The following is a 55,212-nucleotide window of genomic DNA, read 5'->3' as shown; positions in this document are numbered from 1 at the left end:
TTCTCTCGTCGGCATGGCGTTTGTCGGTCAGAAGAATGCGCACGCCCGAATTCAGGAAAGCGAGCTCACGCAGGCGGTGCTCCAGAGTGCCGTAGTCGAAATCCGTCATGGTGAAGGTGTCGGGTGAAGGCAGGAAGCTCACTTCCGTTCCCGTCTCGTCACCGGCCTCGCCCGTCACGGCAAGGGGCTCATCCGCCACACCATGGGTAAAGCTCATCTCATGGATCTTGCCCTTGCGGCGGATCTTGAGTTTGAGCCAGATCGACAGCGCGTTCACCACCGACACACCAACGCCATGCAGGCCGCCGGAAACCTTGTAGGAGTTCTGGTCGAACTTACCGCCGGCATGAAGCTGCGTCATAATGACCTCGGCCGCAGACACGCCCTCTTCGGCGTGCATGTCGGTCGGGATGCCGCGGCCATTGTCGGTCACGGTGCAGGAGCCATCGGGGTTGAGCGTCACCGTCACAAGCGTCGCGTGGCCGGCCAGCGCCTCATCGATCGCGTTGTCGACCACCTCGTAGACCATGTGATGCAGGCCGGACCCGTCATCCGTATCGCCGATATACATGCCGGGGCGCTTGCGGACAGCGTCCAATCCCTTCAAAACCTTGATGGATTCTGCGCCGTATTCAGCCGGTTCGCCTGGGAGAGTTTCGGGCGTGTCGCTCATCAAATTCTTTCACTCAGGAGCCCTGGGGGAACCCCCTTTAGGGCATGGGAAATCCACGCCGCGAATCATCCGGCGCCTATCCCCCAAGATATAGGCGTTTCAGGGCTTTTTTCCAAGTTTTGCGGCGATTTCCGCCTGGGGAGGAAAACAACGCCCGAGCACCCTTTGCCTTTGGCGCGAAACCGATTATGTAGCCCTTGAGAAATCGGAGACCGAGGCAAATGGCCACCATCAGCCAGAAACCTAAGCTCATCACCATTTTTGGCGGCAACGGCTTTGTCGGCCGCCATCTGGTGCAGGCCCTCACCAAGCGCGGCCACCGGGTGCGCGTTGCGTGCCGCAATCCCAATACAGCGATACATCTGCAGCCGCTCGGCAATGTCGGCCAGGTGCAGGCGGTGCAGGCGAACCTGCGCAACCGCGCCTCTGTCGACCGGGCCGTGGAAGGGGCTGACCATGTGATCAATCTGGTCGGTATCCTCTATGAATCCGGCCGCCAGTCCTTTGATGCGATTCAACATTTCGGCGCCCGCGCCGTGGCGGAAGCCGCCCGCGCCGCCGGCGCGAAGCTGACCCACGGCTCGGCGATCGGCGCCGATCCGGAGTCCGACTCCGACTATGCCCGCACCAAGGCTCTCGGCGAACAGGCAGTGCTGGAAACCGTCAAGGATGCTGTGATCATCCGCCCCTCCATCGTGTTCGGCCCGGAAGACGACTTTTTCAACCGCTTTGCCAACATGGCGCGCTTCTCGCCCTTCCTGCCGCTTATCGGCGGCGGCGAGACAAAGTTCCAGCCAGTCTATGTGGGCGATGTGGCCGAGGCCTATGCCCGTTCGGTCGATGGCGATCTCGAAGGCGGCCAGATCTATGAGCTGGGCGGGCCGGAAGTGCTCTCCTTCCGCGAATGCCTCGAGGAGATGCTCGAAGCGACCTACCGCAAGCGCTGGTTCGTTTCCCTGCCCTGGTTCGTTGCGCGCATTCAGGCCCGCATTCTGCAGCTTCTTCCAAAGCCGATGCTCACCCTCGATCAGGTGAAGCTTCTGAAGACCGACAATGTCGTCTCCGAAGAGGCGAATGCGGCCGGGCGCACGCTCGACGGTCTTGGCATCCAGAAACACTCGCTGGCGGCCATTCTGCCCACTTATCTGTGGCGCTACCGCCCGGCAGGCCAGTTCACCCGCAAACAGTTCCTTTAAGGCGGGTCCTTGGGCAGCTTCGAGACGCTTCTGCCGGAAACGCTGGGCGCGATCCCGGCGCTTCTTCTCGTCATCGCCAGCTTTTTCACCTCGGCACTGACCGCTGCCTTCGGCGTGGGTGGCGGGGTGGCCATGCTGGCGCTGCTCGGCCTTTTCATTCCGGTCGCAGCCCTCATCCCGGTCCATGGCGCCGTCCAGCTCGGCTCCAACACCGGCCGCGCCTGGCATCAGCGCCCGCACATCCGCTTCTCGATCGCTACGCCGTTCATCGTCGGCAGCCTGATCGGCGCCGCTATCGGTGCCTATGTCGTGGTGCAGCTTCCCGACGCGCTGTTGAAGCTCGTTCTGGGCGTCTTCGTCATCGCCGTCACCTGGACGAAAATTCCCGGAGCGGCGCGGCTCAGCCATGCAGGCCTCGCTGCCGGCAGCGCGGTTCTCGCGCTTGCCACCATGTTTGTCGGCGCCACCGGACCGCTGCTCTCGGCCTTCTTCGCGCAGCTCATTCCCGACGACCGCAAGGCGCTCATCGCCACCCATGCCGCCGGCATGACCGTTCAGCACGCCCTCAAGGTGATCGCATTCGCGCTTGCCGGCTTCGCCTTCTGGCGCTGGCTTCCCTTCATCGCGCTGATGATCGCTTCGGGTTATCTGGGAACCATTTACGGCAGCAGGCTTCTGGAAAAACTGCCGGAAGAGGCGTTTCGGCGCTGGTTTAGAATCGGCCTCACGCTGCTCGCACTCGATCTCATCCGCCGTGGCGTGATGGGGATGGTGTAGAGCCGCAGCTTCCCGCGCTCAAACACCGAGAGCGCGACACCGCACACCTTTAGGCCTGATCCGAAATACGACGGGAGTGGAGGCGGGTATCCGGTTCCGCCTCAGCGAAGCCCCTCCGTTATCACCACAAGCGCCAGTTGCCCTGGATCGGGAAGGCCTACGGATTTTTCGGCAAAGATGCGCGCGCGTCCAGCCTGATTGGGCCTTTGCGTGAACTTCTCGACTGTATCCCTGGCGGCCGTCACGGCGATTTCCATCAAGGCGCCGGACCGTTCGGCCTCAAGGGCGTGAACCTGGGCGTCGAGCCCGTCCAGAACGGTTTTCTCGCCCAGGGATGACTTGCCCCGGGCCAGCATGGCATCGCGTGCCTGAGCGAGGAGCCCGGCAATTTCATCGGGCCCGAACTCCGTTCTGTCCTTCAGGGCCTTCGCTGCCGCCATCAACCCGGTGGCCACCAGCGTACCGAAGGAGGAGGAAGACACCTGCTGAAAGGTCCTGGCCATCTCGAAGAAGGCCCGGCCAACGTCGTCGCTCAGGTCGAGCTTTGCGCAGGCCGAAAAGCCCTCGGCAACGGTGATTCCAAGGTCTCCGTCGCCCAGTTGCGCATCGGCCTGGCACAGAAACTCGCGATTTTCGCCCGCATGCTCGGCTATGCGGGCGAGTGCCGCCTTCAGCTCGTTGGAGGTGATCTTCATTTCAGACTCTCCAGAAAGCGCAGTTGGCGGGTGCCGCAAGCAGGTCTTCCAGTTCATCGTCGAGCCTGAGAATGCTCAGTGACGCGCCTGTCATCTCCATCGAGGTCGCATAGCGCCCGACCAGGGGCATGACGACATCCACACCGATCTCCGAGAGACGCACGGCGAGGCGGCGGTAGAGAATGTACAGTTCCTCATGGGGCGTCGCGCCCAGAGAATTGACCAGCACGGAGACGCGGTCCCCCTTGCCGAGCGGACGGTCTGCCTGCAAAGTGTCGAACATCTCATCAAGGATGTCGTCTGCGGGCTTGATCGGACCGCGCCAGGTGCCGGGCTCTCCGTGGATGCCCATGCCCATCTCCATCTCGTCATCGCCGATGACGGAGCTCGCCTTTCCAAGCTGCGGGATGATGCAGGGCGTCATCGCCATACCCATCGACACGACGTTGCCGGAAGCCTTTCTGGCGAGCCGCGCAACCTCGTCGAGATCCGCCATGCGTTCGGCGGCTGCGCCAGCGATCTTGAAGGCATAGATCATGCCGGCAACGCCCCTGCGCTTCTCCATTTCTCCGCGCGGGGCGGAGGCGACATCGTCGCTGACCGCGTGGGAGGCCGTGCGGATGTCATCCTCGAAGGAGACCATCTCTGCCGCCATGTCGAAATTCATGACATCGCCGCCGTAATTACCGTAGAGACAGAGGACCCCGGCCCCGGCATCTACCGCGCGGATCGTTTCCGCCATCTGATCGGCTGACGGGCTGGCAAAGACGTTGCCGATGGCACAGCCATCCAGCAATCCCGTGCCGACATAGCCGGTAAAGACCGGCAGATGCCCCGAACCTCCGCCGGTCACGATACCCACCTTGCCTTTGGTCTTTTCGCCAGCGCGGGTAATGATCCGGTGCGCCGGTTTGGCATAGATTTCGGGATGCGCCGCCACGAGCCCATCGAGCATTTCATCGACGTAGTTCTGCGGATCGTTCAGGATCTTCTTCATGACATTCCTCAATAGGTCAGGCTGGGAGAAACGGCTTTGGCACCCGGCGAAAGTTCGGCCAGCATTTCCTGGTGAGCCTGGCGCGCGGCACTGAACAGAAGGCCCACATCGCTCGGCCCGACAATGAACCGGTAACCGGCTTCGCGCAGTTCGGCATAGCTGCGGCCGCCGCCGGTGATCGTGCCAAGACGCAGATTGGCTTCACGCGCGGTCTGTTCAATCTGCTGCTTCAGCTTCTTAAGTTCGGGGTGTTCAAGCTGCTCCAGAAGGCCAATGGAGCCCGACAGATCGTTGGGGCCCACAAATGCCATGTCGATCCCATCAACGGCGGCGATGTCCTTCAGATGTGCCACAGCATCAACATGCTCGCACTGCACCATCACCAGCAGGTCTTCATGAGCCTTCTGCGCGTAATCGGCCTTACGCCCGTAAAGCGAACCGCGCACGATGGGAGCCGCATAACCACGCGCACCTCTCGGCGGATAAAGGCAGGACCGGGCAATGGCCTTGGCCTGCGCAACCGAATTGACCATCGGCACAATGATCGACTGTGCCCCGCGATCCAGTGCACGCTTCAGCGTGGTGTCGGAGGAATCCGGCACACGCAGCACGGCCTGACCGCCCGCCGCCTGCACGACACGTATCAGGCTGAGACCGTCTTCCAGCGGCGCGGCACCATGCTCGCAGTCTATGACCACAACATCCCAGCCCGCATTGACGACGATGTCGCAGGCTTCCGGTGATCCGGTGTTAATCCAGGTGGCGGCGATGGTTTCGCCGGCCATGAGGCGTTGCTTCAGAAGGTTGGTCATGCGTCGTTTTCCATGGTTCGCTGAGTTTTTTCCGGGTGGATGATCGCCCGGAATGCTCGGTAGAGGCACAGGCCCCAGATCAGGATCGCCGCGACGCCGAGGACCAGCGATATATCGCGCGAGAAGAAGGGCAGAAACTCGCCCTGGGATTTGATCATCGATGTCATGAAGTTCCGCTCAAGCACCTTGCCCAGCACGACGCCAAGAATTGCCGGCGCAAGGGGGATGCCGCCCAGCGTCATGGCAAAGCCGACGATGCCGAGCGTGATGATGATCCAAATCGAGAAAGCGGAGTTCATCACCGCGAAACCGCCGATCAGGGACAGGCCTAGAATTAGCGGCATGAGCAGGCTTTTTGACATGCGCATGAGCTGGCTGGCGAGCAGGATGGCCAAAGCACCAGTGAAAACCATCGCAATGTTTGCCAGCAGGAACGCACCGAAAAGCGTGTAGACGAGATCGCCACTGCGCTCGAATATGTCGGGTCCGGGGTTCAGCCCCTTCATCATCAGAACGCCGATGGCGATGGCCGTTACGCTGTCGCCCGGAATGCCGAAGATGAGCGCCGGCGTCCATGCGCCGCTGACAGCGGCATTGTTGGAAGCACCGCCATCGACGATCCCCTCATAATGCCCCTTGCCGTATTTCTCCGGCGTTTTGGAGAAGCGGCGCGAGACCGCGTAGGCGATCCACGCCGCGACATCGGAACCCGCGCCCGGCAAAACGCCGATGAAAACGCCCAGCGGCCCGGACCGGATCACGCTGACCCAGCGCTGGCGCACCACTTTCAACGCATCGCCGATGGCCTGCCGGAGCGGCTCCATCTTTGGCGATTTTGCATCTGCACGCGGGGCTTTGGGCTCAAGCGCCGCGCGGAACAGCTCTGTCAGCGCGAAAAAGCCGATCATTGCCGAGATGAAATTGACGCCGTCATAAAGATCGTAGAGGCCGAATGTGTAGCGCGGCATGCCGACCGCGACATCAATGCCGACGCAGGCGATGGCAAGACCTATGAACAGGCTGGCGAAGGTTTTGGCTGGCGGCGCGTCCGAAACGAAAACGGCGCAGCTCAGGCCCAGGGCCGCGAGCCAGAACATTTCGTAGCTCGAGAAATTGGTTGCGAAACCGGCCAGCATCGGCGCAGCGAGGCTGAGAGCGATGACGCCGATCACCCCGCCGGCCGCGCCAGAAAACAGCGAGACAAAAAGAACGGTGCGCGGCCTGCCCGAATGGGCGATGGTGGAGCTGTCGGCGACATAGGCTGCAGAGGCCGGCGTTCCGGGAATGCGCAGCAATGCGCCGCTTATGTCGCCAGCGAAAATTCCAGTCGACGTGGTTGCCACGATTGCGGCGATGGCCGGCACAGGGTCCATGAAAAAGGTGAACGGCACAAGCAGCGCCACCGCCATGGTTGCCGAGAGGCCCGGTAGGGCACCGACAAGAGCACCGTAAAGTGTGCAGAGCACGATCGTCAGCAAAAGTGCCGGGTCTGCGAGCTGGGAAAAGATTGCTGCAAAGTCCATGGATCAAACTCCCACCCTTTCGCCTTACCAGGCGACTGGCAGGAGAAGGCCCCAGGGCAGCGCGACCTTCATGATCGAATAGAAGATGAAGTGGAACACGGCCGTCGCCAGCACTGAAAGCAGAAGTGCTGAAGGCAGCGAACCGCCGAAAAACAGGGTCGCGGCGAAAAGCAGAGCGACGGTGGAAATGTGGAATCCGGCCGGGTCCAGCGCCAGAGTGTAAAGAACGATCATGGCAACAAGCAGCGCCACGCGGGCAACGCCCCGGCCGTCGATCCGCATAACCTCCGTGAGGCTGCGCCTTTCACGCCCGAGAAGTATGAGCAGGCCAGACAGGGCCATTCCGGAAGAAACGATCTTTGGGAAGAAGCCGGCTCCGAATGCAGTGCCCGCGGGGGGATCAAACCCCCACGCGCCTGCAAACATGGCCGCGCCGGCGGCGATCAGGACAAGGCCCGTCACCGCATCGCGGGTGAACTGCATGTTACTGACCCTTGGCCATCCCGATTGCCTTGACGGTGTTGCCAAGGCCCTCGTCATACTGGGTCATGAGATCGAGCAGCTCCTTGCTGCCGCCCCAGACAACCGGTGCGCCGAGGCTGCTGCGAAACTCGGCCCATTCCTTCGTTTCCACGATCTCTTTGAGAGCTGCCTCATAGCTGCATGCAATGTCTTCCGGCATGTTGGCCGGCGCCGAGATGGTGGTGTAGGCTGACAGGGTCCAGCCGCTCGGCAGTTCCCTGGCAGTGAGCGGCACGTCGGGATACGCTTCGCTCGGCTTGTCGCTCATATAGGCAAGCGCCTTGATCTCACCGGCATCGATAAGCGTCTTTCCTTCCAGAAGCGAAGGCGTGACCATGTCGACACCACCGGCCAGAAGCTCCTGCAATGCGCTCGCCGACCCCTCGGAGGGGACCCAGCGGATGGTCTCGGCTTCAAGCCCTTCGGCATTGAGCATGCCGGCAAGCGCCAGATGCCAGATACCGCCGAGCGCCGTTCCCGATGCCGTCAGCTCACCCGGGTTTTCGCGTGCGTGATCCAGCAGCTCCTTGAGGGAACCGAACGGGCTGTCCTTGGAAACAAGCACGCTGGCCGATGGCTGGTTGATGAGCGCTATCGGCGTGATGTCCCTGTAGGTCAGGTCCGTCAAACCAAACCAGTGCATCGTGTTCATCTCGACCGTTGCAGCACCGATCGTGTAGCCATCCGGCTTTGCGCGGGAGATGGCCGAATGCCCCACCACGCCATTGCCGCCGGTGCGGTTGACGACATTGAAAGGAACGTCAAACTTCTGCTGAAGCATCGTTGCGAGCTGACGCGTGTTGGTGTCCGTGGTACCGCCCGCTCCCCACGGGACGATGACGCTTACTGGCCGCTCCGGCTTCCAGTCGCAGGACGCGTAAGCGGCAGAAGCCCATGCCGTCGCAGCAAGTGCGACAGCAGACACAATTGTCCTTTTCATGATTTCTCTCTCCCAAGATTTGCGGGCCTAAACCCTCTCCTTCAAAGAGAAGCATGACATAGGGATTGAAGCTAGGTCAATCGTTTTATTAAAACGATTGACCTAGCTGGAGAAACGATTGACGCGCGCCCCGGATCGGGCGACAAGCTGACAGGCAGGGGAACCAACAACAAAGACACTCAGATGATAGCACGCGTAACGCTAAAAGACATCGCGACGGCGACGGGGCTCTCCGTCTCAAGCGTCTCGCTTGCGCTGCGCGGCGACAAGCGATTTCCCAAGGAGACGCTCGACCGGGTGCGGGCGGCCGCAGACCGCCTTGGTTATATATACAACCAGGGCGCAGCCGATCTGCGCATGTCGCGCAACAATACGATCGCTGTCTGCCTCGGAGAGCTTTCGAACCCGATTTTCAACGACATGCTGATTTCCGCGGAACGTGAGATTCATCGCCGCGGCAGAAGGCTTCTTCTGGGCATCACGCGTGAATCACGCGAGCGGCAGGCCGATTTTTTGCGCCAGGCATTGCAGATCGGTTGCGAGGCTCTGCTTCTCTGCCCCGCCTACGGGACAACGCGCTCCGATCTGGACGAAATTCTTGTGAGAAACGGCCAGCCGCTCCTGCCAACGGTGCTGTTCTTCCGTTCAATCGAGGGCTTTGCCGCCCCGCAGGTGGTGAGCGACGAGTTTCATGCCGGACAATTGTCGGCCCGTGCGGCGATGGATGCGGGGCATCGGCGCATGTACTGGATCGGTGGCGGACAGGAAACAAGCGCTTCCCGACTGCGCGAGGCAGGCGCAGTGTCCGAGTTCCGCCGCGCTGGGCTCGAACCCGTGCGCATCCTTCATGGCCCCACCTCGCGCGCTTTCGGGTTCGAGGCAGCAACACGCATTCTGTCTGAGGACAGGGCCGACGACATCGCCCTGCTCTGCTTCAGCGACCTGATCGCGCTCGGGGTCATCTCTGCCTGCCACAAGATGGGCCGGCGTCCGGGCGCAGACGTCTCGGTGATCGGTTGCGATGACATGAACGAGGTGCAGTTTGCGGTTCCGCCGCTGACCACGATCCGCACCGACATTGAGCACATCATAGAACGCGCAATGCAGGCTGCGGTCGAACGTGACGAGGCCGGCCTCATCACGTTCGAGCCAAAGCTGGTTTTGCGAGAGAGCCTGCGCGTAGCCGTGCGAACCTGACTGCGACGAAGAAGGGCAGGGTATAGCCCGCCTTAAGTCAGCAACGGCCAATGCTGCTACCCTGATTTGAGGCCAGCAGCTTCTACCAAAACACTCCCACAAATGTCTGAATTCCTTCCCCGGGGATCAGACGCTGAAGCAAATTGCAGTTCTGGTACTCTGGCGTCTGATGCGATTGCCATCAGACCACCATGCATGGGGCGGTCTGTTCGAGGGGGCGACCGGGTCGTGCGCCGGTTTTCTGCCCATCGACCCAGACCTCGCGCCCGTTGACGAAGACCCGGTCGATGCCCACCGCCGGGCGGATCGGCGTCTCGAAGGTTGCACCTTCGGCGATGGTGTCGGGATCGAATATGACGAGATCCGCAAAGCCGCCGACGGTGATCCGTCCCCGACCGCCTAGCCCGAAGCGATCGGCCGGCATGGAGGTCATGCGGCGCACGGCCTCTTCCAGCGAGAACAACGAAAGGTCACGGGCATAGTGACCAAGCACGCGCGGGAACGTGCCCCAGACACGGGGATGAGGATGCTTGCCGCTCGGGATGCCGTCCGAACAGATGATCGTGTGCTCGTAGGACAAGATGCGCTGAACATCGTCTTCGCTCATGATGAAGAAGATGCCGGTCGCGGGCAGAAGCTTCTGGAGCGCGGTGTCAATGTCGGTGCCCCATTCCTCGGCGATGTCGGAGAGGTCTCGGCCCGCCATCTGCGGATAGGGAATGCTTTCCGCAACGATCACACGGGTCGCCTGCCTGTGCCTGCCGGAATCGAGGATGGTCGACGACGCAATCCACGGCGTGGTGTCGAGGCCCACATCCTGCTCCTGCATCGCATCATCGATCATCTTCAGCGTGGTGACCGACATGCCGTGGTTGGCAAGCCCGGCGCATTTGTGATGGGAGACATGCACGCCGCAGCAGGATTCACGCCCCACGGTGAAGGTCTCTTCAAGCCCCTGAACCACGCGGTCGCCCTCGTCACGCATATGGGTGACATAGAGCTTGCCATGGGCCTGGGTGATCTTCGCCACCTCGATCAGCTCCTCGGTCGTAGAGGCGCGGGCGGGCGGGTAGAATGGTCCGGTGGAAAGGCCGATTGCACCTTCGCCGAGCGCACGGTCGAGCTTGCGGCACATTTCTTTCAGCTGTGCTGCATCGGCGGCCTTGTTCAGGTCGGGCAGTTCGTTCACGCGAAGCGTGGAATGTCCGATCAGACAGGCTGCATTGACTGCTGCCGGTTCCGCCAGAAGCCGGTCGCGATAGGCGGCGTAAGTTTCAAACCGCAGCGCTTCATCTTCAATGATCATGCGCAGAGGGGCCGGGATCTCGCCCTTCGGCACCAGTGGTGCGATGGAGAAACCGCAATTGCCGTTGATAACGGAGGTGACGCCCTGCGACGTCATGAACTCCATGTCGGGCTGGGTGAGCATCGCAGCATCATGGTGCACATGCGGATCGATGAAGCCGGGTGCGACGACGCGGCCAATTGCTTCGATCTCGCGTCCGGCCGTCCAGTGCTTCAGGTCGCCGGTGGCGACAATGCGGTCATCGGAGACGGCCACATCACCCTTGCGACGGGGGGCACCTGTACCGTCGATGATGTCTGCGCCGCGGATGATGAGATCAGCGTGCATGGGAAGGCTCCTGTATTGTTGCGTCGAAGGTCAGGTGGCGTCGCTGTCCGCTGGCGGCACGCCGTTATCGCCGCACCAGCGGGCGGCGAGATGAACGAGAATGAAGACGATCATGATCGGAACGGCCACGGCGACCCAGAAGGTGCTGAAGGGCAGCGCGTCGGCCATAGTGCGGCTGTGGCGCAGCAGGAAACCGCGCGCCGGATTCATGTTGGGGCCATAGAACACGTACCACAGGATCGGCAGTAGGTAGATCAGAACCACGGCCGATCTCATCAGTGCGGCGGCGAACCCGAGAAGGGCCCTCCGTGAGCCTTCACCGGTGAAGAGCGCCGGATCGAACCGGTGCTTGAACGATATCGTGGCCCCCATGAGGCCGGCCCAGATCATTGCGTATCGGGCCAGTTCCTCGGTATAGGCCGGCGGCTGGTTGAACACGTAGCGCGCCAGGACCTGCAGTATGACGGCCCCCACGAGGATCACCAGTGCCACGCCGGCCATCACTGTGGCCAGACGATTGAGCCCGTTGCTGATGTGGATGACGGATCTGGCGATGTGTTTCATGGGGGTGGCCATTGCTTAGTCTGCGACGGAGTCGCGGGCTTTAATCCAGATGCTCAATTGGTCGTCGGGCAGAGACGTTGCCCAGGTGGCACGCGCCAGCTCGGCCATCTTTTCGCGTTCGCCTTCGGCCAGCTCGGTGATGGTCACGCCTGCGGCTTCATGCTTCGCGCGCACTTCGCTGGCCCAGTTGTTGACCCAGTCACGGTTGGCTTTCTTGCCGGCTGCGAGGGCTGCATCGATCTGGCCTTTTTCCTCATCGCCCAGAGAAGCGTACCAGTCTTCCGAGATCAGAACGATGCGCGAGGACGGCGTGATATCGGCGGGCGTGAAGTGCTTCAGAAACTCGGTGTGGCCGGTTCGGATGGCCGAGTTCGGCGGGTTGAAATAGCCATCGGCGACGCCGGTCTGGATGGCGTTCGCCACTTCCGACCAGGAGACGATCGTGCCGGTCGCGCCCAGCGCCTCCTGCAGTGCGATCTGCTCGCTGTTGAGCGCGCGGAAGCGCAGATCGGACATGTCCTCGACCCTGGAGATCGGCTTCTTGGAATTGTGAATGCCGATATCCATGCCGATGTAATTGACGTCCACGAAACGCACGCCGTTGTCGAGAAGCGGGCCGTTCATCTGCTCAAGCATGTCCGTTTCAGAAAGCACGGCGTCGATCTGTTCGCGGTTCTCGAAGAAGAACGGGAGCTGTACGCCCTTCATCAGTGGCGACATGCCGAACCCGGTGGAAAGGGCGGCGAGATTGACCTCCAGAAGTCCCTGGGCAACTTGGTCGAAACGCTCTTTTTCCGAGCCCAGCGTGCCGGACGGGAAGATGGAGACCTCGAATTCGGTTCCCTTGAGCGCATCGGCAAAGCCGTGGGCGAAGGCTGCTTCCGGGTTGGTCGCCGTATCGTCGGCGCCGTTCATCGCGATCTTGATGTCAGCGGCCTGTGCAGCGGCGGTCATGAGCGCAAGCGCCGAAATGGCGAGGGCTTTGGGTAAAAACTTCATTTTTCTCCTCCGTTTTATTTCGTTTTTCGTCAGGCGAGCCCCAAAAGGCGTGGAATGGTCAGAGAAATCTCCGGGAAATAGGTGAGCACCAGCAGCAGTGCGACTTCGGCCAGAAAGAAGGGCAGGGTGGCGCGTATCAGCCGCCAGTAGTTCATGCGCACCGTGGTGGCGAGGATCAGCAGAACCCCTCCGAGCGGCGGCGAAAGAAGGCCGGTGGTGATGTTGAAGCAGATCACGATGCCCAGATGCACGGGGTCGACGCCCATGGCGATTGCGACAGGTGCGAAGATCGGGGCGAACAGCGCCACGGCGGCCTTCACATCCATCGCCATGCCGGCCACCAGAAAGATCAGGTTGATCAGCATCAGATACTGCAGCGGGCTCAGGTTCCAGTCTTCCACCGTCGCCTTGATGGCCTGTGGCCATTGCAGAAGCGCGGCGATGTAAGAAAAGGTCGAGATCGCGCACAGGATGATGAACAGCCCGCCGAGCATCACCGCCGTGCGGTGCAGGCTTGCGCCCACCTGGTTCCAGGTGAGATTGCCATGGGTAAAACCGACCACCAGAGCCGCAATCACGGCCACTGCAGCCGCTTCAGCCGGCGTCATGAAGCCGAACAGCGTGCCGCCGAGAATGATCACCGGCAGGGTCATGGCGGGCAGGGCCCTCAGAAGCGAGGGGAAGAACGCAGGCACGTCTTCGCCCGGGCCGCCGGGATGGTTGTCGCGGTGGGCGTAATAGGCGTTGATCGCCATCAGAACGCCGGCCAGAAGCAGTCCGGGCAGAATGCCTGCGGCGAAGAGCGCGGTGACGTTCGTTTCCATCAGCGCGCCATAGAAAATCAGGATGGACGAGGGCGGGATGATCGGGCCGATGATCGAGGATGCGCCCGTGATCGCAGCTGCGTAGTCGAGCGAATAACCGCGTCGGCGCATTTCTGGCACCAGCGAATTGCCGAGTGCGGCGGCGTCGGAGACAGCCGATCCCGATACGCCGGCAAAGAACACCGAGGTCATCACGTTGACATGGCCCAGGCCACCCTTGAGGCGTCCGAGGAAAGACATGCAGAAATCGATCAGCGCGGTTGCCAGACCACCACGGTTCATCAGGTCGCCCGCGAAGATGAACAGCGGCATGGCAAGAAAGGCGAACACATCGAGCTGGCTGAAAAGCCGCTGGGGCAGCACCGCCATATACATCTGACGGTCTGCGGCAATGAAGGTCAGGATCGCGGAAGCGCCAATGACATAAGCAATGGCGGCGCCGGCCATGAGGCCGAAAACGGTGAATGCGATGATAAGCGGCGCCTGCATTGCTCTTGGGTTCCCCTCCCCGATGGCTCACACAAATCTGGCGAAAGCGCTTGCAATAGAAAATAGAAAAGATTTCACTATTCCATAGTATATATCTATGGGATGGCGGAAAGACGGGGAGGTTACGCGGCCGTGAAACCACTGACTTTGCAGCGCTTGCAGGTTTTCTGCGCGGTCTACGAGCGGCAGTCGATCACGGCAGCGGCGCGGCAGATGAACCTGTCGCAACCCACAGTCAGCCGCCATCTGCGTGACCTCGAAGCGGCCATCGGCCTGACACTTTTCGTGCTCGACAAGGGGCGTGTGATCCCGACCGTCGAGGCGGACGCCATCTACAATGAGAGCCGTTTTCTCTATGACGGGATCAGCCGGCTGGAGCGACGCATCGACTCGCTGCGAAAGGGCGTCGGCACACGTCTTCTGGTAATGTCGGTCGGGCTTTTCGCGCCCTATTTCGTGCCCACCGCACTCCGCAGGGTGCTGGATGCGATGCCGGGCCTGCGCGTTGCCGTGGATGTGGGCACCGCACAGCAGCAGGTTCAGGCGATACGTGCGGGCATGGTCGATGTCGGGCTCGTCATCGGCAGATTTCAGGCTGACGATATATCCACGGAGCCGCTGGGGCGTGGCCGTCTGGTGGTGCTCAGCCCAAAGGACGGCCCACTGACGCGGCTGGACCGTGTCAGGCTTGAGGATCTCAGCTCCGTGCCGATGCTGGGGCTGACCCCGCGTGGCCCCATCGGACGTGTGCTGAACGAGGCGCTTCTGGAGCGCGGGCTGCCTTTCGACAACACGGTGACGGGCAACACACTGGTCTCGGTACCCCATCTCGTTCTGGCGATGCAGCGTTCCGCCGTAGTCGACGAGTTCACCGCCGCCTTTCACGGTCTCGACGGACTGGTGACACTGCCGCTGGAGCCCGACCTGCCGCTCGATATCCAGTCGATCTCCATGGGGGCGACGGCAAGCAAGGTCGCCAGCCAGCTCTTCCTGAAGGAAATGCGGGGAATGCTCGCCGACTGGCAGGCAGGCAAGATGCAGTTCTAGAGTTAAGACTCTTAGCTCCAGCCAAAGGTGTTGGTTCGGGAATTTTGAGATCGGCGCCGGAGACGGGATTGCCTTCGCTGACAGCCGCTTTCAGAAGCCGCTTGTCCCAGGGGATCTGTAAACCTCAACCCCAGACCAGTGGCGTTGACAGAATGGACCGGCCCAGACCGGCATCTCGCTTTCCACCTTTGCGCCGGTTGGGATATCTGGCAGATCAGCATCGTGTGGTCGGTCGAATATCCAGGACGGATGCCGTGATGTCTGCACGACTTCACCAAAATGGAATTCTATTCCAATTTGGAATCAAATGTTGTATAAGCTGCTCTAGACTAGGGAGGAATGGTTGACCGTTGCCGCTGTAGACCGCTGTCTAACGATACTGGAGGCCCTTGCGGGCGAGCGTGAACCGATCGAATTGACGGACCTCGCCAATCGGCTGGACATGCCGGCAAGTGCAGTTCACCGCACGCTGACGACACTCGTCTCGCATGGGTGGGTGCTGCAGCACAGTGGAACCCAACGCTATGCGCTTTCGCTTCGCATGAGCACACTCGCCTTTCGCAATCTCGATGTCCGCGCGGTGCCCGATGTGGTTCAGTCCGTTCTGGACAAGCTGGCGCGCGAGACACGTGAGTACTGCCGGCTGGCAATCGTCGAGGGCGAGGATCTCGTCTGGGTCGCCCGCGCGCAGGGTGCCGTCACGGGCCTTCGCTACGATCCCGAGATGGGGCAGGAGATCGTTCTGCATGCCACAGCCAACGGCAAGGCCTGGCTCTCCACACTTCCCGAATCCGAGGCGTTGCGCATTGTATGCGCCCGCGGCTTCGGCGCGCGGCGGCCTCTGGGCCCCAACAGCGCGACCAATGTCGATGAGTTCCGTGCTCGGCTCGTCGAAACGCGCGAGCGCGGATACGGAACTTCCGTCGAGGAGGCCGAGGCAGGAACGGGCGCTGTGGCGGTGCCCTTCTTCAACGGGGTTGGGCCGGAAGCGCCTGTCGCCGGTACGATAAGCGTTGCCGGCCCCCTCGTGCGGATCACGCCCGATCGATACGATGAGCTGGCGACCGCCCTGAAGAGGGCCGCCGCCGAAGTTGCCGAAATCTGGTCTCTGCGAAGCCGTCAGCGCGGTTACAAGCCTGTCATGGCGGCACCGCGCCCGCATGCGCCGGCGGAAGTTTGAGACACAAGATGATGCGGCGCATTTCGATATTGCAGCGTTCTCTGGAGCCGGTCCTCTGGTTCGCCGGCCTGCTGCTCATCTGGGAGGTGCTGGTCCGGGCGCTGCATGTGCCGGTTTACGTGTTGCCGGCACCGTCGCAATTCCTGTCGCGCCTTTTCGAGGATTATCAGAGGCTCGGCTATCACGCGCTGGTGACGACACGGCTGATCATCTACGGCTTCGTCGCGGGAGCAATTCCCGGTGTCGTACTCGGTTATCTGATTGCGAAATTCCGGCTCGCGGAGCAGGTGCTCTATCCGCTCGTCGTGTTCATTCAGGGCCTGCCGAAGATCACGCTCGCACCGCTCATGCTGGTCTGGTTCGGGTTCGCGGATTTCCCGAAGATAATGCTTACCGCGCTGATCACCTTCTTTCCGATTCTGGTCGACAGCGTCACCGGATTCAAGTCCATCGATCCCCGGCAGTATTACCTCAGCCGCTCGGTCGGTGCGTCATGGTGGCAGACATTCCGGCTCTTCGAGCTGCCGTCCGCCGCGCCCAGCATCTTTTCCGGGTTCAAAATCACTGTCGTTATCGCGGTCACGGTGGTGATCGTCGTCGAGTGGATGAATTCGCAGAACGGGCTCGGGTATCTGGTCCTCAGGGGGATGGACGATTCCGACACGTCGCTGATCTTCGCCGTACTCGTGGTCGGCTCGATGATCGGCGTTTTGCTCAGTTGGGGGATGGAACTGGCCGAAAGGATATTGCTGCCCTGGCGGCGGCGCTGACCGGTTCGTGATCAAGGAACAGGTATCAGGATAAACAAAGGGAGGAAGGAATGCAGTTCAAATTGAGGCATGTGGCGGCAGGGGCAATGCTTGCACTGCTAGCAGGAAGCATTCCCGCGCTGACGCAGGACAAGCTCCAGATGCAGATGAACTGGACGGCCGATTCCGCGCATCTCGGATTCGCGGTGGCCCAGGCCAGGGGCATCTACAAGGACCATGATCTGGAAGTCACCCTGACGGAGGGGCGCGGATCGGCCGTAGCCGCACAGCTCGTGGCGACCGGGCAGACGGAGCTCGGCTATGCCGACACCGGCGCAACGCTCAATGTTGCTGCGCAGGGCGCGCCGATCAGGATCATCGCAACCATCTGGAAATCCGGCCAGTTCGGCATTCAGTATCTGGCCGATTCCGGCATCAGGGAACCGAAGGATCTTGTCGGCAAGAAACTGGCGGTCTCTCCGGGATCGGCCATGCTGCCGCTCATTCCGGTTTTCCTGCGTGCCAACGGCATCGAAGAATCTCAGGTGGAGATCGTCTCGGCAGCGGAAAGCGCCTTTATCGGCCTTCTGACATCCAAGCAGGTCGATGCGGTGTCGCAAACGCCGGAAAACATCGTCGTGCCGCTGGCTGCGCAGGGCATCGAGGCCGGCAATATGTACTTCTACAACAACGGCGTTCCCATCGCGAGCCTCGCCCTGGTGGCGCGTGAGGACAAGCTCGAGGCCAGTCCGGATGTCTACAAGCGCTTTGTCGAAGCGACGGCACTGGGCTGGCAGGAAGCCATGAAGGACCCCGAAGCCGCAGTCGACGCCCTGCTCGAGATTTTCCCGGAGACGGCGCATTCGAAGGAGAACCTCCTTCAGTCGGCAAAGTTCAGCTTTGCATCGGTCTGTCCCGGCGGTCCCGGTGACGCCATTGGCGTGACGGACGCTGAAACCTGGGAAAAGATGTACAGCGTCATGACGTCGGCGATGAACCTTCCCGATACCAAGCCGGTGACGGATTACTACACGCTCGACTATCTGCCGGGCACGCCGGTGACCTGCCCCTGAGGCTGGTTGGTCGCAGGATCCTGTCCGGGCGCACAGGGCGTCCGGGCATCAATCTCACGCGGAAAGTTTCGTAGGCATGTCGCAAACAGCTTCTGCCATCACGCCAGCACAAACGGGAACGCGTGCGCGTCTCATGGCGGCATTCGGCGGTTCGTATTTTTCTTCCATCCTGATCGGGACGGTGGCGGTGCTGTTGCTGCTTGGATTGTGGGAGGCCGCGCTTCGCTTCTTTGAAGTGCCCATATGGCTTGCGCCCAAACCGTCGGATTTCCTGGCACGGCTTTACACCGACAGGGCATTGATCGCCGGTCACGCGTTCTGGACCTCCCTCACAATCGTGGAAGGTTTCGCCCTTGGCGTGCTGGTGGCAATCCCGCTGGCGCTGGCAATCGTTTCAGTCGGCGCCCTGGAGCGGGGACTCTATCCGGTTATCGTGTTTCTCAACATCATGCCAAAGACGGTGATCGGCCCCATCCTGATCATCTGGTTCGGCATAGGCCCGCTGGTTGCCGCGCTGATCGTTTTCCTGATGAGCTTCTTTCCGGTTCTGGTCGATTCCATGTCGGGCTTCCGACTGGTTGACCGGAGGCTCTTCTACATTTCGCGGTCCATGGGAGCGAACCCGTGGCAGACCTTCTGGAAGGTCCGGCTGCCGGCCGCAATGCCGCATATTTTCTCTGGCATGAGGATCGGCGTGGTGAAGGCGGTCGAGGGCGTCATCATCGCCGAATTCATCGCCTCAAACAAAGGGCTGGGCTTCATGATCGTGCGCGCCTCGGCGTTTATGGACATGACACTGATGTTCTCCGGGCTTGTGGCTGCGGCGATCGTCGCGCTGATCTTCAACGGTGCGATGAGCATTATCGGGCAATGGCTGATGCCGTGGTCCAGACACTGAACCCGCACAAGGCGACAATGAAGGACATGACGAAGGCAGACATGAAAACCCGAACTCCTTCCGGTCTGGCGCATCCAGCCGGCAACGCAGGCGCTGCGGGCGCCTCGATCAATGCGCGCGGGCTGACAAAGGTCTTCGGCAGTGGAGACACGGCATTCCACGCGCTGGGGCCCATCGATCTGGATATCAAGCCGGGAGAGTTCGTTTCCATCATCGGTCCGTCAGGGTGCGGGAAGAGCACGACCATGCTCCTGGTGACAGGACTGGAGCCGCCGAGCGCTGGCTCGGTGGAGATTGACGGGAAGCCGCTCACCGCTCCGATTTCGGAGATCGGCATCGTCTTTCAGGATCACCTGCTCCTGGATTTTCGCACCGCCATCAACAATGTCATGCTGCAGCAGGAAATCCGGGGGCTAGACAGGGCCACGCTCAGGGGGCGTGCCGACGCTCTCTTCGAGCGGCTCGGCCTTTCGGGGGCGGAAAACCGCTATCCGTGGCAGCTCTCCGGCGGCATGCGCCAGCGCGTTTCGATTGCGCGCGCTCTGGTTCACGATCCCTCAATGCTGTTGATGGACGAGCCATTTGGCGCGCTCGACGCGATCACACGAACGCAGATCCGGCACGATCTGGAAATGCTCTGGCTTGAAACGCGCAAGACGGTGCTGTTCATCACCCATTCCATCGAGGAGGCGGTCGGCCTGTCGGATCGTGTTCTGGTGATGTCGAAGAGCCCTGGCACGATTGTCGAGGAGATCGTCATCGACCTGCCGCGCCCGCGCCCGGCCCATCTGGGCGAGTATCCCGAGTTCTCGAAATATGCCGAAAGAATCTATCGGATATTCGAGAAACTTGGCGTCTACAAATTCTAGAGTCATGGTTGAAACGTCGCAATTGCCTGAATTCGTGTTCAATGAAGCGACCGTTCGCGAGAGGTGGGGTCTTGAACCCTTCCTTGAAGGATGCGCCGCGCGTGGTCTGTCACGCGCGTCCCTGTGGGGCGATGAGATCGACAAGGTCGGCCTTGAAGAAGCCCGCCGGATACTGGCCCGCACAGGCATTTCCACATTCGGCTTCAATCGGGCGGGACCGCTTCTGGGTGCGGGAGCTGCGGCGCGAACGGAATGTCTCGACCGCGCGCGGCGCGCGGTGGACATGGCTGCCGAACTTGCAGCGGACCACGTTCTGGTTTTTTCCGGTGGGCTCATGGAGGGCAGCCGCGATCTCTCCGGCGCGCGGGCACAAACCGAAGACGCACTCGGCGAGCTTCTCGACCACGCGCGCGCGGTCGGAATGACGCTGGCTTTGGAGCCGTTGCATCCCATGGTCGCTGGCGACCGCGCGGTGATCCTGAGCCTCAGTCACGCCAACACTCTCTGCGAGCGGCTGGGCGGGGGATAGGCATCGTGGCCGACGCCTATCACATTTGGTGGGACGAACGCCTGGAGACAGAACTCGCCGGCGCCGGCGCAGCCGGAAGGATACTGGGCTTCCATGTCAGCGACTGGCTGGTGCCGACACGGCATGTCCTGCGTGATCGCGGCATGATGGGCGACGGTATCATCGACCTGGCCGGAATGTGGCGTCAGGTGCAGGCTGCCGGCTATGCCGGCCCTGTCGAGATAGAGATATTCTCGGATCGATGGTGGGCGGAAGACCCCGATCTTGTCCTCGACACGGCGCTCGCGCGGTGCCGGAGCATCTTTTCGGGAGGATGACCGGATCATGAGCGACAGTATTCCAAATCTGGGAGGCGCCTCGCGCATCTATGCGGTGTTCGGCGACCCGGTGACTCAGGTCCAGACACCCACCCTCATCAATCCGATGTTCGCGGCAAAGGGGATCGATCTCTATGCCGTTCCGTTCCATGTGACCGGCGAAACCCTGGAGGCCGCCTGGCGCGTTTTTGCGGCGATGGACAATGTCGCAGGCATTGGCGTGACGGTGCCGCACAAGATCGCAGCCGCGCGCCTGTGCGACGAGCTGACCCCCGCCGCCGCCGCTGTCGGCGCGGTGAACTCCATCCAGCGCCGGGGCGACGGCTCCATGCATGGCGCGCTTTTCGACGGGCTGGGCTTCGTGCGCGGACTTGCCGTTAATCGCGACCGTCTCGCCGGCGCGTCGGTTATGCTCGTCGGCGCCGGTGGCGCGGGGCGCGCCATCGCGCACACACTCGCTGGCGAGCAGATCGGCCGGCTGGCGGTGATCGATGTTGATGACGACGCGCTTGAATTCACCGTCGACATGGTCAATCGCGTGATGGGCGCACCGGTCGCGCAGCGGGGTTCCTGCGATCTGGCGGGCATCGACGTCCTGATCAACGCAACGCCGGTCGGTTTGAAATCCGCAGAGGCTTTCCCTGTCGATCTCAATGATCTGGGGCCGGAAATGCTGGTAGCCGATATCGCGGCGCTGGCGCGCGATACGGAATTGTTGACGCTGGCCCGCCAGCGTGGCGCGGCAACAAGCGATGGCCGCGACATGCTTGAGGCCCAGATCGCACTGATCGCCGGCTTTGCGGCCGGACTAGAGGCCGGAACGCCGCTCTGAAGTCAGACCTTCGCCTGTGCCTCGGCCATGTGGGCGGCAATGAGGTCCACCTGCCCGCGGATCATATGAATGCCTGAATGGATTTGTGCACCACGCGCCCGGGCAGCTTCCAGAAACGGCGTCACTTCAGGCTTGGCGATCACCTCCGCAATCAGCATCGTCCCGTCGACAAGGTCTGTATCGAAGGGCAGAGGATCGCTGGCTGAAAGACCGAGCGACGTTGCGTTGATGACGATCTGGCCGGGCTCGGGCCGGGGGTCCCCGGCGCGCGCGAAGGAGCGGCCCATTTTTCGATTCACGGCCTCTGCCAACTCCTCGGCTTTGGCATGGGTACGGTTGGCGATGGTCAGCGATGCGGCCCCTTCCTCAGCGAGCGCGAAGGCTATTGCTATCGCGGCCCCGCCGGCGCCGAGCATGAGGCAGTGGCTTCCAGAGGGCGTGTGGCCCTGCCCTTTCAGACCGCGAACGAACCCCTTGCCGTCGAACTGATACCCCCTGAAGGAACCATCGGCCTCCCGCCGCACGAGATTGACGGCCCCGACTCGCTCGGCGAGTGGTTCAAGACTGTCGCAAAGCGTCATTGCCGCCTGCTTGTGCGGCAGGGTGATGCCGAAGCCAATCAGGTTTCCAAGTGCCTTGAGCCCCTTCCAGGCCGTGTCGAGCTCATGAACGCTTATGTGCAGCGGTACGCACACGATGTTGACTTTGCGGGCCGCGAAGATCGGGTTGATCGTCGTCGGTGTCATCACCTGCGCGATGGGGTCGCCGATGACACCCATGATCTTCGTCGATCCATCGACTGTGATGCCCGGGGCTACCATGAGAGATCCTCCCGCTTCAGCCACACAAGGCTGCCGTCTTCAACGCCGACCAGCAGGCCGAGCTCGCCGCTGCCGTCCCAGTCGACGGCTTCGGGCGAAGCGACGTGCATGGCCATCTGGATCGTTTCACCGCGAAACCTGAACGCTTTCGGGAAGGCGAAGACCGGTTCGGTATTGGAGCCGATGTTCTCGAGCAGGAAGATACCGGCCTGGCCGGTCGTGTTGCGCGGCTGGCCGGTGGGGCCGGGCGGCACGGAGGCGCGCGCATGCGTACCGATAACGAGATCGATCCGGCCATCGCCGGTCCAGTCCACGGCGCAGAGTTTCACCCGTCCGCGACCACCGCCGACATCCTGCGTGAAACGCATTTTTGAGCCGTCTTCCCACCGCAGATGCCGCTTATCGGCAAGCTCGGTGTCTGACGCACGGCGGAAGTCCGACAACAGGCCGTCTTCGTCCAGCGCGAGATAATGAAGCTGGCCGTTGCCCAGCCAGTCGATCACGGCAGGACGCACACGCCAGACCGTCTTCAGCGGCCTGCCCTGCCATGTCAGCGGGCGCGGCGCTTCAAAACGGGGCGGTACCGTTCCCCCGTCATTACGGTAGAAATTGTGGTGGCCGTTGACGTCGCTGACGAGAAGGTCGGGATAGCCGTCGCCGTCCCAGTCGGCGATCGCAGGACAGGAATAGCCAAACATTTTTTCAGATGGCCCCTGAATGGAGCCCGTTAGCCCGGCGGCAATGCGCACCGGCTTTCCGCCCGCCTCGATCATGACTTCCCGTGCGAGCGCCGGGGCCTCCCGGGGGCCAAGATTCTCGTAGAACAGAAGCTCACCCGTGCTGTTGCCGACCACGAGGTCGGGCAGGCCATTGCCGGAAAAATCGTGCGCGGCGGGCGAGGGCAGGACGCCGGCATGTATCGAAGGTTCAACGCCTTCCACGCGTCCGATCTTCTCAAAGGCCGGCTGCCCATCGGGACCGGTGCCGGTGTTGCGGAGGAACGTCACATAGCCGTCCTCAGCGCCAACCAGAATATCAAGCCGCCCGTCGCCGTCCCAGTCGACGGCGCAGGGCAGGTGAATGCACTGATCCAGAAGCACGGGGGCGCCGGCGGCATCGCCAACCAGCCTCGGCTGCTCGAAGGCGAAAGGCCCGGTCTGGCGCGCGAAGTGCAGGATGTTCCAGAACTCGCCGCAAACCACGGCGTCGCGCCCGCCGCCGGAAAAATCTCCAAAGGCCGGCGCGCATTGCCCATAGACCTCCAGTGGGGTTTCGCCCGCAAGAACCGGTCTTCCGCGGCCGAGCTCCGGTGCGCTCAGTGTTCCCGTGTTCTTGAAAGCATAGAGGAAACCGCGCAGCGGCCCGCCAAGCCACCGGCCCGCTGCATCATAGGCGCGATAGCCGACATCGTTCCATTCCAGGCCGTTCGGCCAGTAATCGTCCCATGAATCGGTGCCGACAACGAGCTCGGGAACGCCGTCGCCATCGATGTCGTGGAAGCGGGCCATATGGAAATATTCGTTGCCCTTGACCCAGTCTGCCTCAAGGTCGAGCGCCACCGGATCGCCGAAGCGCGGTTCGCGAGCGGTGCCAATGTTGGGGAACAGGTAAATCTGCCGACGCATCCGCGACACGGAGAGGAGGTGGAAGCGGTCGCCATCGCGTACGGCGGTGACGTACCCACGGACACCCTCGACAATCCGTTCGCGGCCCAACAACGGTGTGCCGTCCGATTTCGTGCCGATCTGCGGATAGAGAAAGACGCGGCCCTCATAGCATGTGTCCCAGCTGGACAGAAGCAGATCGCGACCGCCGTCGCCATCCCAGTCAACCACATCGACACAGGTGATGATGCGCCCTGCGACCGGGGCCGAACCGACATCGGGGTGATAGGCGATTCTCTGATCCACATAGGACGGGCCGGTCCAGACCGACGCGTCATCCTCCCACCTGGTCACGCTCAAAATGCCTCTCCTCCGTTTTTGGAATCCTATTCCAATTTCATTTCGTATCATAGTGCGCGGCAAATGAAACCTGCTGATGGATACGAAACGAAGATCGCGATCAATGGCCGCGTGCCGGTGGTGCCTGCGCCAGTCACGCTGGCCGGCCGCATCAACGACGGTGGGCTCTCACGACTGCCAGACTGGCATTCGAAAGTGACGATGTGGAGATATTGCTAGCCGCGCGCCAGTCGGGCGAGCCGCGCCTCGACCCGTCCTTCACCGCCTTCTGGCAGAGCGAAGGCCGCATGGACGTTCATGAGGTCTCTTCAGCGCGGCGGGGTGCCGTTTTCGGCGAGAACCGCGCCGATCAGATAGAGCGAACCGCAGATCAGGATGCGGGGCGGGGGTTCGGTGCCGTCGCGGCCCGCATCCAGCGTGTCCCGCAGAAGCTTCAGCGCATTGACCACCGAATGAACCGGCTCGGCCGAAAGCCCCGCCTCCATGGCGCGCGCCGCCAGTTCGGCGTTGGGCACACCGGCATCGCTCGCATCCACCGGAACCGTATAGACATGGCGGGCCATGCCCTCAAAGGCACGGAAGTAACCGGTCTGGTCCTTGGTGTTGATCATGCCGGCGATCAGGAAAAGCGGGCGCGGCGAGCGGTCTTCCTCCGAAGCCAGTGCCTCGGCAATCGCCTCGCCGGCACCGGGATTGTGGCCGCCATCGATCCAGATCTCCGCCCCTTCGGGCCCGAGTTCCGAAAGCGCGCCCTTTGGCAGGCGCTGCAAACGGCCGGGCCAGACAACGCGCTCCATCGCCGCCTCGGCCGAACGCAGGCCAACGGGAAAGCCCGCCGCCTTGACGGTGGCGATGGCCGCCGCCGCATTGGCGATCTGATGCCGGCCCGCAAGCTGAGGCAGTGACATGTCGAACAGGCCATCATTGTCCTGATAGATCATGCGGCCGTTTTCCTCGAACGCCAGGAAATCCTCGCCATAAACGGTGAGCGGGCAGGCCAGTCTTTCCGCGGTGTCGACAAGCACCTCGCGCGCCGCATCGAAGGGCTGCTGGCCAACGACGACCGGACAGCCCCGCTTGATGATGCCTGCCTTCTCGACGGCAATCAGCTCCACCCGATCGCCTAGATAGGCTTCGTGGTCGAGCGAGATCGGCATGATCAGGCTGGCGGCAGGTCGGGGTATGACATTGGTGGCGTCGAAGCGGCCGCCAAGCCCGACCTCGACAATCGCGGCATCCGCCGGATGCTCGGAGAAGAGCACAAACATCACCGCCGTCAATATCTCGAAGACGGTGATCTTTTCGCCTGCATTCGCTTCGGCCACCCGCGCCACGGCATCGGCCAGAACGGCATCCTCGACCAGTTTTCCGCCGCCTTCCGCACCCAGCCGGTAGCGCTCGTGCCAGTTGACCAGATGCGGCGAAGTGTGGACGTAGACTATGCGGCCCGACGCCTCCAGCACGGCGCGCGCGAAGGCCGTGGCCGAGCCCTTGCCGTTCGTGCCCGCCACATGGATGACCGGCGGCATGTTCAGATGCGGATTGCCCAGCCGCTCGAGCAGGCGCGTGATGCGCTCAAGCGAAAGGTCGAATCCCTTGGGATGGAGCGACAGAAGACGCTCGATTTCCCGCTCGGCGGAGAGAGTGGTCATCAGAATCCTGCCCGAAGGGTGGGGTTTTCAGCCGGCAAACTTTTAACCGCTCATGCCTTCGGCTGTTCGGCTGGCGCTTCCGCAGCCTCGACGGGCACCGGCCCCATTTCGGCGTCGTCCGATGCTTCGTCTTCCACCATATCGGGCGCGGCGTCTGCCTTTTCCTTCAAGAGGATTTTCAGCAGACGGGCGATGGTTTCCTTCATCTCCAGCCGTGAAACGACCATGTCGACCATGCCGTGGTCGCGCAGGTATTCGGCGCGCTGGAAACCCTCCGGCAGCTTTTCGCGAATGGTCTGCTCGATCACGCGCGGGCCGGCAAAGCCGATCAGCGCACCCGGCTCTGCAATATGCACATCGCCCAGCATGGCGTAGGAGGCCGTCACGCCGCCGGTCGTGGGGTTGGTGAGCACGACGATGTAGGGAAGCCCCGCCTCTTTCAGCCGGTCGAGCGCGACCGTGGTGCGCGGCAGCTGCATCAGCGAGAGGATGCCTTCCTGCATGCGCGCACCGCCCGAGGCCGCATAGAGCACCAGCGGGAGCCTGCGCTCCACCGCCGTCTCGAAAGCGCGAACGATGGCCTCGCCGGCGGCCATGCCGAGCGAGCCGCCCATGAAGGCGAAATCCTGAACCGTGGCAAGCAGCTCCAGCCCCTGAACACGGCCAACGCCGCTCAGTACGGCATCTTCCATACTGGTCTTGGCCTTCGCATCGCGCAGGCGCTCGGTATACCGGCGCTCGTCGCGGAATTTCAGCGGGTCGGTGACGACCTTCGGGCTTTCCAGCGCCTCATATTCGCCACCGTCGAAGAAGCTTTTCAGCCGCTCGCGGGCGGAAATCTTCATGTGATGACCGGAGGAGGGAATGACCCAGAGATTGTCTTCCAGATCCTTGTGAAAGACCATCTCGCCGGTCTCGGGATCCTTGATCCAGAGGTTCTCCGGCATATCCCGGCGGCCGAGCATCGAGTTGATCTTCGGCCTCACATAGCTGGTGATCCAGTTCATTCCATATGCCTTTTTTCTTACCGCATACCGAGGATGCGCCAATTATCGGGCAGCAGCAAGGCGCGCTTCCCGCACGCCGTCCGCCAGCCCCTTCACAAGAGTTGCGACGGCCTCTGCGGGGTCTTCGATCCGCTTGCCGTTCGCGTCATAGCACTGCGCGATGGCCGCAACGATGGCGCTGCCAACGACAACGCCGTCCGCCGCCTCGCCAATCGCCCTGGCCTGACGCGCCGTCTTCACGCCGAAGCCCACGCAGATCGGCAGATCCGTGTGTTCCTTGATGCGCGAAACCGCCGCCGAAACATTGTTCGTGTCAGGCAGGGCCGAGCCCGTCACACCCGTCATCGAGACGTAATAGACGAAGCCCGACGTGTTCTCCAGCACCTTCGGCAGCCGCTCTTCGTCGGTCGTCGGTGTTGCAAGGCGAATGAAATTCAGCCCGGCCTTGATGGCTGGAACACAAAGCTCCTGATCCATCTCCGGCGGCAGGTCGACGATGATCAGCCCGTCAATGCCGGCCTCCTTCGCGTCGGAGAGGAAGCGCTCAACCCCATATATGTAGATCGGGTTGTAATAGCCCATCATCACGATGGGCGTGTCGTCGTCGTCTTTGCGGAAGTCCCGTGCCATCTGGAGCGTCTTCGCCAGCGTCTGCCCGCCCTTCAGCGCGCGCAGGCCGGCGGCCTGGATGGCCGGGCCATCGGCCATGGGGTCGGAGAAGGGCATGCCCAGTTCGATCACGTCGCTGCCCGCCGCAGGCAGCGCCTTCATGATCGAGAGCGCGGTCTCATAGTCCGGATCCCCGCCCATGAAATAGGTCACGAGCGCGGGGCGGTTTTCTTCCTTCAGCCGCGCGAAGCGGCGGTCAATGCGGGTGGTCATGATGGTTCCGGGTCCTCGTACGTCCAGCGCGGCGCCCCCACGCCGTCTTGCAGTCCTTGCGGTTGCAGCGGCCTCTACGCTCGATCACGAACGCGGCAATGCAATGCGACCAGCTTATCCCTCAGCGTGTTCGCGGATTTCAATGGTGACGGCAAAGGCATAGAAGCCATCGCGCTCGATCCGGCTTTTCGCCTCTTCAGGGTCGAAGGCGATGCGCGGCGCGCCGTCATCGGCCACATGGGTCAGGAAAGCAAGGTTTTGACTCTCCCTTATCCCCTTCGGATTTTCCCTATCGTCGTCCTGGCGAATGGCCACGTAGTGGTGCAGGTTTTGCTTGGAGCGATAGATTTCGAACATGCTTACATCTCCATGCCGAGCATCTTTCCAACGGTATGCACGTCCTTGTCTCCGCGCCCGGAGAAATTGACGATCATGATCTGGTCCTTGCCCATGGTGGGTGCAAGCTTGATCGCATGGGCAATCGCATGGGCCGATTCCAGCGCCGGGATAATGCCCTCAAGACGCGTCGTCATCTGGAACGCCTCGATCGCCTCATCGTCCAGAATGGGCGAATAGATCACACGGCCCGTATCCTTCAGCCAGCTGTGCTCCGGCCCAACGCCAGGATAATCGAGCCCCGCAGAGACCGAATGCCCGTCGAGGATCTGCCCGTCGTCATTCTGCAGAAGATAAGTGCGGTTGCCATGCAGCACACCGGGGCGGCCCGCCGTCATGGAGGCGCAGTGCTCGTCACCCTCCAGCCCGTGTCCGCCGGCCTCGACGCCGTGGATTTCCACCTGGCGGTCATCAAGGAAGGGGTGGAACAGGCCGATGGCGTTCGAGCCGCCGCCCACTGCCGCCACGATGGCGTCGGGCAGCCGGCCTTCGAGCTCCTGGATCTGCTCGCGCGCTTCTGTGCCGATCACCGATTGCAGGTCGCGCACCAGTTCGGGATAGGGATGCGGGCCTGCTGCGGTGCCGATCAGGTAATAGGTGTCCTCGACATTGGTCACCCAGTCACGCAGCGCCTCGTTCATGGCGTCTTTCAGCGTGCCATGGCCGGACGAGACCGGCTTCACCTCGGCGCCCAGAAGGTTCATGCGGAAGACATTCGGCTTCTGTCGCTCCACGTCTGTCGCGCCCATATAGACCACGCAGGGCAGGCCGAAGCGGGCGGCCACGGTGGCAGAGGCCACGCCATGCTGGCCGGCCCCGGTCTCGGCGATGATGCGGGTCTTGCCCATGCGCTTTGCAAGCAGGATCTGGCCGAGGCAATTGTTGATCTTGTGCGAGCCGGTGTGGTTCAAATCCTCACGCTTGAAGTAGATCTTCGCGCCGCCCAGATGCTCGGTCAGGCGTTCGGCGAAATAGAGCGGCGAGGGGCGGCCCGTATAGTGGCGGCCCAGATGCTCGAGCTCGGCGCGAAACGCCGGATCGTCCTTCGCCTCGTTCCAGTGCTTTTCCAGATCGAGGATCAGCGGCATCAGCGTCTCGGCCACAAACCGGCCGCCGAAGATCCCATACATGCCCTCATCATCAGGGCCGATCCGGAAGGAATTGGGTTCTGCCGGTTTGTTCAAGGCGTTCTCCTCATGCCGGAGCCGTGTCGGTTTCAAGCGCCAGCCGGACGGCGGCGAAAAACGCGCGTATCAGTTCCGGATCTTTCTCGCCGGGCGCGCTTTCAACGCCAGACGAAATGTCTATTCCGCGCGGCGACACGGCTTTCAGAGCCGCACCGATATTGGCCGCATTCAGGCCACCGGAAAGCATGTAATCGACAGTATCGTCAAGGCCCGCCAGAAGCTGCCAGTCGAAGGACACACCATTGCCCCCGGGAAGCTCCGATCCCCTGGGCGGCTTGGCGTCGAACAGGAAACGGTCGGCGACGCCGCGATAGGCCGCGATCCGCTCCAGATCGGCCGCCTCGCGGATGGCAAACGCCTTCATCACCGGCAGGCCGTAGCGCGCTTTCACCCCGGCGACACGCTCCGGGCTTTCGCCGCCATGAAGCTGCAGAATATCGGGCCGGACCGTCTTCACGATGGCATCCAGTCCCGCATCATCGGCATTCACCGTGACGGCAACAGCCTGTGCGCGGCCAAGGGCTGCTTTTCGCAGGCTTGCAGCCGTATCGGCCTCCACATGGCGAGGGCTTTTCTCGAAGAAAATAAAGCCGATATGGCTCGCACCGCCATCGAGTGCTGCCGCCATGGCATCTTCGGTCTTCAGCCCGCAGATTTTCACGTCGAGTGTCATAACAGGGAAGTGGCACGAAATGGCGGCGGAGTCGAGGCTGGAGGCGGTCGCGCCAGGCGCCCTCGCCCTTCGACAGGCTCAGGATGAGGGCTGTTGAGATGCTGGCGTGTTTCTTCAGTCGCTTCGTGCGGCTACGCCGAAGTAGCCCTCATCCTGAGCCTGTCGAAGGGCGAGGGCGCTTGGCGCGATCATCTCAACAGCAATCAGGCGAACCTGACGTCAGAAAAACGCCCGGTGCAGCCTGCACGTCACTCGAAACCGATGGCCTGCAGGGCGGTGCCGTTGCGCTTCAGCCAGTCCCTGCAGCGATCGGTTTCAGGGCAGAGCTCGCGACAGAGCTTCCAGAAGCGGGCGCCGTGGTTCATCTCTTTCAGATGCGCGACCTCATGGGCGACCAGATAGTCGATCACCAGCGGCGGGGCCATCATGATGCGCCAGGAAAAGGAGAGCGCACCGTCGGAGGTGCATGACCCCCAGCGGCTCTTCGTGTCGCGAAAACGGATCGCGCGGGCACGTTTGCCGATTGATGCGGTATGCTTTGCCACCAGCGCCTCGATGTCGCGCTTGGCCTCGCGCTTCAGGAGATCGGCGACCCGGCGCGGCAGGCGTTCCCCATCACCCGGTACAATGAGCACAGGCCCCCCCTCCTGCACGACAAGCCGCGCGGCACCCCGACCCGCAGGATCGTGCACGATGAGATGCGGCACACCACGCACAGGGATCTTGATGCCCGGCCGGACCAGAGGACGCTCAGGAAGTTTTTTCAGCTTTTCCTCAAGCCAGCCGGTGTGGCGGTCAAGAAACTCTTCAACCTCGCGGGAGCGGGAGAGGCCTGGCGGCACGGTAACGCGAAGCCCACGCCCACCCGGCTCGATGCGCAGGGTGAGACGCCTTGCTCTGGCATTTTCGACAATGCGCAGCGGCAGTTCGCGCCCGGCAACGCGGTGCATGCGCTCGGCCGGAGGAGCCGCCACTTTCAGCCCGATCATCTTGTTGAGGAAACCAAGCGCCATTGGAGAAGGATAAGCGATTCGTGGAGAAAAACGCGCAAAGAAAACGGCACCTCAATGAGATGCCGTTTCAACCGTTTACCTGCCATCCAACAGATCAGTCTTCGTCGGTCACATCCGGGACGGACTTGCCGCGGCCCGATTTGCGACCCTTGTTGCGTTCGTTCATAAAGCGATCGAACTCTTCCTGATCCTTGGCTCGGCGCAGCTCGCGCATATAATCGTCGAACTCGTCGCGCATCTCGTCAAGCTTGCGGCGTTCCTCGGCGAGGCGCTCCAGCTCTTTCGTGCGCCAGTCGTCAAAGGCAACGTTGCCTGTAAACGCATGGCGTTTTGATGCACGCCGGCAGCCGGCAAAGACTTCATCGGTTTTTCGGTTCACGTCCTTCTTGAACTCCCCGAGCCGGTCACCCCACAGAATGTAGGCGAGCATGGCGAGGCCGAGCGGCCAGAACACCATGAAACCCACCACCATCAGAGCAATCGTCGCAGGCGTCCAGGCGGGACGGATAAGCGCAGAATTTGTCATGTTCACCCGTTCCTTTCCTTGAGCATGCAACCCCCGGGAAGCTGCATGATTTCGAGATGGGTGCTGTTTTCCCAGATTCAAGGAATTGATAAACGAGAATCGCGCAAATCATTGTTTTTTCGATATTTATTTGCGCAGTTCCGCGACATCCCGGCAACCGGGCTAAACGACACGGTCCACCAAACCTTCCAGTGACCGCAGGATCAGGGCTATGTCCTGCGGTCTGGAAAGCCGGTGGTCGCCGTCGCCAATGAGCGACAGGGTGACGTCGTCTGCCGGCAGATGCTCGGTCAGCCGCATGGCATGGGTGAAGGGGACATCGGGATCGGCCTTGCCCTGAAGGATATGGACGGGGCAGTGGGTATCGAGAATGCCATTGAGCACCAGGTTGCGCTTGCCGTCTTCAAACAGCGCGCGCGTATAGATGTAGGGCTCGTCGGAATATTCGGAAGGTTCTTCCATATAGCCCTTCTCCTCAAGCTCCCGCCGATTTGCGTCAGACAGTTTGGGCTCGACCAGTTCGCTGGTGAAATCGGGAGCGGGAGCCAGAAGCAGAAGGCCGGCGAGACGGTCGCCCTCACCTGCCCAGTGCAGTTCCTGCGCCATGCGGAGCGCGATCCACGCCCCCATGGACGATCCGACGAGGATCTGCGGCCCTTTCGTGAGAGCCCGGAGGACACAAAGGCTCTGCTCCAGCCATAGCGAGATCGTGCCATCCATGAATGCACCGTTGGATTCACCGTGACCGGAGTAATCATGCCGCAGGAAGGCGTGCCCCTTTTCAGCGGCCCAGGCGTCCAGCGCCCCGGCCTTGGTGCCGAGCATGTCGGACTTGTAGCCGCCCAGCCAGACGACGCCCGGTGCGCGGCCCTTCCGACTCCGGTATGCGATCTGCGTCTCGCCGATCGTCAGAAAGCTCGCCCTGCCGTCATTCATCAACTGTCTCCCATGCCGGAACCAACCATCGATCACACGCATTCCCATTCAGGCAAAACGAGAAACGTGATTCTTTTGACCTTATATGCTATTGACACTTCACCTGCCGAGACGACATACGCCTCGGCCTGAAGACAATGCCGTAACCAGTGATTTAACAATTCGAGGAGATCACGACCATTCGCAGACCATTCAAAGCGCCGCCTCAGAAAGTAGAAGGCCCGCGCGCAAACCGCGACATCCGGGTTCCCCAGATTCAGCTCATCGACGACGAAGGCAACAACCGTGGCGTTCTCGACACGGAAGACGCCCTGCGTCTTGCCGAGGAAGCCGGCCTTGACCTGGTCGAGGTGGCATCCAACGCCAAGCCGCCCGTGTGCAAGATCACCGATCTTGGCAAGATGAAGTATCAGAGCCAGAAGAAGGCTGCCGAGGCGCGCAAGAAGCAGAAGACCATCGAGATCAAGGAGATCAAGATGCGTCCGAACATCGACACCCATGATTATGAGGTGAAGATGAAGGCCGTGCGCCGCTTCTTCGAGGCTGGCGACAAGGTCAAGCTGACGCTGCGTTTCCGCGGCCGCGAAATGGCGCATATGGAACTCGGCATGCAGCTCCTCAACCGTGTCAAGGAAGAGGTCGACCCCATCGCAAAGGTGGAAGCCGAGCCGAAGCTCGAAGGCCGTCAGATGATGATGGTTCTCGCGCCGCGCACCACCTGATTGGCACTGCGCCCTTAAAGACGCACACCAACACGACAACAAGCCGGGGCTCGCTCCGGCTTTTTCTTTCGCAAATGCGCCGCATTCTGTCCCTACGCATTGTGCCCCGTGCGCCCAAGAGCATGCACGGCGCTGTGGCAAACCATCATCCGGGGATATGAGAATGTCGATCCATCAAATTGCGCTGGGGCAATTCCAGCGTCTGCGTATCGCGAGCTTCTGGCTCATCGCTGCACTGCTTTGCGGCTTCGTTCTCTTCTTTCACTCGGGCTGGGCGCACTATCAACCACTCGGCATCGATATCGAGGAAATCATCGAAATCACGGGGCTCGGCCTGATCGGGATCGCCATCGCGGGCCGGCTCTGGTGCACACTTTATATTGGCGGGCGCAAGGCTGCGGAACTCGTCGAGGACGGCCCCTATTCCATAACCCGAAACCCGCTCTACCTCTTTTCTACGATAGGCGCGATGGGGGTAGGTGCGCAAACCGGGAGCATGGTGGTTGCAGTGATCTGCGGCGTTCTGGCGGCCTTTATTCTCAGCATCACCACACGCCGGGAAGAACACCACCTGCGCGAAACATTCGGCGAGGCCTATGAGGCCTATCTGGCACGCGTGCCGGGCTTCATCCCGAACCCGAAGCTCTTCCACGATCCAAAGACACTGACCATTCTGCCCGAGCGGCTCTACGGCACGCTGCGGGACGGGCTGATCTTCTTCCTGGCCATGCCGGCCTTCGAGCTGGTGGAGTATGTTCAGGATCTCGGGCTGCTGCCCATACTGTTCCGTCTCTACTGAGCCGGCGCCGCCACGCGGTCAAATCAGGAGTTGCGCAAACCGCCCGCCGCCGCTATAAGGCCGCGTTCCTGGACCGGCCGGCAGGGCATGCCGTGGCGGTCCCTAATGCTGAAATGCGCATGCGCGACACTGTGAGAAGCCGACGCCACCCGGCGCGCTTTTTACGCAGATCGACGCAGGCGAAAGAACGGAGAAGCAAAATGCCCAAGATGAAGACGAAGTCTTCTGTCAAGAAGCGGTTCAAGGTAACCGCCACCGGCAAGGTGAAAGTCGCAGCCGCTGGCAAGCGCCACGGCATGATCAAGCGTTCCAACAAGTTCATCCGCGACGCCCGCGGCACGATGGTTCTTTCCGATCCCGATACGAAGATCGTGAAGAAGTTCATGCCCTACGGCCTGTGATCGCAGGAACCCGGAACAGATTTAAGGAGATCATGTCATGGCACGCGTAAAGAGGGGCGTTACCGCCCACGCCAAGCACAAGAAGGTCATGAAAGCCGCCAAGGGTTTCTACGGCCGTCGCAAGAACACCATTCGCATCGCCAAGCAGGCGGTCGAGAAGTCGCTGCAGTACGCCTACCGCGATCGCAAGGCCCGCAAGCGCAATTTCCGCGCTCTGTGGATCCAGCGCATCAACGCCGGCGCGCGCGAACACGGCCTGACCTATGGCCGCTTCATCGACGGCCTCAACAAGGCCGGCATCGAGATCGACCGCAAGGTTCTGGCCGACATGGCCGTGCATGAGCCGCAGGCCTTCGCCGCTCTGGTGAAGAAGTCCAAGGAAGCGCTCGTGTACCTCAAGGACACCACCCCGAATGCTTTTGAAAGCGCTGTCGCTTAAGGCTAGCGCTTCCCGAAGCAATCAAATTTCGTTCGGGAAACCCGCGCTGGCAGGGCTGGCGCGGGTTTTTCTTTGTGATGATGACCATGAACAACGAAACGACAAGCGAAAAGGACGTGCTTTCGCCGGCGGCGACGGCGGAGCTCCTGCGCCTGCTCATCACCGGTGAGCGTCAGCGCGTTTCGTCAACTGTGCTGGACGGGCATACCGTCTGGATCAAACGCTATGACGTAGAGCGGCAACCGGCGGCCAAATGGCTGCATACGACACTGACGCCGCTGATGCCCGCCGCCTTTCTGCGCGCCTCACCCAGCACCAACAAAGCAACCGCCATTGAGCGCGAAGTGCGCAAGCTTGAAGCGTTCCGCGAGGCAGGGCTGCCGACGGCGAAACTGCTTTTCCGCAACGACCGGGTTCTGGTTCTGTCAAATGTCGCGCCCATCGCGCAGAGCGAGCTCGACATGCTCGCGCGCCATGGCGAGGACGGCGCCCATGACGGGCTTCTGGTGCAGGCAGCGGAGGCGTTGCGCAGGGCACATGGCCTTGGCCTGTGCCATGGCAGGCCGCACCCGCGCGACATGTTCATCACCAGCGACGGCCGCTGGGGCTTTGTCGACTTCGAAGAGGAGCCCGAAGCCGCCATGCCGCTGGCAACGGCGCAGGCGCGCGATGTGTGGCTTCTGTTCCTGCAGATCTGCATGCAGGCGAAGCGGCCCGACACGCCGCAAATGGCATTCGATGCCTATTTCGCCGAGCCGCCGCGGCTGGTGGCGGAAGAACTGCGGCGGATCATCCGATTTTTCGCGCCGCTCATCCCCCTTCTCGGCGCAATCGAGCACTGGGGGCTTGGCAGCGACGGCAAGCGCGTGTTGAAAGCAACACGGTTTTTGAACACGGCTCTCGGCAACGCGGCGGCCACGCCCGCGGAAATGAGCCAGCACGACATCAAACCCAAAAAGGGCTACGAGGCATGAGCGAACTCGAGGAACTGGAAAAGACCATCGCCGGGCAGATTGAGACTGCCGCCGACGAGCAGGAGATCGAGGCAGTGCGCGTCGCCACGCTCGGCAAGAAGGGCTCGGTCTCGCAGATGCTGAAGACGCTCGGCTCCATGTCTCCGGAAGAGCGGCAGGTGATGGGCCCTGCAATCAACGGGCTGAAGGCGCGCGTCACCGAAGCGCTGACTGAACGGCGCGACGCACTGCGCAACGCCGCCATCGACGCACGGCTCCAGCGCGAAAAGGTGGATGTCACCCTGCCGGTGCGGCGGGCACCCGCCGAGCGCGGCCGCATCCACCCGATCAGCCAGGTCATCGACGAGATCACCGCCATCTTCGCAGACATGGGTTTTTCCATCGCCGAAGGACCGGACATCGAGACCGACTATTACAATTTCACGGCGCTGAATTTCCCTGAAGGCCACCCGGCCCGCGAGATGCACGACACCTTCTTCTTCCCGCCGGATGAGAAGGGTGAGCGCAAGCTTCTGCGCACGCACACCTCGCCGGTGCAGATCCACACGATGGAAGCCCAGGAACCGCCGATCCGCATTGTCATACCCGGCAAGACCTACCGGCAGGATTCGGATGCGACCCACTCGCCCATGTTCCATCAGCTCGAAGGGCTGGTGATCGACAAGGCCGCCAATGTCGCCAACATGAAATGGGTGTTGCAGGAGTTCTGCAAGACGTTCTTCGAAGTGCCGCAGCTCAACATGCGCTTCCGTCCGTCCTTCTTCCCCTTCACCGAGCCGAGCCTGGAAGTGGACATCCAGTGCGACCGCTCGCAGCCGGGCGAGGTGCGCTTCGGCGAGGGCAATGACTGGATGGAGATTCTTGGTTGCGGCATGGTGCACCCCAATGTGCTGCGCGCCTGCAATCTCGATCCCGATGTGTATCAGGGCTTTGCCTGGGGCATGGGCATCGACCGCATCGCCACGCTGAAATACGGCATGCCGGACCTGCGCGACTATTTCGACGCCGATGTGCGCTGGATCGAGCACTATGGCTTCCGCCCGCTGGACCTGCCGACACTATTCGGCGGATTGAGCGCCTAAGGAGATAGACCAATGAAATTCACGCTCTCCTGGCTCAAGGAGCACCTTGAGACCGATGCCACGCTCGACGAGATCGTCGAAAAGCTCACCATGATCGGCCTCGAGGTCGAGGAGGTGGACGACAAGGCCTCGCTGAAGCCTTTCGTGATCGCAAAGGTTCTGACCGCCGAGCAGCATCCCGATGCCGACCGGCTGCGCGTGCTTTCCGTCGACACGGGCGACGGAAAGCCGGTGCAGGTGGTGTGCGGTGCGCCCAATGCGCGTGCCGGTCTCGTCGGTGCCTTTGCCGCGCCCGGGACCTATGTGCCTGGCATCGACGTCACGCTCTCGGTCGGCAAGATCCGCGGCGTGGAAAGCCACGGCATGATGTGCTCGGAACGCGAATTGCAGATGTCGGAGGAGCATGACGGCATCATCGACCTGCCCGAAGACGCCCCTGTCGGCACCTCCTTCGCAAGCTGGGCGAAGCTCGACGATCCGGTGATCGAGATCGGCCTGACGCCGAACCGGCCAGACTGTACCGGCGTTCATGGCATTGCGCGCGATCTGGCAGCCGCAGGCCTCGGCACGCTGAAGAATGCACCCATCGCGCCGGTGGCGGGCAAGGGGGCCTGCCCGGTCGAACTCGCCATCGAAGCGCCGGAGCTTTGCCCCGGTTTCGCGCTGCGGCTCGTGCGTGGCGTGAAGAACGGCCCCTCGCCAAAATGGATGCAACAGCGCCTCGCGGCCATCGGCCTGCGTCCCATCAATGCGCTGGTCGACATCACCAATTATGTGACCTTCGACCGGGGACGCCCGCTCCACGTCTTCGACGCCGCCAAGGTGAAAGGCAATCTCACCGTGCGCCGCGCCAGGGATGGCGAGGCGGTGCAGGCGCTCGACGAGCGCGAATACAAGCTGACGCCGGAAATGTGCGTCATTGCCGACGAAAACGGCGTGGAATCCATTGCCGGCATCATGGGTGGCGAGCATTCGGGCTGCGATGAGAACACCACGGATGTGCTGATCGAATCCGCCCTGTGGGACGCGATGAACATCGCCCGTACGGGCCGCGATCTCGGCATCATCACCGATGCGCGCTATCGCTTCGAGCGCGGCGTCGATCCGGAGATGATGGAGCCCGGCCTTGAGCTTGCCACCCAGCTCGTTCTCGACCTGTGCGGCGGTGAGCCGAGCGAAAGCCGCGTCGTCGGCTATCCGGGCTATGAGCCGCGCAGCATCACCTTCCCGGTGAGCGAGGTGAAGCGCCTGACCGGACTTGAGGTTTCAAGCGCCGAGAGCAAAGATATTCTCAACCGCCTCGGCTTCGCCTCCACCGGCGATGGCGATGTGCTGGAAGTGTCCGTGCCGTCCTGGCGTCCGGACATCGACGGCAAGGCCGATCTGGTGGAAGAGGTGATGCGCATTCACGGCGTCAACGAAATCGCCCCGGCGCCCCTGACCTCCCATGGCGCGGTCAACGGCCAGATCCTCACCGTTCTGCAAAACCGCACCCGCAATGCGCGGCGCGCGCTGGCCGTGCGCGGCATGATGGAGGCGGTCACCTGGACCTTCATCGACGAGGCCCAGGCAAAGCTCTTCGGCGGTGGCGATGCGTCGCTGAAGCTCTCCAACCCCATTGCCGCCTCCATGTCGGACATGCGCCCCTCGCTTCTCCCGGGCCTCATCGCAGCCGCCCAGCGCAATGCCGCGCGTGGCTACGCCGATGTGGCGTTGTTCGAGGTGTCGAGCACTTATGAGAACGACAGCTATGCAGGCCAGCGCCGTGTGGCGGGCGGCATTCGCCGCGGCACAGCGGTGATGGACGGTGCGGGACGCCACTGGTCGGGCAACAGCGCCTCCGTCGGCGTGTTCGATGCCAAGGCCGATGCGCTGGCGGCCCTTGAGGCTGCGGGCGCTCCAGTGGACAAGTTGCAGATCGTTGCAGGCGGCCCCGACTGGTATCACCCCGGTCGCTCGGGAACGATCCGTCTTGGACCGAAAATCGTGCTCGCCGCATTCGGCGAAATTCACCCGCGCACGCTGGAAGCGCTGGATGCCGAAGGGCCGATCTGCGGTTTCGAGGTGTTTCTCGACGCGATCCCCGAACCGAAGGCCAAGGCGACACGCACCAAGCCGCGTCTCGACCTTTCGCCCTTCCAGCTCGTGCGGCGCGATTTCGCCTTCGTGGTCGACAAGTCGGTGGAGGCAGCAACCATCGAGCGGGCGGCGGCGGCGGCCGACAAGAAGCTCGTCACCGGTGTGCGGGTGTTCGACATCTTTGAAGGCCCCTCGCTCGGTGAAGACAAGAAGTCCGTTGCCATCGAAGTCTCGATCCAGCCGCGCGACAAGACGCTGACGGATGAGGAACTGGAAGCCATCGCCGGCCGCATCGTCGCCAATGTCGGCAAACAGACCGGTGGCACGCTGCGGGGTTAATATGGTGTTCTGATCTGAAAAAGGCGGCGGGCGGGCCGCCTTTTCTTTTGCCGCCTTGATCGATAGGGTCTGCCCGCACAGGCAGCAGGAGGAAAGTGCATGTTCCGTTGGGGCGTTCTTTCGACGGCCAGGATTGGTCGCGAGCAGGTTATTCCGCAGATTCAGGATTCGGAAAACGGCGTCGTGACAGCGATCGCCAGCCGCGATGCCGCGCGGGCGGAAGCGGTGGCAGCACGTTTTGGCATACCGCATGTGTTTTCTTCCTATGACGCGCTTCTCGCCTCGCCCGATGTGGATGGCGTCTATATTCCGTTGCCGACTTCCGACCATGTTGCCTTTGCCATCAAGGCGGCGGATGCCGGAAAGCACGTTCTGGTGGAAAAGCCGCTGGCGCTCGACGCCAAGGACATTGCCCGCGTCATCGAGGCGCGCGACCGCAACAATGTCGTCGTCTCGGAAGCCTTCATGGTCACCTATCACCCGCAATGGCACAAGGTGCGCGATCTGATCGCCGAAGGCGCGATCGGGCGGTTGCGGCATGTGCAGGGCGTGTTCTGCTACCACAATGTCGATCCCGACAACATGCGCAACAAGCCGGAGCTTGGCGGTGGCGGTCTTCCCGACATCGGCGTCTATCCGACGGTGACCACGCGCTTTGCCACCGGGCTGGAGCCCGAACGCGTGCAGGCCATGGTCGAGCGCGATCCCAACTTCGGCACCGACATCTATTCAAGCGTCAAGGCCGATTTCGGCTCCTTCGAGCTGAGCTTCTATGTGTCGACACAGATGGCACTTCGCCAGAGCATGGTGTTCCACGGCGACAGGGGCTTCATCGAGGTCAATGCGCCGTTCAACACTCCCGATTATGGCGACACGCGGGTGACGCTGTTCAGCGCCGATCACAACAGCGCCAGCGTCCACCGCTTTCCCCGTGCGCGGCAATACCGACTGCAGGCGGAAGCCATCGTGCTGGCCGCGCAGGGGGAAAAAGTGCCGATCTTTACGCTTGAGGATTCGGTGAAGAACCAGAAGCTGATCGATGCCATCTACCGCGCTGCCGGCCATGATGGCTGGGAGGCCGTTTAGGAACCCAGACGCATTCAGGCCTTATCCCCACCCTTTCCGGTGAAGAAGATGTGTCTTCCGATCCGCCCCAGCCTGCGCAGACGCCGCGCCCACCCAGGCCGCACATAGCTGGCGTGATAGTGCGTGGCCGCGCTCACGGCGTGCAGGCCGCCATCCTCCGATCCGGCTTCGACGCGACAGTCTGGCGCGCGGTTCTGCATGGATGTGGCGATTTCCTGCGCAAGACGCCATGGCCGCTTTTCCTTCGGAAGAAGAGCAATACCGGTGCATGTGAAAGAGAACTGGCAGCGGTATGGCCTGTGCGCATTCTGAAACACCACGCCGCAGATGGTGCGGGGGAACGACGGCGAGCGAACACGGTTCACGATTACCATTGCAACTGCCCTCTGCCCGCTCAGAGGCTCGCCCCGCGCTTCGTGATAGACGGCGGCGGAGAGGCAGGTCGTTTCGACCTCCCTTTTGAGCGCCGGCAACACTGCCCGGAAAGCCGAACGCCGCTGCGCATGAGAATCCTTGTCTATCACGTCTGCAACCATGCTGGAGGCGGCCGGGAACAGGGTGGCGGGCTCCCATGCCGGAATCGCCTGAAACAAAGAAGAAACGTACAATCCCCCAGACACGAGACTTTCTGCGAGCATCGACACTCCTGCGGGCACCGAGCCGATGCCACACCCATCTGCCCCCCAGACGAAGAGCACTCACACAACCTTTGCGCGCAAACAAATTGGCTTTGCTTCAAATGTCGATATGCATGGCCGGCGCGCCCGGGGCGGGGCTGGTGGAGACGCGCGTTGCCGAACCGAGGGCCGGTTCGTTCCAAATCGAGGCAAATCCCGCCTTGCGTTGCAAAAATAGCGTTCTTATATACGCCCGGAAGCTGTTCGGCGCGTTTCACTCAGAGATGCGGCCGCAGCAAATTCGTGTGAACAGGGGCTGTCATCTGGAACGCCGGAATGGGTCCTGACAGTCTGCTTTGCGGAGAGAAGACATGGCAAAAGTTATCGGTATCGACCTCGGAACAACCAATTCCTGCGTCGCCGTCATGGACGGCAAGGACGCCAAGGTTATTGAGAACGCGGAAGGTGCACGCACCACGCCGTCCATCGTGGCCTTCACGGATTCGGACGAGCGTCTGGTCGGCCAGCCGGCGAAGCGCCAGGCGGTCACCAACCCGGAAAACACCCTTTTTGCAATCAAGCGCCTGATCGGCCGCCGCTTCTCCGACCCCACGGTCGAGAAGGACAAGAAGCTGGTCCCCTACAAGATCATCAAGGCCGACAATGGCGATGCCTGGGTCGAGGCGCATGGCAAGACCTATTCGCCTTCGCAGATTTCGGCGATGACGCTGCAGAAGATGAAGGAAACGGCTGAATCCTATCTCGGCGAGAAGGTCGAGAAGGCGGTGATCACCGTTCCTGCCTACTTCAACGACGCCCAGCGTCAGGCCACCAAGGATGCCGGCAAGATTGCCGGCCTCGAAGTGCTGCGCATCATCAACGAGCCCACGGCCGCCGCCCTCGCCTACGGTCTCGACAAGAAGGACGGCAAGACCATCGCCGTCTACGACCTTGGCGGCGGCACGTTCGACGTCTCGATCCTGGAGATCGGCGATGGCGTGTTTGAGGTGAAATCCACCAATGGCGACACGTTCCTTGGCGGTGAAGACTTCGACATGCGTCTGGTCGAATATCTCGCGGCCGAGTTCAAGAAAGAGCAGGGCATTGACCTGCAGCAGGACAAGCTGGCTCTCCAGCGCCTGAAAGAGGCTGCCGAGAAGGCCAAGATCGAGCTGTCGTCCGCGTCGCAGACCGAAATCAACCTGCCCTTCATCACCGCCGACCAGTCGGGTCCGAAGCACCTGACCATGAAGCTCACCCGCGCCAAGTTCGAGAGCCTCGTCGAGGATCTGGTCAAGCGCACGGTCGAGCCCTGCAAGGCGGCGCTCAAGGATGCCGGCATGAACGCCGGCGAGATCGACGAAGTGGTTCTGGTCGGCGGCATGACCCGCATGCCGAAGGTTCAGGAAACCGTGAAGAGCTTCTTCGGCAAGGAGCCGCACAAGGGTGTGAACCCGGATGAGGTGGTCGCCATGGGTGCCGCCATTCAGGCCGGCGTTCTGCAGGGCGACGTGAAGGACGTTCTGCTGCTCGACGTGACCCCGCTTTCGCTGGGCATCGAGACGCTGGGCGGCGTGTTCACCCGCCTGATCGACCGCAACACGACGATCCCGACCAAGAAGAGCCAGGTCTTCTCGACCGCCGAGGACAACCAGAATGCGGTGACCATCAACGTGTTCCAGGGCGAACGCGAAATGGCCGCCGACAACAAGAGCCTCGGCCGCTTCGACCTGACCGGCCTTCCGCCCGCGCCGCGCGGCGTGCCGCAGATCGAGGTCACGTTCGACATCGACGCCAACGGCATCGTGAACGTGTCCGCGAAGGACAAGGGCACCGGCAAGGAGCAGGCGATCCGCATTCAGGCTTCCGGCGGTCTCAGCGACGACGAGATCGAGAACATGGTGAAGGATGCCGAATCCAACGCCGAGGCCGACAAGAAGCGCCGCGAGGCGGTTGAAGCCAAGAACCAGGCCGAAGCCCTCATCCACTCGACCGAGAAGTCGCTCGGCGAATATGGCGACAAGGTCTCCGAGGAAGAGAAGAAGGCTATCGAAGATGCTCTCGCCGAGCTGAAGACCGCTGTCGAAGGCGACGACGCCGAGGACATCAAGGCCAAGACCAACACGCTCGCCGAGGCTTCCATGAAGCTCGGTCAGGCCATGTACGAGGCCAGCCAGGCAGAAGCGGCAGAGGCAGACGCTGCTGCCGATGCAAAAGCCTCCGGCGACGATGTCGTGGATGCCGATTTCGAGGAAATCGACGAAGACGACAAGAAGTCGGCCTGAACACCCTGACAGAACGACCAGAAAAGCCCGGGATTTGCGTCCCGGGCTTTTTCACATCTTCTTAAACCTCCTCCCAATAGACTTGCCGGCAAAATAAAAACTGCGGATTGGCCAGGGGAGGCTAATGATCCGGTACCGGCTCTTCGAGATATGGCGCTTTGTCGCGGCGCTGTTGATCATGCTCTACCATTTCGGGCATTTCGCGCCCGGTGACGGGCTTGCCCTGAAAAACGAACTGGCGCCGCTCAGGCCGTTGCTCGACATGTTCTTCATCATATCGGGCTTTCTGATCTTCGCGCGTTATGGAGAGCAGGTCCGCGATGCCCGGAGCTACGGTATCTATCTCTACAAGCGACTGATCCGCCTTTACCCGCTCCATCTCGCCACGCTCTCCTATTTCGTTCTGATCGGCCTTCTCGTCTCCGTGGGCGTCTTGCGTACGGGTGGGGAGCCGCAGCTCTACGACTGGAGCGCGCTGCCTTCGAACCTGTTGCTCATACAGGCCTGGGGGGTGGAAGACAGGCTCTCCTTCAACTTTGTCTCCTGGTCGCTTTCGGCGGAGTGGTTTGCCTATCTCCTGCTGCCCATCATCATCGTTGCCTTTCGCCGTGCCGGACTTGCCGGCCTCTTCGTCCTGCTTGTTGCCTGCTATGCGGTGCTTGAGCTGATGGTGCACACGGGTGTGATGCCGTTCGAAAGCTGGGTCATGGCCGATACCTGGGGCGCGTACCGCACCTTCGCCGATTTTGTTCTGGGCGCCCTGCTCGCGGTTCTCGTGCGCCGCTCTGCCGTGACGGTTTCAGCGCGGTGGCCCGCCTGGGCCGCCATCCTGCTTGCCTGCGCCTCCATGCTGCTGCAGCTGAACATCTATGTGACGCTGCTCCTGCTGGCGGTCGCGGTCTTCATGGCGGGGCTTGTCGAGCGCAACGATCCTGAACGGTACAGCTATCCGGCCTTCCTGCGCCCGGCCGCCGCGGTCTCGTTCGGTGTTTATCTCTGGCATCCGGTTACCGAGAGCCTCTTTTATTCCTACCTGTGGAGCCATCACATTCAGTCGCATTCCATTGCGCTTTTCTTTGGCTATACGGGCTTTGCCATGCTGCTGACGGTGATCGTCGCCATGGCGTCTTTCCGCTTCTTCGAAAACACGCTGTCCGGATACCTGTTGCGGGCCGCTGGTCTTGCACGGCCCAGCCCCGCTCCGGCCAGGCCCGCAGCCGAGACAAACTGAAATCGGCTCCATGCAGCCAGATGGAGCCTCTGTCTCATTCCCATGGCTGGCAATCTCATGAAAACTATGGCATTCGCTGTCGCGAATACCTAAATAACGGGCACTGATCGGGGAACGGTGTTCGCTCCAGATAGACTATGCGGGACTCTCATTGATGAAGGCAGATTTTTACGAGACGCTCAGCGTGTCGAGAAACGCCGACGAGAAGGAACTTAAAAGCGCTTTTCGCAAGCTCGCCATGCGGTACCATCCTGACCGCAATCCGGGCGACGACGAAGCCGAGCAGAAGTTCAAGGAAGTCAACGAAGCCTACGAGACGCTGCGCGATCCTCAGAAGCGGGCAGCCTATGACCAGTTCGGTCACGCCGCTTTCGAGAATGGCGGGATGGGCGGCCGTGGTGGCTTCGGTGGCGGCGGCGGCGGATTCGCCGATATATTCGAAGACATTTTCGGCGACATGATGGGCGGCGGCGGACGACGCCGCGGTGGCCGCCAGCATGGCGCGGATCTGCGCTTCAACATGGAAATCACCCTCGAAGAGGCTTTCACGGGCAAGACGGGGCAGATCCGCGTGCCGACGGCCGTGGCCTGTGACGACTGTGCCGGCACGGGCGCGAAGCCCGGCACCTCTCCGACACAGTGCCAGATGTGCCACGGCTCCGGCCGCGTGCGCGCCGCGCAGGGCTTCTTCTCCATCGAGCGCACCTGTCCGACCTGTCAGGGGCGTGGCGAAACCATTTCCGACCCCTGCCCAAAATGCTCCGGACAGGGACGCGTAGCCGAGGAGCGGTCGCTCTCGGTCAACATTCCCGCCGGCATCGAAGACGGCACACGCATCCGCCTTGCGGGTGAAGGCGAAGCGGGCCTGCGCGGCGGACCGGCCGGCGATCTCTACATCTTCCTTTCGGTCAAGCCGCATGAGTTCTTCCAGCGCGACGGTGCTGACCTCTACTGCAAGGTGCCGATTTCCATGACCACGGCGGCCCTCGGGGGCGCCTTCGAGGTCACCACGCTCGATGGGACCCAGACCCGGGTGAAGGTGCCCGAGGGCACCCAGAACGGACGACAGTTCCGCCTGAGCGGAAAGGGCATGCCGGTTCTCCGGCAACCCAAGGTCGGTGATCTCTACATTCAGGTGGCCGTAGAAACGCCGCAAAACCTCACCAAGAAGCAACGGGAGCTTCTTGAGGAGTTCGAGAACATTTCTTCCAAGGAGAACAGTCCCCAGTCGGCTGGCTTCTTCTCGCGGATGAAGGACTTCTTCGAATCCTTCGGTGAGTAGCCAAACCATGCTAAGAGGAACCACCGGGCCGGTTGCCCGGTTGCTCCTATGCGGCCGGGCATTCTGACAGGGCTGCAGGGAGATCGGGAACGTGACGGAGGACGCCGGGAAGATGAACAAGGGCTTGGATGTGCGCAAGGCCATCGCGGATCGCTTTGGAGAAGAGCTGCGTTTCTTTCGCGGCTGGATCGAGCAGCCCAAGGCCGTCGGCTCCATCATTCCCACAAGCGGTGTAACGGCGAGGCGAATGGCCTCGGTCATCAACACGGGTTCCGGCCTGCCGGTTCTTGAGGTAGGCCCCGGCACGGGCGTCATCACGAAGGCCATTCTGGCCCATGGCGTGAAGCCGGATAACCTCTATGCGGTCGAATACTCTCCGGATTTCGTCAAGCACCTGCGGGAAACCTATCCTGGAGTCAACGTCATTCAGGGCGACGCGTTCAACCTGGACCAGACGCTGACGCAGGCCCTGGGAGACACGGCGCCACAGGTCTTCGACAGCGTCATCTCCGGAGTGCCCTTGCTCAACTTCCCCGTTGAAGCGCGCATCGCCTATCTGGATTCCCTGCTTGATCGCATTCCCGACGGGCGTCCCGTGATACAGCTCACCTACGGACCGAAATCGCCCATCCCGCCTGGGCAGGGCGATTATACGGTCGAGCATTTCGATTTCGTGCTGCGCAACATTCCGCCGACGCAGCTCTGGGTCTACCGCCGCGGCAAGCATTAACGTATGTCTCCCGAAAGTGGGCACCGGTTTCGGGACAAAGACATGCGTCAAATCAAGAACCCAAAGCGCACAGAGCGACTCTGAAAGATCGCGACGCGCTTTAGGAGCGCGGGATTCTCCGTGTGCACGAGGCTTCTTCAGCGGGATCCCAGCATCTTCGTGTTTAGTGTGGAAAGCATGGGCCCCAGGTGCGGAGACTTGACGGGTCCACCGTGGCAAGGCAGCAAAATTGTGGGGGAAGCGATGGCGAGGCGCTGCTCCACCCAGTTTGCGAACAGCTTCGCATCATCTACACCATAGCGCGGAAACGAACCCGACCTCGCAGGCGTATCGCCAAACCCGTCGGAAGACCGGGATTCCGACATGAAAGCATCAGCAACAATCCAGATCGTGTCTGAATTGTTCTGTATCTCCACCCAGACTTCGCCGGTCTTAAGCCCTTGCGGCTCTAGAAGAGTGTGCCCTTTTTGAAGCGCAGTTTCGAGCTTCTGCAGTGGCTCATATGTCAAACCGGTGACCTTTTCCAGGCGCGGCTTTGCGCTTGCTGAGCAAGCGACGGTTGCGTTTCGAAACGCCTCAGCGTGACCCGCCAACCCCTTGTTGTGATAATGATTGGGGGCCAGAAGCACTGAAACGCCACCCAACTGCTCCAGAGCCTCGCGTTGGACCCTCTCCTGTCCGGCGATCGGGCTGTAGAGGCACAGGCCTCCGGTTTGCAAACGCAATGCAAAGCAGTTCAACTTTCCAGCACGGATAATGTGTATATCCTCGAGCCTGGCAAGCTTTGAAATATTGCCAGCCATCACGCCCTCGCCATTTCTGAAAGCATGCCGCACACGAAATCAACGAGCGGCCGACCAGCCGTTTTATCCTGTTGTGCACGGTTCTGGGCATGAATACCCATGACTGCGGTCACAAGCGCTTTGGCAAGATCCCTCGGCTTCCAATTCGATCCGCCCTCCTGAAAAACGGGCTCCCGACTGAGAGCCTCAAGGAAGTGCTCTTCCAGTGCGGTCCAGTAGTTTTGTGTTGCCTCTTCCAGCCGCTCTCGTTTTAGCCGAGCATTTTCAATGCCGGTATTGACCACGAGGCACCCGAACTCGCTGGCAGTGGGGGACCCTGAAGCGACCAGGCCCTGAAAAAATGCGACGATCTCGGGGATGCCCCCGCGTTTCATGTGCACCATCTGGGTAGAGATCGCAGCGTTGCTGTAATAGCGCAAAGCCTCCAGATACAGACCTTCTTTCCCACCAAACTCCGAGCGAATGGCAAACTGGTTGATGCCGGTCAACCGTTCGAGTTCCCGTACGCCGAGTGCCTGAAATCCGTTTTCCCAAAAGGCGCGACAGGCTTTGACGACGGCTTCTTCGCGATCATAGGTCTTTGGACGTGCCATTGTTCAACCCATTTGACATTTTCAATACAGATGCATAGTTATTATTTCAATGCGGCTGTATTGAAAAGGGTTGGATAATGCGCGATGTGATTTTCCCGCGAAATCAGCAGGCCAGTTATGAAGCATTCGGCTATTCGGCTGCGGTGAGAAGCGGAGGTTTTGTTTTTGTATCCGGGCAGGTCGGCGTCAACGATGATGGTGAAGCCATCATGGACCCCGCAATGCAATTTGCTCAGGCTTTTGGAAACTTGAACAGTGTATTGGAGGCCGCCGGGTGCGGGTTTGATGACATCGTGGACATCACGACCTTCCATGTAGACATGTTCACACATTTCAGCGCATTCGAGGCGGCCAAGAAGCAAGCCTTTCCGCGTCCCCCATTCCCCAATTGGACGGCAGTTGGCGTCGTCAACCTTGCGGTCCCCGCTCTTCTCCTTGAAATCAAGGCGATCGCCAAGCTCCCGTAAATGCACCTTAAGGCGAAAGACCACCCGGTCTGCAAAGCCGATAGCGGCGCCACCTCCAGCTTATCCATTGATTGATGCAGGCAATGCTTATACGGCTCTCTGCGAACAGAGGAGCTTTGCCAATGACCCCCAAGATTCTGGTGTTCGCGGGATCGATCCGCACCGGCGCCTTTAGCGGCCAGACTGCCGACGCCGCCATGAAAGAGCTCGCACAGCAGGGCGCCGAGGTGACGCGCATCTCGCTGGCGGACTACCCGCTTCCCATCATGGATCAGGATCTGGAGAAGGACAAAGGCATTCCCGAGAATGCCTACAGGCTCGGCCGGCTGATCGCCGCGCATGACGGTGTGCTGATCGCCAGCCCGGAATACAACGCCTCCATCCCGCCTCTGTTGAAGAACACCATCGACTGGGTAAGCCGCATCTCGAAGGACGGTGGAAAGCCACTGCGCCCATGGGCTGGAAAGTCCATCGGGCTCTGCTCCTCCTCAGACGGCAATTTCGCCGGTATACGCGGGCTCTATCACCTGCGTGCCGTGCTGATGAACTGCAAGGCCGACATCATCACGCAGCAGTGCTCCGTTGCCCGCGCACAGGACGCCTTCGACGAGAATGGCGACTTCAGGGATGACCGCACGCGCGGGATGATGGAAGCCGTGTGCAGCAGCCTGATCGAACACGCCAGATTGACATCGACAAGAGTGGGAGCCTGACCTTATGAGCGAAGCAATGCGGGACCGCCTGATCGTAGGCCTGGATGTGCCGACCCTGACCGAAGCCGACCGGGTCGTCGCGGCACTCGGCGATACCGTTTCATTCTACAAGATCGGCCACCAACTCGCCTTTGCCGGCGGGCTGGGCTTTGCACGCGAGCTGGCCGGCTCGGGGAAGAAGATCTTCCTCGACATGAAACTCCTCGACATAGACAACACCGTGGCCAAGGGCGTGGAAAACATCGCCCGTATGGGCATGACCATGCTGACCATCCATGCCTACCCCAAGGCGATGCGCGCGGCCGTGCAGGCGGCGGAAGGCTCGGGGCTGACCCTGCTTGGCGTGACGGTTCTGACCTCGATGGACGATGCGGACCTCAACGAGGCCGGTTATGCGCTGACGGCGCGTGAGCTGGTGAAGAAGCGCGTCGCGCAGGCGCGCGAAGCAGGCATGGGCGGCATTGTCTGTGCACCGACCGAGGTGAACGAAATGCGCGATGTGGCAGGTCCCGGCATGGCGCTGGTGACCCCCGGCATTCGCCCGGCAGGCAGCGACCATGGCGACCAGAAGCGTGTGATGACGCCCGGCGACGCGATCCGCGCGGGAGGCTCCCACCTGGTGGTGGCCCGCCCGATCGTGGCGGCGCAGGATCCGAAGGCCGCAGCTCAATCCATTCTCGACGAGATGGCCGCAGCCTGACAGAGTGGGCCGGACGTCGTCCACGGAGGAGGAAATCATGCCCAAGGGTTACTGGATTGCCCATGTCGATGTGCGCGATCCCGAGCGCTACAAGGACTATGTGGCTACGGCCAAACCGGCTTTCGAGAAGTTCGGTGCGCGTTTTCTCGCGCGTGGCGGCACCTGGGAAGGACTGGAGGGCACGGGGCGCGGGCGCAATGTGGTGATCGAGTTTCCCTCGCTGCAGGCAGCGCGCGATTGCTACAACTCGCCTGAATATCAGGCCGCAAAGGCGATCCGCACGACCGTGGCGCAGGCCGACATGATCCTTGTCGAGGGTGCGGAATAAGCGGCGCACGAAGAGGACAGAGCCACGATCGATCTGCCTGAGAATTATACGATCCGGCCCTATCGGAGCGCAGACGCTGCGCTGCTGCCGGGGGTGGAGGCGCGCGCCGCACGGCTTTTTGCCGCGTATGGATATGCCGACCTGGCCGCCACCCCGGCAATGGCGTCGAAAGCGTTCGACAGGATCGCCCTTGAGAACCAAACCCTTGTCGCGGAGCACGAAACCGATGGCGCCGTCGGCTTCGCCATTTGCGGCATCATCGGTCCGTTTCTTCATCTGAAGGAGCTTTCCGTCGCGCCGGAGCACGGCAAGCGCGGGCTGGGCACGGCGCTGCTTTCGGCGGTGGTTGGAGAAAGCGTTTCTCGCGGGCTTGACGGTGTGTCCCTCTCCACCTTTCGGGCCGTGCCGTTCAATGCGCCGTTTTATGCGCGTCATGGCTTTGTGGAGCAGCCACTCATTTCAGCGCCAGAAGCGCTGAGAGAGCGTTTTTTCTCCGAGATTCCGCCGGGAATTGAAGCGGGAAGCCGTGTTTTGATGCTGCGTCGCAACAGACCCGGCTAATATGGCACGCCTAATTATCTATTAATATCAGTATGTTGCAAATTCTACACTGCGGCAATTGCCGAGAAACCAGCGGTTCTATTGCAACGCAGCAAAAGTCGTTTACTCTAATTGGTATGCAAACGACCAAGGCTACACCGTTCTACACACACCTCCCCCGGTGGTCTGGCCATAGCGAAGGTCCTCCCAGGAAACCTAGCAATGTATTATCAGCTCTATGAATTCAACCACGCCGCGCTTCAACCGGCGCGGGCTTATGCCGACGCGGTTCGGCTCTTTTACAGCAATCCTTTAAACCCCGTCGCCAAGACCTATTTCGGTCGCACGGTGGCTGCGGCCGCCGAGGTTTTCGAGCGCAGCACACGCCGCTATACCAAGCCCGAATTCGGCCTCACGGAGACCAGCGTCAATGGCGTGAAGGTGGCTGTGCGCGAACAGACCGTCTGGTCGCAACCTTTCTGCGATGTCATACGCTTCAAACGTGACCTGCCTGAAAGCGCGCATCCGGGTCCGAAGATCCTGATGGTCGCACCGATGTCGGGCCATTATGCCACGCTGCTGCGCGGCACGGTGGAGACCATGCTGCCCTATGCGGATGTCTACATTACGGACTGGGCAGACGCACGCATGGTGCCGGTCACCGATGGGTCATTCGATCTCGACGACTATATCGATTACCTGATCGACATCTTCGACCATATGGGGCCCGACACGCATGTGATGGCAGTCTGCCAGCCTTCCGTTCCGGTGCTTGCGGCCATCGCGCTGATGGAAGCGCGCGGTGAGAAAAACGTGCCCGCCAGCATGACGCTGATGGGTGGGCCGATCGACACGCGCAAGAACCCGACGGCCGTCAATGAGCTGGCCGAGCAGAAGGACATATCCTGGTTTCGCGACAATGTGATCATGCCGGTGCCGTGGCCCAATCCCGGCTTCATGCGGCATGTCTATCCGGGCTTTCTTCAGCTCTCCGGCTTCATGAGCATGAACCTCGACCGGCACATCACGGCGCACAAGGACTTCTTCATGCACCTTGTGAAGAATGACGGCGACTCCGCCGAGAAGCACCGCGACTTCTATGACGAGTATCTCGCCGTCATGGACCTGACCGCCGAGTTTTACCTGCAGACCGTGGAGACCGTGTTCATTCGCCACGACCTGCCGCGCGGACGGATGCGGCATCGTGGCGAGCTGGTGGATCCCGCCGCCATTCGCCGTGTGGCACTGTTGACCGTGGAAGGCGAGAACGACGACATTTCCGGCGTCGGCCAGACGAAGGCCGCGCATGATATATGCGTCAACATTCCCGAAGACATGCGCCATCACTACATGCAGCCGACAGTTGGCCATTATGGCGTCTTCAACGGTTCGCGTTTCCGCTCCGAGATCGCGCCACGCATTCTCGACTTCATGCGCAGCCACCCTGCCGGCGGGCTGAAAACCACGACAAAAGCACCCACCGGCGTTTCCCGGAAAAAGGTCCAGAAACGACAAATTCGGGCTAAACGGCCCTGAAATTCCGGAAAACGGGACCGTTTCCCGGAATTTCCTGCCATGTCGAAGACCCCTGCTGAACAGCAACCTCAACCCGCTGTGCATTTCAGCAACAGAGCGGATGAAACCAGCGCCGCGACCCGGCGCTGGTAACCATAGCTGGTAAGATTGCCCGCCCGCCGATTGACAGCGACCCCTCGCGTTTCTTAACGTTTCGTTAACGATAGAAACAAGCGGGGAGCGGCATGATGGCTGCTTTGCGGGGGGTAATCCGCAACGGGGTTTTTGCGGGCCTGATTCTGGCTGGCGCCATGACGGCACCGGCCGGAGCGACGGGCATGATGGCGACCGGCGGATTCACGTCCCAGCCGATCGGGCATTATGAGTTCTGCAAGGCCAATCCCGTTGAATGCTCCATTCGCATGCGCGACCAGGGACCGGAGCACATGACGAAAACGCTCTGGAAGACGGTCAGCGATGTCAACGCGGCGGTGAATCGCGCCGTGAAGCCGATGAACGACATCGACATCTATGGCGCGGAAGAGGTCTGGACCTATCCCTCGACCGGGGTGGGCGACTGCGAGGATTATGTTCTGGAAAAGCGCCGGGCGCTGAAGCGCGCGGGGTTATCGCTTACCAACCTGCTGATCACCGTTGTCCGCAAGCCCAATGGCGAGGGTCATGCCGTCCTGACCGTGCGCACCGACCGGGGTGACTTTGTGCTCGACAACCTGAATGACAGCGTGAAGCTGTGGAGCGCCACGAACTATCGCTACCTGAAACGGCAGGCCAGCAACCACACGGGACGGTGGGTCAGCCTTCGGGAGGGCAACAACCCGGTTGTCGGTGCGGTCAGCGAATAACAGATCACGTCCGCCCCAATCTTCGTCACAATTGGCTTCTAGATCGCTGTGCGTCCCTCCGGACGCACAGCGATCTAAACCATTGATAAATCATCGGAATAGCCCGAAAACCGGATTCCACTTTTCGGTCCGATGCCCTAAACTCTCCGAACCTGCTGAAACGGGAGTTCTGGATGCATGGCTTCATGTCTTTGCCGGGCCGACAGGTTTTGTGCCTTGTGGCGGCGCTTCTGATGGCTGTGGCCTCTCACACCGGCGCTTTTGCGCAGACCCCTCTCATCGCGGCTGCCGAAAGCGGCGACCTCGCCGCGCTACAACGCGCGCTGCAGGCCGGCGCGGCCCTTGAAGAGCGCGACGCGCGGCAAAGAACGGCGCTGATGGCCGCCGTCCAGACAAACCAGACCGACGCCGCACGCCTTCTCATCGAAGCGGGTGCCGACGTCAATGCGCGGGACGGGATAGAGGACAGCCCCTATCTTCTCGCGGGCGCGCGGGGCTATCTGGAAATTCTTCGCCTGACGCTCGAAAACGGGGCCGATCTTGAAAGCACCAACCGGTTCGGTGGCACGGCACTCATTCCCGCTGCCGAGCGCGGCCATGTCGAAACCGTGCAGACGCTGATCGCTGCCGGCGTGGACCCGGATCACATCAACAGGCTTGGCTGGACGGCGCTGCTCGAGGCGGTGATCCTCGGCGACGGAGGGCCGGACCATGTGGCCATCGTCAAACTGCTGGTCGACGCCGGTGCCGACACCGACATCGCCGACCGCGCGGGCGTGACCGCCCTGCAGCATGCAAAGCGCAGCGGCTATGCGGAGATCGTTGAGATATTGCAGGCTGCGGGCGCACATTAGATCGGCGCGCACTGCAACGCGCCACGCTCCATGGCATGGTCTTGACAACTCATAACCGGAGAGCTATCGGTCAAACTCATAGCCCTCTAGTTATGAGTTGTGATGCAGCAGTCCCGCGATGCCCTCTTTCGTACACTGGCGGACCCGACGCGCCGCGCGATCTTTGAACGTCTTTGCCGTGACGGCGACCTGACGGTCGGAGCGCTGACGGCCGGCGCCGGTGTGTCGCAACCCGCCGTCTCAAAACACCTCGGCGTGCTTAAACGCGCGGGGCTCGTACGCGATCATCAGGAGGGCCGGCAGACCCGCTACAGCGCGCAGATCGAAGCGCTGGCCCCCCTCATCGACTGGACAAAAGAGATGAACGGCTTCTGGCAAAGGCGCTTCGACGACCTTGAAGACCTGCTCAACAGGATGGATCAATGACACATGCCGCAACCGAAACGCGCTCCGTGGTGGTCGAGCGTGAGATTCCGCACCCGCCGGAAAAGATCTGGCGCGCGCTCACGCAGCCGCACCTGATCGCGGAATGGCTGATGAAAAACGATTTCGCAGCGCGTGAGGGCCACCGGTTCAGCCTGACCGCCGACTGGGGCGGCGTGGACTGCGTGGTGCAGACGGTGGAGCCGCACAGGGCGCTTTCTTATGCCTGGGACACGAAGGACCTGCGCAGCACCGTCAGCTGGACCCTCACTCCCACAAAGGACGGGACGCTCCTGCGCATGGAGCAGGAAGGGTTTCAGCCGAACCAGAAGCCCTATTTTCAGGGCGCAAGCGTGGGATGGCCGCGCTTTATCTCCGCACTCGAACGGGTGGTCGAGAGGCTCGACTGAGGCGGCCGCGCAAAGCCGAACGAATGCGAACCTGGAATGCATGAGGACGATACATGACCACAGCCGATACCGGAAAATCACCGCCCGAGCTGATCGACGCCAGGATCGCGGAACTGGGCGACTGGCGCGGCGAGTTGCTTTCAAGGCTTCGCGGCATCATCAAACAGGCGCTTCCCGACGTGATCGAGGAGTGGAAATGGCGCGGTGTGCCGGTCTGGTATCAGGACGGTATGCTCTGCACCGGAGAGACCTACAAGAAGGCCGTGAAAATGACCTTTGCCAAGGGTGCTTCGCTTGAAGACCCTTCCGGCCTCTTCAATGCCAGTCTTGAAGGGAACACACGGCGCGCCATCGATTTCCATGAAGGGGAGGCCATCGACGAGGACGCGCTGAAGGCGCTCCTTCGCGCCGCCGCGCGACTGAACGCATCGACACAGAAACGGGAGCGCACCAGATGAAATGGAATCTCTGGCTTCGACAGGCGCATCGCTGGATTTCGATCGCCTTCACGCTTGGCGTGATCATCAACACCATCGCGGCGATGC

62 protein-coding genes (2 of these 62 running past the window's edge) are annotated in these 55,212 nt (G+C 61.6%); 37 read left to right on the top strand and 25 right to left on the bottom strand.

The features are described from left to right. Positions 1-673, bottom strand: partial view of a DNA topoisomerase (ATP-hydrolyzing) subunit B gene (gyrB, locus tag BLW55_RS12245; RefSeq protein ID WP_090328992.1) — the beginning only. It extends 1,775 nt beyond the left edge of the window; the window shows 673 of its 2,448 coding nt (coding positions 1-673); the start codon lies at positions 671-673; the stop codon falls past the left edge of the window. Between the two features lie 221 nt (positions 674-894). Here gyrB and BLW55_RS12240 point away from each other — a divergent pair, with 221 nt between their 5' ends. Both BLW55_RS12240 and BLW55_RS12235 read left to right on the top strand, forming a co-directional pair. Continuing rightward, a complete protein-coding gene (locus BLW55_RS12240) occupies positions 895-1,869 on the top strand; it encodes a complex I NDUFA9 subunit family protein (protein WP_007007136.1) in 975 nt (324 codons plus the stop codon). Between the two features lie 9 nt (positions 1,870-1,878). Beyond that, entirely contained in the window at positions 1,879-2,646 is a 768-nt protein-coding gene (locus BLW55_RS12235) for a sulfite exporter TauE/SafE family protein (RefSeq protein WP_090328991.1), read from the top strand. Between the two features lie 101 nt (positions 2,647-2,747). Here the strand turns inward: BLW55_RS12235 and BLW55_RS12230 are convergent, their stop codons facing one another. From BLW55_RS12230 to BLW55_RS12205, 6 genes are read right to left on the bottom strand one after another with little or no spacing between them, the layout of a single operon-like run. Further along, positions 2,748-3,341, bottom strand: coding sequence for a dihydroxyacetone kinase subunit L (locus tag BLW55_RS12230; RefSeq protein WP_090328990.1), 594 nt, complete (start codon positions 3,339-3,341; stop codon positions 2,748-2,750). 1 nt (position 3,342) lies between these two features. Next, complete coding sequence (locus tag BLW55_RS12225; RefSeq protein ID WP_025029730.1) at positions 3,343-4,338, bottom strand: dihydroxyacetone kinase subunit DhaK; 996 nt, start codon at positions 4,336-4,338, stop codon at positions 3,343-3,345. A gap of 8 nt (positions 4,339-4,346) precedes the next feature. After that, entirely contained in the window at positions 4,347-5,150 is an 804-nt protein-coding gene (locus tag BLW55_RS12220) for an HpcH/HpaI aldolase family protein (RefSeq protein WP_025029729.1), read from the bottom strand. Beyond that, complete coding sequence (locus tag BLW55_RS12215) at positions 5,147-6,673, bottom strand: tripartite tricarboxylate transporter permease (RefSeq protein WP_025029728.1); 1,527 nt, start codon at positions 6,671-6,673, stop codon at positions 5,147-5,149. The genes BLW55_RS12220 and BLW55_RS12215 overlap by 4 nt, the downstream gene beginning before the upstream one ends. A gap of 24 nt (positions 6,674-6,697) precedes the next feature. Continuing rightward, a complete protein-coding gene (locus BLW55_RS12210) occupies positions 6,698-7,156 on the bottom strand; it encodes a tripartite tricarboxylate transporter TctB family protein (RefSeq protein WP_177175070.1) in 459 nt (152 codons plus the stop codon). 1 nt (position 7,157) lies between these two features. Then, a complete protein-coding gene (locus BLW55_RS12205) occupies positions 7,158-8,135 on the bottom strand; it encodes a tripartite tricarboxylate transporter substrate binding protein (protein WP_007007144.1) in 978 nt (325 codons plus the stop codon). 183 nt (positions 8,136-8,318) lie between these two features. On the opposite strand from BLW55_RS12205, the gene BLW55_RS12200 reads away from it, so the two are divergent. Continuing rightward, positions 8,319-9,332, top strand: coding sequence for a LacI family DNA-binding transcriptional regulator (locus tag BLW55_RS12200; protein WP_090328988.1), 1,014 nt, complete (start codon positions 8,319-8,321; stop codon positions 9,330-9,332). Between the two features lie 181 nt (positions 9,333-9,513). On the opposite strand, the gene BLW55_RS12195 is transcribed toward BLW55_RS12200, so the two are convergent. From BLW55_RS12195 to BLW55_RS12180, 4 genes are read right to left on the bottom strand one after another with little or no spacing between them, the layout of a single operon-like run. After that, positions 9,514-10,965: an N-acyl-D-amino-acid deacylase family protein gene (locus BLW55_RS12195; RefSeq protein WP_025029726.1), complete on the bottom strand. Its 1,452-nt coding sequence runs from the start codon at positions 10,963-10,965 to the stop codon at positions 9,514-9,516. Between the two features lie 30 nt (positions 10,966-10,995). After that, positions 10,996-11,541 carry a TRAP transporter small permease gene (locus BLW55_RS12190; RefSeq protein ID WP_007007147.1) on the bottom strand — a complete coding sequence of 182 codons (546 nt, stop codon included), beginning with the start codon at positions 11,539-11,541 and terminating at the stop codon, positions 10,996-10,998. A gap of 3 nt (positions 11,542-11,544) precedes the next feature. Further along, the gene (locus BLW55_RS12185; protein WP_090328987.1) at positions 11,545-12,528 is read right to left on the bottom strand and encodes a TRAP transporter substrate-binding protein; all 984 of its coding nucleotides are present in this window, start codon (positions 12,526-12,528) and stop codon (positions 11,545-11,547) included. Between the two features lie 29 nt (positions 12,529-12,557). Further along, positions 12,558-13,841 carry a TRAP transporter large permease gene (locus tag BLW55_RS12180; RefSeq protein ID WP_090328986.1) on the bottom strand — a complete coding sequence of 428 codons (1,284 nt, stop codon included), beginning with the start codon at positions 13,839-13,841 and terminating at the stop codon, positions 12,558-12,560. A gap of 132 nt (positions 13,842-13,973) precedes the next feature. Here BLW55_RS12180 and BLW55_RS12175 point away from each other — a divergent pair, with 132 nt between their 5' ends. From BLW55_RS12175 to BLW55_RS12135, 9 genes are all read left to right on the top strand, one after another. Further along, on the top strand, positions 13,974-14,888 hold the full coding sequence (locus tag BLW55_RS12175; protein ID WP_081784640.1) for a LysR family transcriptional regulator: 915 nt from the start codon (positions 13,974-13,976) through the stop codon (positions 14,886-14,888). A 343-nt stretch (positions 14,889-15,231) separates the two neighbouring features. Further along, positions 15,232-16,068, top strand: a complete 837-nt coding sequence (locus BLW55_RS12170) for an IclR family transcriptional regulator (RefSeq protein ID WP_007007151.1) — start codon at positions 15,232-15,234, stop codon at positions 16,066-16,068. Between the two features lie 8 nt (positions 16,069-16,076). Beyond that, entirely contained in the window at positions 16,077-16,838 is a 762-nt protein-coding gene (locus tag BLW55_RS12165; protein WP_090328984.1) for an ABC transporter permease, read from the top strand. Positions 16,839-16,888: 50 nt separating this feature from the next. After that, positions 16,889-17,890, top strand: coding sequence for an ABC transporter substrate-binding protein (locus BLW55_RS12160; RefSeq protein ID WP_090328983.1), 1,002 nt, complete (start codon positions 16,889-16,891; stop codon positions 17,888-17,890). Between the two features lie 76 nt (positions 17,891-17,966). Beyond that, complete coding sequence (locus tag BLW55_RS12155; protein ID WP_090328982.1) at positions 17,967-18,788, top strand: ABC transporter permease; 822 nt, start codon at positions 17,967-17,969, stop codon at positions 18,786-18,788. Continuing rightward, a complete protein-coding gene (locus BLW55_RS12150) occupies positions 18,761-19,657 on the top strand; it encodes an ABC transporter ATP-binding protein (protein ID WP_090328981.1) in 897 nt (298 codons plus the stop codon). Before BLW55_RS12155 ends, BLW55_RS12150 begins: the two co-directional genes overlap by 28 nt. A gap of 4 nt (positions 19,658-19,661) precedes the next feature. Beyond that, complete coding sequence (locus BLW55_RS21035) at positions 19,662-20,186, top strand: sugar phosphate isomerase/epimerase family protein (protein WP_177175069.1); 525 nt, start codon at positions 19,662-19,664, stop codon at positions 20,184-20,186. A gap of 5 nt (positions 20,187-20,191) precedes the next feature. After that, positions 20,192-20,503 (top strand): TIM barrel protein, encoded by a 312-nt coding sequence (locus tag BLW55_RS21030; RefSeq protein ID WP_090328979.1) that lies wholly within the window; start codon positions 20,192-20,194, stop codon positions 20,501-20,503. Between the two features lie 7 nt (positions 20,504-20,510). Next, positions 20,511-21,335, top strand: coding sequence for a shikimate dehydrogenase family protein (locus tag BLW55_RS12135; RefSeq protein ID WP_090328978.1), 825 nt, complete (start codon positions 20,511-20,513; stop codon positions 21,333-21,335). A 2-nt stretch (positions 21,336-21,337) separates the two neighbouring features. Here the strand turns inward: BLW55_RS12135 and BLW55_RS12130 are convergent, their stop codons facing one another. Together BLW55_RS12130 and BLW55_RS12125 are read right to left on the bottom strand one after the other, a co-directional pair. Beyond that, a complete protein-coding gene (locus tag BLW55_RS12130; protein WP_090328977.1) occupies positions 21,338-22,156 on the bottom strand; it encodes a shikimate dehydrogenase family protein in 819 nt (272 codons plus the stop codon). After that, positions 22,150-24,114 carry an FG-GAP repeat domain-containing protein gene (locus tag BLW55_RS12125; protein ID WP_244509168.1) on the bottom strand — a complete coding sequence of 655 codons (1,965 nt, stop codon included), beginning with the start codon at positions 24,112-24,114 and terminating at the stop codon, positions 22,150-22,152. The genes BLW55_RS12130 and BLW55_RS12125 overlap by 7 nt, the downstream gene beginning before the upstream one ends. A 69-nt stretch (positions 24,115-24,183) precedes the next feature. On the opposite strand from BLW55_RS12125, the gene BLW55_RS20810 reads away from it, so the two are divergent. Continuing rightward, entirely contained in the window at positions 24,184-24,339 is a 156-nt protein-coding gene (locus BLW55_RS20810) for a hypothetical protein (protein ID WP_177175068.1), read from the top strand. Between the two features lie 89 nt (positions 24,340-24,428). Here the strand turns inward: BLW55_RS20810 and BLW55_RS12115 are convergent, their stop codons facing one another. The 9 genes from BLW55_RS12115 to BLW55_RS12075 all read right to left on the bottom strand — a co-directional run bounded on the left by BLW55_RS12115 (position 24,429) and on the right by BLW55_RS12075 (position 32,392). Further along, the gene (locus BLW55_RS12115; protein WP_090328974.1) at positions 24,429-25,772 is read right to left on the bottom strand and encodes a bifunctional folylpolyglutamate synthase/dihydrofolate synthase; all 1,344 of its coding nucleotides are present in this window, start codon (positions 25,770-25,772) and stop codon (positions 24,429-24,431) included. Between the two features lie 50 nt (positions 25,773-25,822). After that, positions 25,823-26,779 (bottom strand): acetyl-CoA carboxylase, carboxyltransferase subunit beta, encoded by a 957-nt coding sequence (gene accD, locus BLW55_RS12110; RefSeq protein WP_007007160.1) that lies wholly within the window; start codon positions 26,777-26,779, stop codon positions 25,823-25,825. 42 nt (positions 26,780-26,821) lie between these two features. Beyond that, positions 26,822-27,661 carry a tryptophan synthase subunit alpha gene (trpA, locus tag BLW55_RS12105; RefSeq protein WP_090328973.1) on the bottom strand — a complete coding sequence of 280 codons (840 nt, stop codon included), beginning with the start codon at positions 27,659-27,661 and terminating at the stop codon, positions 26,822-26,824. A gap of 114 nt (positions 27,662-27,775) precedes the next feature. Then, positions 27,776-28,018: a hypothetical protein gene (locus BLW55_RS12100; protein WP_007007162.1), complete on the bottom strand. Its 243-nt coding sequence runs from the start codon at positions 28,016-28,018 to the stop codon at positions 27,776-27,778. A 2-nt stretch (positions 28,019-28,020) separates the two neighbouring features. Next, positions 28,021-29,241 carry a tryptophan synthase subunit beta gene (gene trpB, locus BLW55_RS12095; RefSeq protein WP_090328972.1) on the bottom strand — a complete coding sequence of 407 codons (1,221 nt, stop codon included), beginning with the start codon at positions 29,239-29,241 and terminating at the stop codon, positions 28,021-28,023. Between the two features lie 10 nt (positions 29,242-29,251). Beyond that, entirely contained in the window at positions 29,252-29,917 is a 666-nt protein-coding gene (locus tag BLW55_RS12090; RefSeq protein ID WP_090328971.1) for a phosphoribosylanthranilate isomerase, read from the bottom strand. Between the two features lie 248 nt (positions 29,918-30,165). After that, on the bottom strand, positions 30,166-30,930 hold the full coding sequence (locus BLW55_RS12085) for a M48 family metallopeptidase (RefSeq protein WP_090328970.1): 765 nt from the start codon (positions 30,928-30,930) through the stop codon (positions 30,166-30,168). 94 nt (positions 30,931-31,024) lie between these two features. Continuing rightward, on the bottom strand, positions 31,025-31,456 hold the full coding sequence (locus BLW55_RS12080; RefSeq protein WP_040665223.1) for a DUF2852 domain-containing protein: 432 nt from the start codon (positions 31,454-31,456) through the stop codon (positions 31,025-31,027). A 162-nt stretch (positions 31,457-31,618) separates the two neighbouring features. Next, complete coding sequence (locus tag BLW55_RS12075) at positions 31,619-32,392, bottom strand: alpha/beta hydrolase (RefSeq protein ID WP_090328969.1); 774 nt, start codon at positions 32,390-32,392, stop codon at positions 31,619-31,621. Positions 32,393-32,571: 179 nt separating this feature from the next. Between BLW55_RS12075 and infC the strand changes: the two genes are divergently transcribed. From infC to BLW55_RS12035, 8 genes are all read left to right on the top strand, one after another. Next, positions 32,572-33,114, top strand: a complete 543-nt coding sequence (gene infC / locus BLW55_RS12070) for a translation initiation factor IF-3 (RefSeq protein WP_090328968.1) — start codon at positions 32,572-32,574, stop codon at positions 33,112-33,114. Positions 33,115-33,277: 163 nt separating this feature from the next. Continuing rightward, positions 33,278-33,913: a methyltransferase family protein gene (locus BLW55_RS12065; protein WP_090328967.1), complete on the top strand. Its 636-nt coding sequence runs from the start codon at positions 33,278-33,280 to the stop codon at positions 33,911-33,913. Between the two features lie 200 nt (positions 33,914-34,113). Continuing rightward, positions 34,114-34,314, top strand: a complete 201-nt coding sequence (gene rpmI / locus BLW55_RS12060) for a 50S ribosomal protein L35 (protein ID WP_007009054.1) — start codon at positions 34,114-34,116, stop codon at positions 34,312-34,314. 37 nt (positions 34,315-34,351) lie between these two features. Then, complete coding sequence (gene rplT, locus BLW55_RS12055; RefSeq protein ID WP_025029706.1) at positions 34,352-34,753, top strand: 50S ribosomal protein L20; 402 nt, start codon at positions 34,352-34,354, stop codon at positions 34,751-34,753. 86 nt (positions 34,754-34,839) lie between these two features. Continuing rightward, complete coding sequence (locus tag BLW55_RS12050) at positions 34,840-35,727, top strand: BUD32 family EKC/KEOPS complex subunit (RefSeq protein ID WP_052017385.1); 888 nt, start codon at positions 34,840-34,842, stop codon at positions 35,725-35,727. Continuing rightward, complete coding sequence (gene pheS, locus BLW55_RS12045) at positions 35,724-36,809, top strand: phenylalanine--tRNA ligase subunit alpha (RefSeq protein WP_090328966.1); 1,086 nt, start codon at positions 35,724-35,726, stop codon at positions 36,807-36,809. The genes BLW55_RS12050 and pheS overlap by 4 nt, the downstream gene beginning before the upstream one ends. Before the next feature lie 12 nt (positions 36,810-36,821). Further along, a complete protein-coding gene (pheT, locus tag BLW55_RS12040) occupies positions 36,822-39,227 on the top strand; it encodes a phenylalanine--tRNA ligase subunit beta (protein WP_090328965.1) in 2,406 nt (801 codons plus the stop codon). A gap of 99 nt (positions 39,228-39,326) precedes the next feature. Further along, a complete protein-coding gene (locus BLW55_RS12035) occupies positions 39,327-40,313 on the top strand; it encodes a Gfo/Idh/MocA family protein (RefSeq protein ID WP_090328964.1) in 987 nt (328 codons plus the stop codon). Positions 40,314-40,327: 14 nt separating this feature from the next. On the opposite strand, the gene BLW55_RS20955 is transcribed toward BLW55_RS12035, so the two are convergent. After that, positions 40,328-40,849, bottom strand: coding sequence for a cell wall hydrolase (locus BLW55_RS20955; RefSeq protein WP_280140472.1), 522 nt, complete (start codon positions 40,847-40,849; stop codon positions 40,328-40,330). Between the two features lie 452 nt (positions 40,850-41,301). On the opposite strand from BLW55_RS20955, the gene dnaK reads away from it, so the two are divergent. From dnaK to pmtA, 4 genes are all read left to right on the top strand, one after another. Continuing rightward, positions 41,302-43,215, top strand: coding sequence for a molecular chaperone DnaK (gene dnaK / locus BLW55_RS12020; RefSeq protein ID WP_025029701.1), 1,914 nt, complete (start codon positions 41,302-41,304; stop codon positions 43,213-43,215). 124 nt (positions 43,216-43,339) lie between these two features. Then, on the top strand, positions 43,340-44,446 hold the full coding sequence (locus tag BLW55_RS12015; protein WP_090328961.1) for an acyltransferase family protein: 1,107 nt from the start codon (positions 43,340-43,342) through the stop codon (positions 44,444-44,446). Positions 44,447-44,600: 154 nt separating this feature from the next. Next, positions 44,601-45,728, top strand: coding sequence for a molecular chaperone DnaJ (gene dnaJ, locus BLW55_RS12010; RefSeq protein ID WP_025029700.1), 1,128 nt, complete (start codon positions 44,601-44,603; stop codon positions 45,726-45,728). Between the two features lie 112 nt (positions 45,729-45,840). Next, positions 45,841-46,458, top strand: a complete 618-nt coding sequence (gene pmtA / locus BLW55_RS12005; protein WP_007009063.1) for a phospholipid N-methyltransferase PmtA — start codon at positions 45,841-45,843, stop codon at positions 46,456-46,458. A gap of 137 nt (positions 46,459-46,595) precedes the next feature. On the opposite strand, the gene BLW55_RS12000 is transcribed toward pmtA, so the two are convergent. Both BLW55_RS12000 and BLW55_RS11995 read right to left on the bottom strand, forming a co-directional pair. Further along, the gene (locus tag BLW55_RS12000) at positions 46,596-47,261 is read right to left on the bottom strand and encodes a hypothetical protein (RefSeq protein ID WP_090328960.1); all 666 of its coding nucleotides are present in this window, start codon (positions 47,259-47,261) and stop codon (positions 46,596-46,598) included. Beyond that, the gene (locus tag BLW55_RS11995) at positions 47,261-47,854 is read right to left on the bottom strand and encodes a TetR/AcrR family transcriptional regulator (protein ID WP_090328959.1); all 594 of its coding nucleotides are present in this window, start codon (positions 47,852-47,854) and stop codon (positions 47,261-47,263) included. Before BLW55_RS11995 ends, BLW55_RS12000 begins: the two co-directional genes overlap by 1 nt. Positions 47,855-47,931: 77 nt before the next feature. Here BLW55_RS11995 and BLW55_RS11990 point away from each other — a divergent pair, with 77 nt between their 5' ends. The 12 genes from BLW55_RS11990 to BLW55_RS11935 form a co-directional block, all read left to right on the top strand. Continuing rightward, positions 47,932-48,321, top strand: coding sequence for a RidA family protein (locus BLW55_RS11990; protein ID WP_090328958.1), 390 nt, complete (start codon positions 47,932-47,934; stop codon positions 48,319-48,321). Between the two features lie 122 nt (positions 48,322-48,443). Beyond that, positions 48,444-49,034 carry an NADPH-dependent FMN reductase gene (locus BLW55_RS11985; RefSeq protein ID WP_090328957.1) on the top strand — a complete coding sequence of 197 codons (591 nt, stop codon included), beginning with the start codon at positions 48,444-48,446 and terminating at the stop codon, positions 49,032-49,034. 16 nt (positions 49,035-49,050) lie between these two features. Further along, complete coding sequence (gene pyrF / locus BLW55_RS11980; protein WP_177175131.1) at positions 49,051-49,734, top strand: orotidine-5'-phosphate decarboxylase; 684 nt, start codon at positions 49,051-49,053, stop codon at positions 49,732-49,734. A gap of 37 nt (positions 49,735-49,771) precedes the next feature. After that, positions 49,772-50,062, top strand: a complete 291-nt coding sequence (locus tag BLW55_RS11975; protein WP_007009066.1) for a DUF1330 domain-containing protein — start codon at positions 49,772-49,774, stop codon at positions 50,060-50,062. A gap of 93 nt (positions 50,063-50,155) precedes the next feature. Further along, positions 50,156-50,623 carry a GNAT family N-acetyltransferase gene (locus tag BLW55_RS11970; protein WP_090328955.1) on the top strand — a complete coding sequence of 156 codons (468 nt, stop codon included), beginning with the start codon at positions 50,156-50,158 and terminating at the stop codon, positions 50,621-50,623. A gap of 201 nt (positions 50,624-50,824) precedes the next feature. Beyond that, positions 50,825-52,138: a polyhydroxyalkanoate depolymerase gene (locus BLW55_RS11965; RefSeq protein WP_090328954.1), complete on the top strand. Its 1,314-nt coding sequence runs from the start codon at positions 50,825-50,827 to the stop codon at positions 52,136-52,138. A gap of 227 nt (positions 52,139-52,365) precedes the next feature. After that, a complete protein-coding gene (locus BLW55_RS11960) occupies positions 52,366-52,980 on the top strand; it encodes a transglutaminase-like cysteine peptidase (RefSeq protein WP_081784642.1) in 615 nt (204 codons plus the stop codon). A 233-nt stretch (positions 52,981-53,213) separates the two neighbouring features. Continuing rightward, complete coding sequence (locus BLW55_RS11955; RefSeq protein ID WP_244509063.1) at positions 53,214-53,834, top strand: ankyrin repeat domain-containing protein; 621 nt, start codon at positions 53,214-53,216, stop codon at positions 53,832-53,834. A 102-nt stretch (positions 53,835-53,936) separates the two neighbouring features. Next, entirely contained in the window at positions 53,937-54,260 is a 324-nt protein-coding gene (locus tag BLW55_RS11950; protein ID WP_007009071.1) for an ArsR/SmtB family transcription factor, read from the top strand. Beyond that, a complete protein-coding gene (locus BLW55_RS11945) occupies positions 54,257-54,667 on the top strand; it encodes an SRPBCC family protein (RefSeq protein WP_090328952.1) in 411 nt (136 codons plus the stop codon). Before BLW55_RS11950 ends, BLW55_RS11945 begins: the two co-directional genes overlap by 4 nt. A gap of 53 nt (positions 54,668-54,720) precedes the next feature. Further along, the gene (locus BLW55_RS11940; RefSeq protein ID WP_090328951.1) at positions 54,721-55,125 is read left to right on the top strand and encodes a DUF1801 domain-containing protein; all 405 of its coding nucleotides are present in this window, start codon (positions 54,721-54,723) and stop codon (positions 55,123-55,125) included. Continuing rightward, positions 55,122-55,212 carry the start of a hypothetical protein gene (locus BLW55_RS11935; RefSeq protein ID WP_007009074.1) on the top strand. It continues 134 nt past the right edge of the window, so 91 of the gene's 225 nt are visible here — the first part of the coding sequence; its start codon is at positions 55,122-55,124; its stop codon lies off the right edge, out of view. Before BLW55_RS11940 ends, BLW55_RS11935 begins: the two co-directional genes overlap by 4 nt.

It is taken from the genome of Nitratireductor aquibiodomus, assembly GCF_900105565.1.
Classification (GTDB): domain Bacteria; phylum Pseudomonadota; class Alphaproteobacteria; order Rhizobiales; family Rhizobiaceae; genus Nitratireductor; species Nitratireductor aquibiodomus.
This window is presented reverse-complemented; position numbering and strand designations above follow the sequence as displayed.

Excerpts from the sequence above, each read along its gene's own strand:
- BLW55_RS12080 (WP_040665223.1), bottom strand. The coding sequence starts at position 31,456 with ATGACAAATTCTGCGCTTATCCGTCCCGCCTGGACGCCTGCGACGATT.
- BLW55_RS12230 (WP_090328990.1), bottom strand. The coding sequence starts at position 3,341 with ATGAAGATCACCTCCAACGAGCTGAAGGCGGCACTCGCCCGCATAGCC.
- BLW55_RS11990 (WP_090328958.1), top strand. The coding sequence starts at position 47,932 with ATGCGCGATGTGATTTTCCCGCGAAATCAGCAGGCCAGTTATGAAGCA.
- BLW55_RS12135 (WP_090328978.1), top strand. The coding sequence starts at position 20,511 with ATGAGCGACAGTATTCCAAATCTGGGAGGCGCCTCGCGCATCTATGCG.
- BLW55_RS11985 (WP_090328957.1), top strand. The coding sequence starts at position 48,444 with ATGACCCCCAAGATTCTGGTGTTCGCGGGATCGATCCGCACCGGCGCC.
- BLW55_RS11950 (WP_007009071.1), top strand. The coding sequence starts at position 53,937 with ATGCAGCAGTCCCGCGATGCCCTCTTTCGTACACTGGCGGACCCGACG.
- BLW55_RS12210 (WP_177175070.1), bottom strand. The coding sequence starts at position 7,156 with ATGCAGTTCACCCGCGATGCGGTGACGGGCCTTGTCCTGATCGCCGCC.
- BLW55_RS12090 (WP_090328971.1), bottom strand. The coding sequence starts at position 29,917 with ATGACACTCGACGTGAAAATCTGCGGGCTGAAGACCGAAGATGCCATG.
- accD (WP_007007160.1), bottom strand. The coding sequence starts at position 26,779 with ATGAACTGGATCACCAGCTATGTGAGGCCGAAGATCAACTCGATGCTC.
- BLW55_RS12160 (WP_090328983.1), top strand. The coding sequence starts at position 16,889 with ATGCAGTTCAAATTGAGGCATGTGGCGGCAGGGGCAATGCTTGCACTG.
- BLW55_RS11975 (WP_007009066.1), top strand. The coding sequence starts at position 49,772 with ATGCCCAAGGGTTACTGGATTGCCCATGTCGATGTGCGCGATCCCGAG.
- BLW55_RS12000 (WP_090328960.1), bottom strand. The coding sequence starts at position 47,261 with ATGGCTGGCAATATTTCAAAGCTTGCCAGGCTCGAGGATATACACATT.
- BLW55_RS12155 (WP_090328982.1), top strand. The coding sequence starts at position 17,967 with ATGTCGCAAACAGCTTCTGCCATCACGCCAGCACAAACGGGAACGCGT.
- BLW55_RS12225 (WP_025029730.1), bottom strand. The coding sequence starts at position 4,338 with ATGAAGAAGATCCTGAACGATCCGCAGAACTACGTCGATGAAATGCTC.
- pyrF (WP_177175131.1), top strand. The coding sequence starts at position 49,051 with ATGCGGGACCGCCTGATCGTAGGCCTGGATGTGCCGACCCTGACCGAA.
- BLW55_RS12180 (WP_090328986.1), bottom strand. The coding sequence starts at position 13,841 with ATGCAGGCGCCGCTTATCATCGCATTCACCGTTTTCGGCCTCATGGCC.
- BLW55_RS12165 (WP_090328984.1), top strand. The coding sequence starts at position 16,077 with ATGATGCGGCGCATTTCGATATTGCAGCGTTCTCTGGAGCCGGTCCTC.
- BLW55_RS11955 (WP_244509063.1), top strand. The coding sequence starts at position 53,214 with ATGGCTGTGGCCTCTCACACCGGCGCTTTTGCGCAGACCCCTCTCATC.
- BLW55_RS11995 (WP_090328959.1), bottom strand. The coding sequence starts at position 47,854 with ATGGCACGTCCAAAGACCTATGATCGCGAAGAAGCCGTCGTCAAAGCC.
- dnaK (WP_025029701.1), top strand. The coding sequence starts at position 41,302 with ATGGCAAAAGTTATCGGTATCGACCTCGGAACAACCAATTCCTGCGTC.
- pheT (WP_090328965.1), top strand. The coding sequence starts at position 36,822 with ATGAAATTCACGCTCTCCTGGCTCAAGGAGCACCTTGAGACCGATGCC.
- trpA (WP_090328973.1), bottom strand. The coding sequence starts at position 27,661 with ATGACCACCCGCATTGACCGCCGCTTCGCGCGGCTGAAGGAAGAAAAC.
- BLW55_RS12075 (WP_090328969.1), bottom strand. The coding sequence starts at position 32,392 with ATGAATGACGGCAGGGCGAGCTTTCTGACGATCGGCGAGACGCAGATC.
- pmtA (WP_007009063.1), top strand. The coding sequence starts at position 45,841 with ATGAACAAGGGCTTGGATGTGCGCAAGGCCATCGCGGATCGCTTTGGA.
- BLW55_RS12190 (WP_007007147.1), bottom strand. The coding sequence starts at position 11,541 with ATGGCCACCCCCATGAAACACATCGCCAGATCCGTCATCCACATCAGC.
- BLW55_RS11940 (WP_090328951.1), top strand. The coding sequence starts at position 54,721 with ATGACCACAGCCGATACCGGAAAATCACCGCCCGAGCTGATCGACGCC.
- BLW55_RS12150 (WP_090328981.1), top strand. The coding sequence starts at position 18,761 with ATGGCTGATGCCGTGGTCCAGACACTGAACCCGCACAAGGCGACAATG.
- BLW55_RS20810 (WP_177175068.1), top strand. The coding sequence starts at position 24,184 with ATGAAACCTGCTGATGGATACGAAACGAAGATCGCGATCAATGGCCGC.
- BLW55_RS12085 (WP_090328970.1), bottom strand. The coding sequence starts at position 30,930 with ATGGCGCTTGGTTTCCTCAACAAGATGATCGGGCTGAAAGTGGCGGCT.
- BLW55_RS12115 (WP_090328974.1), bottom strand. The coding sequence starts at position 25,772 with ATGACCACTCTCTCCGCCGAGCGGGAAATCGAGCGTCTTCTGTCGCTC.
- BLW55_RS12195 (WP_025029726.1), bottom strand. The coding sequence starts at position 10,965 with ATGCACGCTGATCTCATCATCCGCGGCGCAGACATCATCGACGGTACA.
- BLW55_RS11945 (WP_090328952.1), top strand. The coding sequence starts at position 54,257 with ATGACACATGCCGCAACCGAAACGCGCTCCGTGGTGGTCGAGCGTGAG.
- BLW55_RS11960 (WP_081784642.1), top strand. The coding sequence starts at position 52,366 with ATGGCTGCTTTGCGGGGGGTAATCCGCAACGGGGTTTTTGCGGGCCTG.
- BLW55_RS12185 (WP_090328987.1), bottom strand. The coding sequence starts at position 12,528 with ATGAAGTTTTTACCCAAAGCCCTCGCCATTTCGGCGCTTGCGCTCATG.
- BLW55_RS11965 (WP_090328954.1), top strand. The coding sequence starts at position 50,825 with ATGTATTATCAGCTCTATGAATTCAACCACGCCGCGCTTCAACCGGCG.
- pheS (WP_090328966.1), top strand. The coding sequence starts at position 35,724 with ATGAGCGAACTCGAGGAACTGGAAAAGACCATCGCCGGGCAGATTGAG.
- BLW55_RS12240 (WP_007007136.1), top strand. The coding sequence starts at position 895 with ATGGCCACCATCAGCCAGAAACCTAAGCTCATCACCATTTTTGGCGGC.
- BLW55_RS12215 (WP_025029728.1), bottom strand. The coding sequence starts at position 6,673 with ATGGACTTTGCAGCAATCTTTTCCCAGCTCGCAGACCCGGCACTTTTG.
- BLW55_RS12130 (WP_090328977.1), bottom strand. The coding sequence starts at position 22,156 with ATGGTAGCCCCGGGCATCACAGTCGATGGATCGACGAAGATCATGGGT.
- BLW55_RS12065 (WP_090328967.1), top strand. The coding sequence starts at position 33,278 with ATGTCGATCCATCAAATTGCGCTGGGGCAATTCCAGCGTCTGCGTATC.
- BLW55_RS12035 (WP_090328964.1), top strand. The coding sequence starts at position 39,327 with ATGTTCCGTTGGGGCGTTCTTTCGACGGCCAGGATTGGTCGCGAGCAG.
- rpmI (WP_007009054.1), top strand. The coding sequence starts at position 34,114 with ATGCCCAAGATGAAGACGAAGTCTTCTGTCAAGAAGCGGTTCAAGGTA.
- BLW55_RS12015 (WP_090328961.1), top strand. The coding sequence starts at position 43,340 with ATGATCCGGTACCGGCTCTTCGAGATATGGCGCTTTGTCGCGGCGCTG.
- BLW55_RS20955 (WP_280140472.1), bottom strand. The coding sequence starts at position 40,849 with ATGGTTGCAGACGTGATAGACAAGGATTCTCATGCGCAGCGGCGTTCG.
- BLW55_RS12200 (WP_090328988.1), top strand. The coding sequence starts at position 8,319 with ATGATAGCACGCGTAACGCTAAAAGACATCGCGACGGCGACGGGGCTC.
- BLW55_RS12220 (WP_025029729.1), bottom strand. The coding sequence starts at position 5,150 with ATGACCAACCTTCTGAAGCAACGCCTCATGGCCGGCGAAACCATCGCC.
- dnaJ (WP_025029700.1), top strand. The coding sequence starts at position 44,601 with ATGAAGGCAGATTTTTACGAGACGCTCAGCGTGTCGAGAAACGCCGAC.
- BLW55_RS12100 (WP_007007162.1), bottom strand. The coding sequence starts at position 28,018 with ATGTTCGAAATCTATCGCTCCAAGCAAAACCTGCACCACTACGTGGCC.
- BLW55_RS12205 (WP_007007144.1), bottom strand. The coding sequence starts at position 8,135 with ATGAAAAGGACAATTGTGTCTGCTGTCGCACTTGCTGCGACGGCATGG.
- rplT (WP_025029706.1), top strand. The coding sequence starts at position 34,352 with ATGGCACGCGTAAAGAGGGGCGTTACCGCCCACGCCAAGCACAAGAAG.
- BLW55_RS21035 (WP_177175069.1), top strand. The coding sequence starts at position 19,662 with ATGGTTGAAACGTCGCAATTGCCTGAATTCGTGTTCAATGAAGCGACC.
- BLW55_RS12050 (WP_052017385.1), top strand. The coding sequence starts at position 34,840 with ATGAACAACGAAACGACAAGCGAAAAGGACGTGCTTTCGCCGGCGGCG.